The 43,261-nt window shown below is 70.2% G+C and carries 47 protein-coding genes and 4 tRNA genes (1 of these 51 cut by a window edge); 37 read left to right on the top strand and 14 right to left on the bottom strand.

Annotated elements, in window-relative coordinates; translation table 11 throughout:
- Positions 1-149 precede the first annotated feature (149 nt).
- Together rarD and ACIRD7_RS28350 are read right to left on the bottom strand one after the other, a co-directional pair.
- A complete protein-coding gene (gene rarD, locus ACIRD7_RS28355; RefSeq protein WP_403457991.1) occupies positions 150-1,103 on the bottom strand; it encodes an EamA family transporter RarD in 954 nt (317 codons plus the stop codon).
- A gap of 201 nt (positions 1,104-1,304) precedes the next feature.
- A complete protein-coding gene (locus ACIRD7_RS28350) occupies positions 1,305-2,159 on the bottom strand; it encodes an SDR family oxidoreductase (RefSeq protein WP_403457990.1) in 855 nt (284 codons plus the stop codon).
- Positions 2,160-2,248: 89 nt separating this feature from the next.
- Here ACIRD7_RS28350 and ACIRD7_RS28345 point away from each other — a divergent pair, with 89 nt between their 5' ends.
- The 3 genes from ACIRD7_RS28345 to ACIRD7_RS28335 all read left to right on the top strand — a co-directional run bounded on the left by ACIRD7_RS28345 (position 2,249) and on the right by ACIRD7_RS28335 (position 3,768).
- Positions 2,249-2,656 (top strand): winged helix-turn-helix transcriptional regulator, encoded by a 408-nt coding sequence (locus ACIRD7_RS28345; protein WP_403457988.1) that lies wholly within the window; start codon positions 2,249-2,251, stop codon positions 2,654-2,656.
- Positions 2,657-2,884: 228 nt separating this feature from the next.
- Entirely contained in the window at positions 2,885-3,451 is a 567-nt protein-coding gene (locus ACIRD7_RS28340; protein WP_403457986.1) for a DUF6082 family protein, read from the top strand.
- Between the two features lie 134 nt (positions 3,452-3,585).
- Positions 3,586-3,768 (top strand): hypothetical protein, encoded by a 183-nt coding sequence (locus tag ACIRD7_RS28335; RefSeq protein ID WP_403457984.1) that lies wholly within the window; start codon positions 3,586-3,588, stop codon positions 3,766-3,768.
- A gap of 55 nt (positions 3,769-3,823) precedes the next feature.
- On the opposite strand, the gene ACIRD7_RS28330 is transcribed toward ACIRD7_RS28335, so the two are convergent.
- From ACIRD7_RS28330 to ACIRD7_RS28310, 5 genes are all read right to left on the bottom strand, one after another.
- Positions 3,824-4,903 carry a 2-oxoacid:ferredoxin oxidoreductase subunit beta gene (locus ACIRD7_RS28330; protein WP_403457983.1) on the bottom strand — a complete coding sequence of 360 codons (1,080 nt, stop codon included), beginning with the start codon at positions 4,901-4,903 and terminating at the stop codon, positions 3,824-3,826.
- Complete coding sequence (locus tag ACIRD7_RS28325; protein ID WP_403457982.1) at positions 4,896-6,824, bottom strand: 2-oxoacid:acceptor oxidoreductase subunit alpha; 1,929 nt, start codon at positions 6,822-6,824, stop codon at positions 4,896-4,898. Before ACIRD7_RS28325 ends, ACIRD7_RS28330 begins: the two co-directional genes overlap by 8 nt.
- Before the next feature lie 273 nt (positions 6,825-7,097).
- The gene (locus ACIRD7_RS28320) at positions 7,098-7,796 is read right to left on the bottom strand and encodes a LuxR C-terminal-related transcriptional regulator (RefSeq protein WP_383420530.1); all 699 of its coding nucleotides are present in this window, start codon (positions 7,794-7,796) and stop codon (positions 7,098-7,100) included.
- Positions 7,797-8,066: 270 nt separating this feature from the next.
- A complete protein-coding gene (locus ACIRD7_RS28315) occupies positions 8,067-9,431 on the bottom strand; it encodes a sensor histidine kinase (RefSeq protein ID WP_403457981.1) in 1,365 nt (454 codons plus the stop codon).
- A 123-nt stretch (positions 9,432-9,554) separates the two neighbouring features.
- Positions 9,555-10,763, bottom strand: coding sequence for a sensor histidine kinase (locus ACIRD7_RS28310; protein ID WP_403457979.1), 1,209 nt, complete (start codon positions 10,761-10,763; stop codon positions 9,555-9,557).
- Between the two features lie 375 nt (positions 10,764-11,138).
- Between ACIRD7_RS28310 and ACIRD7_RS28305 the strand changes: the two genes are divergently transcribed.
- The 13 genes from ACIRD7_RS28305 (at position 11,139) to ACIRD7_RS28245 (ending at position 23,326) form a co-directional block, all read left to right on the top strand.
- Positions 11,139-11,531, top strand: a complete 393-nt coding sequence (locus ACIRD7_RS28305; protein ID WP_403457977.1) for an NADH-quinone oxidoreductase subunit A — start codon at positions 11,139-11,141, stop codon at positions 11,529-11,531.
- Positions 11,522-12,157 (top strand): NADH-quinone oxidoreductase subunit B, encoded by a 636-nt coding sequence (locus tag ACIRD7_RS28300; RefSeq protein ID WP_403457976.1) that lies wholly within the window; start codon positions 11,522-11,524, stop codon positions 12,155-12,157. The genes ACIRD7_RS28305 and ACIRD7_RS28300 overlap by 10 nt, the downstream gene beginning before the upstream one ends.
- Positions 12,154-13,506 (top strand): NADH-quinone oxidoreductase subunit C, encoded by a 1,353-nt coding sequence (locus ACIRD7_RS28295; protein WP_403457975.1) that lies wholly within the window; start codon positions 12,154-12,156, stop codon positions 13,504-13,506. Before ACIRD7_RS28300 ends, ACIRD7_RS28295 begins: the two co-directional genes overlap by 4 nt.
- Positions 13,503-14,471, top strand: a complete 969-nt coding sequence (locus tag ACIRD7_RS28290) for an NADH-quinone oxidoreductase subunit H (protein WP_383420542.1) — start codon at positions 13,503-13,505, stop codon at positions 14,469-14,471. Before ACIRD7_RS28295 ends, ACIRD7_RS28290 begins: the two co-directional genes overlap by 4 nt.
- Before the next feature lie 2 nt (positions 14,472-14,473).
- Positions 14,474-15,025, top strand: a complete 552-nt coding sequence (locus tag ACIRD7_RS28285; protein ID WP_403457974.1) for a NuoI/complex I 23 kDa subunit family protein — start codon at positions 14,474-14,476, stop codon at positions 15,023-15,025.
- A complete protein-coding gene (locus ACIRD7_RS28280; protein ID WP_403457973.1) occupies positions 15,022-15,642 on the top strand; it encodes an NADH-quinone oxidoreductase subunit J in 621 nt (206 codons plus the stop codon). Before ACIRD7_RS28285 ends, ACIRD7_RS28280 begins: the two co-directional genes overlap by 4 nt.
- A complete protein-coding gene (nuoK, locus tag ACIRD7_RS28275) occupies positions 15,642-16,040 on the top strand; it encodes an NADH-quinone oxidoreductase subunit NuoK (RefSeq protein WP_403457972.1) in 399 nt (132 codons plus the stop codon). The genes ACIRD7_RS28280 and nuoK overlap by 1 nt, the downstream gene beginning before the upstream one ends.
- Positions 16,037-18,031: an NADH-quinone oxidoreductase subunit L gene (locus ACIRD7_RS28270; protein ID WP_403457969.1), complete on the top strand. Its 1,995-nt coding sequence runs from the start codon at positions 16,037-16,039 to the stop codon at positions 18,029-18,031. The genes nuoK and ACIRD7_RS28270 overlap by 4 nt, the downstream gene beginning before the upstream one ends.
- Before the next feature lie 6 nt (positions 18,032-18,037).
- Positions 18,038-19,612, top strand: a complete 1,575-nt coding sequence (locus tag ACIRD7_RS28265) for a NuoM family protein (protein ID WP_403457968.1) — start codon at positions 18,038-18,040, stop codon at positions 19,610-19,612.
- Positions 19,609-21,132, top strand: coding sequence for an NADH-quinone oxidoreductase subunit N (locus ACIRD7_RS28260; RefSeq protein WP_403457966.1), 1,524 nt, complete (start codon positions 19,609-19,611; stop codon positions 21,130-21,132). Before ACIRD7_RS28265 ends, ACIRD7_RS28260 begins: the two co-directional genes overlap by 4 nt.
- 265 nt (positions 21,133-21,397) lie before the next feature.
- Positions 21,398-22,258 carry a zinc metalloprotease HtpX gene (htpX, locus tag ACIRD7_RS28255; protein ID WP_403457965.1) on the top strand — a complete coding sequence of 287 codons (861 nt, stop codon included), beginning with the start codon at positions 21,398-21,400 and terminating at the stop codon, positions 22,256-22,258.
- A complete protein-coding gene (locus tag ACIRD7_RS28250; protein ID WP_403457963.1) occupies positions 22,255-22,650 on the top strand; it encodes a YccF domain-containing protein in 396 nt (131 codons plus the stop codon). The genes htpX and ACIRD7_RS28250 overlap by 4 nt, the downstream gene beginning before the upstream one ends.
- A gap of 109 nt (positions 22,651-22,759) precedes the next feature.
- Entirely contained in the window at positions 22,760-23,326 is a 567-nt protein-coding gene (locus ACIRD7_RS28245; RefSeq protein ID WP_403457962.1) for an SMI1/KNR4 family protein, read from the top strand.
- A 124-nt stretch (positions 23,327-23,450) separates the two neighbouring features.
- Here ACIRD7_RS28245 and ACIRD7_RS28240 read toward each other — a convergent pair whose 3' ends face one another.
- Positions 23,451-24,731 carry an APC family permease gene (locus ACIRD7_RS28240; RefSeq protein WP_403457960.1) on the bottom strand — a complete coding sequence of 427 codons (1,281 nt, stop codon included), beginning with the start codon at positions 24,729-24,731 and terminating at the stop codon, positions 23,451-23,453.
- Positions 24,732-24,867: 136 nt separating this feature from the next.
- Between ACIRD7_RS28240 and ACIRD7_RS28235 the strand changes: the two genes are divergently transcribed.
- A complete protein-coding gene (locus tag ACIRD7_RS28235) occupies positions 24,868-25,134 on the top strand; it encodes a GlsB/YeaQ/YmgE family stress response membrane protein (RefSeq protein WP_403457959.1) in 267 nt (88 codons plus the stop codon).
- Positions 25,135-25,305: 171 nt separating this feature from the next.
- On the opposite strand, the gene ACIRD7_RS28230 is transcribed toward ACIRD7_RS28235, so the two are convergent.
- A complete protein-coding gene (locus tag ACIRD7_RS28230) occupies positions 25,306-25,794 on the bottom strand; it encodes a YajQ family cyclic di-GMP-binding protein (protein WP_128433077.1) in 489 nt (162 codons plus the stop codon).
- Between the two features lie 225 nt (positions 25,795-26,019).
- Between ACIRD7_RS28230 and ACIRD7_RS28225 the strand changes: the two genes are divergently transcribed.
- Together ACIRD7_RS28225 and ACIRD7_RS28220 are read left to right on the top strand one after the other, a co-directional pair.
- Positions 26,020-26,101 (top strand) — tRNA-Tyr (locus ACIRD7_RS28225).
- A gap of 92 nt (positions 26,102-26,193) precedes the next feature.
- Complete coding sequence (locus tag ACIRD7_RS28220) at positions 26,194-26,406, top strand: hypothetical protein (RefSeq protein WP_403457956.1); 213 nt, start codon at positions 26,194-26,196, stop codon at positions 26,404-26,406.
- Between the two features lie 138 nt (positions 26,407-26,544).
- On the opposite strand, the gene ACIRD7_RS28215 is transcribed toward ACIRD7_RS28220, so the two are convergent.
- A complete protein-coding gene (locus tag ACIRD7_RS28215) occupies positions 26,545-27,201 on the bottom strand; it encodes an SDR family oxidoreductase (RefSeq protein WP_403457954.1) in 657 nt (218 codons plus the stop codon).
- A gap of 130 nt (positions 27,202-27,331) precedes the next feature.
- Positions 27,332-28,597 carry an amidohydrolase family protein gene (locus ACIRD7_RS28210; RefSeq protein ID WP_403457952.1) on the bottom strand — a complete coding sequence of 422 codons (1,266 nt, stop codon included), beginning with the start codon at positions 28,595-28,597 and terminating at the stop codon, positions 27,332-27,334.
- A gap of 231 nt (positions 28,598-28,828) precedes the next feature.
- Here ACIRD7_RS28210 and ACIRD7_RS28205 point away from each other — a divergent pair.
- From ACIRD7_RS28205 to ACIRD7_RS28165, 9 genes are all read left to right on the top strand, one after another.
- Positions 28,829-28,901 (top strand) — tRNA-Thr (locus ACIRD7_RS28205).
- A gap of 46 nt (positions 28,902-28,947) precedes the next feature.
- Positions 28,948-29,020, top strand: a tRNA-Met gene (locus ACIRD7_RS28200).
- A gap of 89 nt (positions 29,021-29,109) precedes the next feature.
- Positions 29,110-29,274: a 50S ribosomal protein L33 gene (rpmG, locus tag ACIRD7_RS28195; protein WP_003948671.1), complete on the top strand. Its 165-nt coding sequence runs from the start codon at positions 29,110-29,112 to the stop codon at positions 29,272-29,274.
- A 147-nt stretch (positions 29,275-29,421) separates the two neighbouring features.
- On the top strand, positions 29,422-29,886 hold the full coding sequence (locus tag ACIRD7_RS28190; protein WP_403457950.1) for a MaoC family dehydratase N-terminal domain-containing protein: 465 nt from the start codon (positions 29,422-29,424) through the stop codon (positions 29,884-29,886).
- Between the two features lie 6 nt (positions 29,887-29,892).
- A complete protein-coding gene (locus tag ACIRD7_RS28185) occupies positions 29,893-30,321 on the top strand; it encodes a MaoC family dehydratase (protein ID WP_403457949.1) in 429 nt (142 codons plus the stop codon).
- 126 nt (positions 30,322-30,447) lie between these two features.
- Positions 30,448-31,011, top strand: coding sequence for a TetR/AcrR family transcriptional regulator (locus ACIRD7_RS28180; RefSeq protein WP_403457948.1), 564 nt, complete (start codon positions 30,448-30,450; stop codon positions 31,009-31,011).
- Between the two features lie 105 nt (positions 31,012-31,116).
- Entirely contained in the window at positions 31,117-32,574 is a 1,458-nt protein-coding gene (locus tag ACIRD7_RS28175) for an MFS transporter (protein WP_403457946.1), read from the top strand.
- A gap of 70 nt (positions 32,575-32,644) precedes the next feature.
- Positions 32,645-33,025, top strand: coding sequence for a DUF3291 domain-containing protein (locus ACIRD7_RS28170; protein ID WP_403457945.1), 381 nt, complete (start codon positions 32,645-32,647; stop codon positions 33,023-33,025).
- Between the two features lie 86 nt (positions 33,026-33,111).
- On the top strand, positions 33,112-34,167 hold the full coding sequence (locus ACIRD7_RS28165) for a UDP-N-acetylmuramate dehydrogenase (protein WP_403457943.1): 1,056 nt from the start codon (positions 33,112-33,114) through the stop codon (positions 34,165-34,167).
- Between the two features lie 21 nt (positions 34,168-34,188).
- Here the strand turns inward: ACIRD7_RS28165 and ACIRD7_RS28160 are convergent, their stop codons facing one another.
- Complete coding sequence (locus tag ACIRD7_RS28160) at positions 34,189-34,821, bottom strand: NAD(P)-dependent oxidoreductase (RefSeq protein WP_403457941.1); 633 nt, start codon at positions 34,819-34,821, stop codon at positions 34,189-34,191.
- Positions 34,822-34,949: 128 nt separating this feature from the next.
- Between ACIRD7_RS28160 and ACIRD7_RS28155 the strand changes: the two genes are divergently transcribed.
- A complete protein-coding gene (locus ACIRD7_RS28155) occupies positions 34,950-35,546 on the top strand; it encodes a TetR/AcrR family transcriptional regulator (protein WP_403457939.1) in 597 nt (198 codons plus the stop codon).
- Between the two features lie 13 nt (positions 35,547-35,559).
- On the opposite strand, the gene ACIRD7_RS28150 is transcribed toward ACIRD7_RS28155, so the two are convergent.
- Together ACIRD7_RS28150 and ACIRD7_RS28145 are read right to left on the bottom strand one after the other, a co-directional pair.
- Positions 35,560-36,588: an adenosine deaminase gene (locus tag ACIRD7_RS28150; RefSeq protein WP_403457937.1), complete on the bottom strand. Its 1,029-nt coding sequence runs from the start codon at positions 36,586-36,588 to the stop codon at positions 35,560-35,562.
- A gap of 131 nt (positions 36,589-36,719) precedes the next feature.
- Positions 36,720-37,946, bottom strand: coding sequence for a pyridoxal phosphate-dependent aminotransferase (locus ACIRD7_RS28145; protein ID WP_403457936.1), 1,227 nt, complete (start codon positions 37,944-37,946; stop codon positions 36,720-36,722).
- A 284-nt stretch (positions 37,947-38,230) separates the two neighbouring features.
- Here ACIRD7_RS28145 and ACIRD7_RS28140 point away from each other — a divergent pair.
- The 8 genes from ACIRD7_RS28140 to rplL form a co-directional block, all read left to right on the top strand.
- Positions 38,231-38,303: transfer RNA gene (locus tag ACIRD7_RS28140), tRNA-Trp, on the top strand.
- Between the two features lie 108 nt (positions 38,304-38,411).
- On the top strand, positions 38,412-38,696 hold the full coding sequence (gene secE / locus ACIRD7_RS28135; protein ID WP_403457933.1) for a preprotein translocase subunit SecE: 285 nt from the start codon (positions 38,412-38,414) through the stop codon (positions 38,694-38,696).
- Between the two features lie 80 nt (positions 38,697-38,776).
- A complete protein-coding gene (gene nusG, locus ACIRD7_RS28130) occupies positions 38,777-39,607 on the top strand; it encodes a transcription termination/antitermination protein NusG (protein WP_403457931.1) in 831 nt (276 codons plus the stop codon).
- 192 nt (positions 39,608-39,799) lie between these two features.
- Positions 39,800-40,234 carry a 50S ribosomal protein L11 gene (gene rplK / locus ACIRD7_RS28125; protein WP_028805116.1) on the top strand — a complete coding sequence of 145 codons (435 nt, stop codon included), beginning with the start codon at positions 39,800-39,802 and terminating at the stop codon, positions 40,232-40,234.
- Positions 40,235-40,313: 79 nt separating this feature from the next.
- The gene (gene rplA, locus ACIRD7_RS28120; protein WP_403457929.1) at positions 40,314-41,039 is read left to right on the top strand and encodes a 50S ribosomal protein L1; all 726 of its coding nucleotides are present in this window, start codon (positions 40,314-40,316) and stop codon (positions 41,037-41,039) included.
- Between the two features lie 129 nt (positions 41,040-41,168).
- Complete coding sequence (locus ACIRD7_RS28115) at positions 41,169-41,966, top strand: hypothetical protein (RefSeq protein WP_403457927.1); 798 nt, start codon at positions 41,169-41,171, stop codon at positions 41,964-41,966.
- Positions 41,967-42,240: 274 nt separating this feature from the next.
- Positions 42,241-42,771, top strand: coding sequence for a 50S ribosomal protein L10 (rplJ, locus tag ACIRD7_RS28110; protein WP_380853549.1), 531 nt, complete (start codon positions 42,241-42,243; stop codon positions 42,769-42,771).
- A 110-nt stretch (positions 42,772-42,881) separates the two neighbouring features.
- Positions 42,882-43,261, top strand: partial view of a 50S ribosomal protein L7/L12 gene (gene rplL / locus ACIRD7_RS28105; protein WP_361348730.1) — the 5' portion only. 4 nt of this gene lie beyond the right edge of the window; only the first 380 of its 384 coding nucleotides appear in the window; its start codon is at positions 42,882-42,884; its stop codon lies off the right edge, out of view.

Here is a 43,261-nt window from a genome sequence, read left to right as displayed (position 1 = left end):
GGCGCGTCGGGCGTCCAGGGCGGTCGACGTCGTAGGGGGTCGGCGTCGGGCGCGTCGGGCGTCCAGGGCGGTCGACGTCGTAGGGGGTCGGCGTCCGGCGCGTCAGGTGTCCACGGCCGTCGACGTCGTACGGGGGCAGCGCCAGCGCGTCAGGCGTCCACCGCGGCGGACGCCGGCGTCTCGGCCTTCGGGATGCTCATCGCCGCCACCCTGCTCCGCCGCGCGGAGCGCCACGCGTCCGCGGTGAGCAGCGTCAACGCCAGCCACACCAGCGCGAACCCGGCCCACCGCTCGGCCGGCATCGCCTCGTGGAAGTACAGGACGCCGAGCAGGAACTGGAAGACCGGCGCCAGATACTGGAGCAGCCCGAGCGTCGACAGCGGCACCCGGATCGCGGCCGCGCCGAAGCACACGAGCGGCAGGGCGGTGACGACGCCGGTGGCGGCGAGCAGTGCCACGTGCCCGGGTCCCTCCGAGGTGAGCGTCGACTGTCCCTGCGCCGACAGCCAGGCCAGATACGCCACGGCGGGCAGGAACTGGATCGCGGTCTCGGCGGCGAGCGACTCGATGCCGCCGAGGTTGACCTTCTTCTTCACCAGTCCGTAGGTGGCGAACGAGAACGCGAGGATCAGGGAGATCCACGGCGGCTGGCCGTACCCCACGGTCAGCACGACCACGGCGGCGAAGCCGACCCCGACCGCCGCCCACTGCACGGGCCGCAGCCGCTCCTTGAGGAGCAGCACACCCATCGCGATCGTGACGAGCGGGTTGATGAAGTACCCGAGCGAGGCCTCCACGACATGGCCCGTGTTCACGGACCAGATGTAGACGCCCCAGTTGACGGTGATGACCCCGGCGGCCACGGCGATCAACGCCAGCCGCCGGGGCTGCCGTATCAGCTCACCCGCCCAGGCCCAGCGGCGTACGAAGAGCAACGCGCCGATGACGAAGACGAGAGACCAGGCCATCCGGTGGGCGAGGATCTCGATCGCGCCGGCGGGCTTCAGCAGGGGCCAGAAGAGGGGGACCAGTCCCCACATGCCGTAGGCCGCGAAACCGTTCAGCAGCCCCATCCGCCGCTCACCCCTGGACGTCCCGGTCACGGCCCCTCCTTCATGCCTTGCGCGGCCGCGTCCCTACGTCGGCCCGCACGAAGGTAACGCCGAAAGCCCCCGCGTGTCATGCCCGTATCGCCATACGGTCATGACACGCGGGGTGGGGTGGGCCCGAGGCGCCCAGGGGGGAGTCGGCGCCTCGGGCGGCCTGCGGGAACCGTGCGCCCCCGCGTCTCCCCTCGGTGGGGCTCAGCCCTTGAGCGCCGCCGCGATCGCCTCGGCGATCGGCGTGGTCGGACGGCCGGCCAGTCGGGAAAGGTCTCCGCTGTCCACCACCAGCTCGCCCTTCTCCACGGAGGCGTCCACACCGGCGATGATCGCGGCCACCGGCTCCGGCAGCCCGGCGCCGGTCAGGATGCCGGTGTACACCTCGACGCTGACGGGGTTCTCGGCGATCTCCTTGCCGGTCTGCCGGCTCAGCTCGGCGGCGTACTCGGCGAAGCTCCAGGCGGTGTCGCCGCCCAGCTCGTACGTCTGGTTCTCGTGCCCCTCGCCGGTCAGCACGGCGACCGCGGCGGCCGCGTAGTCCGCGCGGGAGGCGGAGGAGACGCGGCCCGCGCCGGCGGCGTGGGTGACGGCGCTGTGCTCCAGGACCGGGGCGAGGTTCTCGGTGTAGTTCTCGTGGTACCAGCCGTTGCGCAGCAGGGTGTAGGGCAGGCCGGACTCCAGCAGCAGCTTCTCGGTGGCGCGGTGGTCGTCGCCGAGGGCGGCGGTGAGGCTGCCGGGGGCGCTGGTGTACGCGAGCAGGGCGACGCCGGCGGCCTTGGCCGCGTCGATGACGGCCTTGTGCTGACCGACGCGGTCGTTGCCGACCTCGCTGCCGGATATGAGGAGCACCTTGTCGCCGACGGCGAAGACTCCGTCGAGGGTCTCGGGGGCGCTGTAGTCGGCGACGGCCAGGCGCACGCCGCGTTCGGCCAGGTCGGCGGCCTTCTCGGGGGTGCGGACGACGGCGGTCACCTGGTCGGCCGGAACCTTCTCCAGCAGCTGCTCCACGACGTGGCGGCCCAGGTGTCCGGTGGCTCCGGTGACGACGATGCTCATGATCAGAACTCCTTGTGGGGTGCGGTGGCACTAACCCTAGGAGGTGCGCTAACTCTGTGAAAGTACCCACTTTGAAGTAAGGTACTGGTATGGCAGTAAGCAGCGTGGAGAGTGCGACGACCGGCAAGTACGACACCGGCGAGCAGATGTGCCCCTACCGCCTGGTCCTGGAGCACGTCACCAGCCGCTGGGGCGTCCTGGTTCTGATCGAGCTGCTGGACCGCCCCTACCGCTTCAGCGAACTGCGCCGCGCCATCGGCCGGGTCAGCGAGAAGATGCTGACCCAGACCCTCCAGACCCTGGAACGCGACGGCCTGGTCCACCGCGACGCCAAGCCGGTGATCCCGCCCAGGGTCGACTACTCGCTGACCGACCTGGGCCGCGAGGCGGCGGAACAGGTGCGGGGGCTGGCGGGGTGGACCCAGGAGCGGATGGCGGAGGTGCAGAAGGCGCGGGAGGTGTACGACGCGCGCAAGGGCGGCTCTGAGCAGGGGTGACGTTAGCTCCGTGCCTCGCTCGAAGGAATGCCGACGGCGCCTGGGGGCACACATATGTCGGGGGGCTGGTCGACATGCCAGGCACGTCCTTCCATGCGCCCCCTCTCCGCCTTCCGCGCTGCCTTGAGTCGCCGGGCACGCTGGTGCCGGAGTGCAACGCCCACCGCGCACCTGCCCACGAAGCCGCCCTTCGGTGCGCGGGCATCGGATCCAGGGGGAATGCTTGACATGGCCACACAGACTCCGCCTGCGCGGGTTGGCAGGATCGGTTCTGCATTCTCGGCCGGAGTCGGTCTGACGCGCGCGCTCTTCGCGCGCGGCCGCCGCCGTCAACGCCAGGAGGAGATCCTGTTGGAGCTGCTCAAGCAGCTCACACTGATGACTCAGGAGATCCACCGGGCGAATCTCATTCAGCAGTACCGGCTGACCGTGGAACAGATGGACCGGGCCATCGGTGATCCGTCCCTGGCCGACGCGGGCAGCACGCTGACGGGGTTACCCGAAGGCAAGCGGCGTCAGATGATCTTTGCTCATCGGCAGTACGGAAACCTGCTTCTGGCGTACCGCGTCCGCGCCTGCGACTGGGACGAACTCATCGGTCACGTACGGGTATTGTGCCGAAACGAGGTGTTTGCGGAGTACTGGGATCGCACGGCCGAGCATCGCAGAAGCCTCCCGGCGGACTCGGAGGAGGCGAAGGTCGGAGCAGCGGTCGACGTCATCCTGGAGGAACTGGCGGATGACCCGGATGAGTGGTGGATCGTGGGCCCGTCCACAGGGCAGTCACACCCCTAAAGGATCTTGGAGTAGCGTGACCGGATTGTGTCCGGTCACGGCTGGAAGAGGCCCCATTGCTGCCCCGCGAATTCTCAGCGCTCACCGTCGTCCGCCGCATCGGCGACCCGCCCAAACTGCGGGGCAGTCAAACGATGGAGACGTGTCCGGACATCTTCGAACTGAGCGACGGTAGCTTCGCCGTCATCGGCACCGAAGCCACGGCAGACCTCGACTCGCTGCTCCCCCCGGACGCCGCCCGAGCCGATTACGAGCGCATCGTCGTGATCAGCCGCGAGACCCTCGTCCGCGCCAAGCGGGACATCCCGGACGAGTGAGCGACAAGGGCCTGGGTGCCGTAGCGGTCCCAGGCCCTCGCATGCCGGTTGCCGGTCAGCCGACCACCGTCCACGTGTCCCCGCCCGCCAGCAGCGCGCCCAGATCCCCCTTGCCGTTCTGCTCGATCGCCGTGTCCAGCTGGTCGGCCATCTGCGTGTCGTAGACCGGGCGGTCCACCGCGCGGAACACACCGATCGGGGTGTGGTGCAGGGTGTCCGGGTCGGCCAGCCGCGACAGGGCGAAGGCCGTCGTCGGGGAGGCGGAGTGGGCGTCGTGGATCAGGACCTGCGACTCGTTGTCCGGGGTGACGGTGACGACCTTCAGGTCGCCCGTCCGGGCGTCCCGTACGACGCCGCGTGAACCGTCGGCGCCGAAGCGGATCGGCTGCCCGTGCTCCAGGCGGATCACCGCCTCCTCGGCCTGCTGCTTGTCCTTGAGGACCTCGAAGGCGCCGTCGTTGAAGATGTTGCAGTTCTGGTAGATCTCGATCAGCGCCGTGCCCTTGTGGGCCGCCGCCTCGCGCAGCACCTGGGTGAGGTGCTTGCGGTCGGAGTCCACCGTGCGGGCCACGAAGGACGCCTCCGCGCCGATCGCGAGGGACACCGGGTTGAACGGGGCGTCCAGGGAACCCATCGGCGTCGACTTGGTGATCTTGCCGACCTCGGAGGTGGGGGAGTACTGGCCCTTCGTCAGGCCGTAGATCCGGTTGTTGAACAGCAGGATCTTGAGGTTGACGTTGCGGCGCAGGGCGTGGATGAGGTGGTTGCCGCCGATCGACAGCGCGTCGCCGTCGCCGGTGACGACCCAGACGCTCAGGTCCCGCCGACTGGTGGCCAGGCCCGTCGCGATCGCGGGGGCGCGGCCGTGGATGGAGTGCATCCCGTACGTGTCCATGTAGTACGGGAAGCGGGAGGAACAGCCGATGCCCGAGACGAAGACGATGTTCTCCCTGGCCAGGCCCAGCTCCGGCATGAAGCCCTGGACCGCGGCGAGGATGGCGTAGTCACCGCAGCCGGGGCACCAGCGCACTTCCTGATCGGACTTGAAGTCCTTCATGGACTGGCGGGCCTCGGCCTTGGGGACGAGCGAGAGCGCCTCGATCGTGCCCGTGCCTTCCGCGGACGTCTCAGGCATCGATGGCCTCCTTGAGAGCCTTGGCAAGCTGTTCCGCCTTGAACGGCATGCCATTGACCTGGTTGTACGAGTGGGCGTCCACCAGGTACTTCGCCCGGACCAGCGCGGCGAGCTGGCCGAGGTTCATCTCGGGGATCACCACCTTCTCGTAGCGCCCGAGTACCACGCCCAGGTTGCGCGGGAACGGGTTCAGATGACGCAAGTGCGCCTGCGCGATCGACTCGCCGGCGTTGCGCAGCCGGCGGACCGCCGCGGTGATCGGGCCGTACGTCGATCCCCAGCCCAGCACCAGGGTCTTCGCCTCGTGCGGGTCGTCGACCTCCAGGTCCGGGACCTCGATGCCGTCGATCTTCGCCTGGCGGGTGCGGACCATGAAGTCGTGGTTGGCCGGGGCGTACGAGATGTTCCCCGTGCCGTCCTCCTTCTCGATCCCGCCGATCCGGTGCTCCAGGCCCGGCGTGCCCGGGATCGCCCACGGCCGGGCGAGGGTCTGCGGGTCGCGCTTGTACGGCCAGAAGACCTCGCTGCCGTCCTCCAGCGTGTGGTTCGGGCCCTGCGCGAACTGCACCGTCAGATCCGGCAGCTCCTCCAGCTCCGGGATCCGCCAGGGCTCGGAGCCGTTGGCCAGATAGCCGTCGGACAGCAGCATCACCGGGGTGCGGTACTTCAGCGCGATCCGCGCGGCCTCCAGAGCCGCGTCGAAACAGTCCGCCGGCGTGCGCGGGGCGACGATCGGAACCGGCGCCTCGCCATTGCGCCCGTACATCGCCTGGAGCAGGTCCGCCTGCTCGGTCTTGGTCGGCAGACCCGTCGAGGGCCCACCGCGCTGGATGTCGATCACCAGCAGCGGCAGCTCCAGCGACACCGCGAGGCCGATGGTCTCCGACTTCAGCGCCACACCCGGGCCGGAGGTCGTGGTCACCGCCAGCGAGCCGCCGAACGCCGCGCCCAGCGCCGCGCCGATGCCGGCGATCTCGTCCTCGGCCTGGAAGGTCCGCACCCCGAAGTTCTTGTGCCTGCTCAGCTCGTGCAGGATGTCCGAGGCCGGGGTGATCGGGTACGAGCCCAGGTACAGCGGCAGGTCCGCCTGCCGGGACGCGGCGATCAGCCCGTAGGACAGCGCGAGGTTCCCGGAGATGTTCCGGTAGGTGCCCACCGGGAACGCCTTCGTCGCCGGGGCGATCTCGTACGAGACCGCGAAGTCCTCGGTCGTCTCGCCGAAGTTCCAGCCCGCCCGGAACGCCGCCAGGTTCGCCTCGGCGATCTCCGGCTTCCGCGCGAACTTCGTACGCAGGAACCGCTCCGTGCCCTCCGTCGGCCGGTGGTACATCCACGACAGGAGGCCGAGCGCGAACATGTTCTTGCTGCGCTCTGCCTCCTTGCGGGTGAGGTCGAACTCCTTCAGGGCCTCGACGGTCAGAGTGGTCAGCGGCACCGGGTGGAGGCTGTAGCCGTCGAGCGAGCCGTCCTCCAGCGGCGAGGAGTCGTAGCCCACCTTCTGCATCGCCCGTTTGGAGAACTCGTCCGTGTTGACGATGATCTCGGCCCCGCGCGGCAGATCGGCGATGTTCGCCTTCAGGGCCGCCGGGTTCATCGCCACCAGCACGTTCGGCGCGTCGCCCGGCGTGAGGATGTCGTGGTCTGCGAAGTGCAGCTGGAACGAGGACACACCCGGCAGGGTTCCGGCGGGGGCGCGGATCTCGGCGGGGAAGTTCGGCAACGTCGACAGGTCGTTGCCGAAGGACGCCGTCTCCGAGGTGAAGCGGTCGCCGGTCAACTGCATACCGTCGCCGGAGTCCCCCGCGAAACGAATGATGACCCGGTCCAGCCGGCGGACGTCCTTCGTCCCTGCCGGTTTGCGCTGCTCTCCCACGACGGCTTCGTCGGCCTGCTCCGATGGGCTACTGACCTGGCTGGTCACTGAACTGGACCTCCTTCGAGGCGGCTGTCTGGGCATGGCCTTCCCGCAAGCCTTCCCAGGATCAACCCTACGTCCGCAAAGGTCGCCCTCCCTGGGCCATTCGCAGGACGGACATGGATTTGAGACGCTTCGCCACCCAGACTTGTCATGATTTACACGCCCCCCGGCGCTGCTTCTGAAGACGCTCCCCGCTCTTTGTTCGGTTGCCGTGCGCGCGTCCGTCCGGTGGATGCCCCGAGCGGTCACCCCCTTGAGTGACACGGGGTCGGTCCGTCAGGAGTTCAGGTAGGTGAGCACCGCGAGCACGCGCCGGTGGTCCCCGTCGCTCTGGGACAGCCCGAGCTTCAGGAAGATGTTGCTGACGTGCTTCTCGACGGCGCCGTCGCTCACCACCAGCTGCCGGGCGATCGCGGAGTTGGTCCGTCCCTCCGCCATCAGCCCCAGGACCTCGCGCTCCCGCGGGGTGAGCCCCGCGAGCACGTCCTGCTTGCGGCTGCGCCCCAGCAGCTGGGCGACGACCTCCGGGTCCAGGGCCGTACCGCCCTGGGCCACCCGCACCACCGCGTCCACGAACTCCCTGACCTCGGCCACGCGGTCCTTGAGCAGATAGCCGACGCCCCGGCTGGAACCGGCCAGCAGCTCCGTGGCGTACCGCTCCTCCACGTACTGCGACAGGACGAGTACCCCGAGTCCGGGGTGTGCCTTGCGCAGCAGAACGGCGGCCCGCACCCCCTCGTCGGTGTGCGTCGGCGGCATCCGCACGTCCGCGACCACCACGTCCGGCAGCTCGCCCTGTCCGTCCAGCTCGGTGATGGTCTTCACCAGCGCTTCGCCGTCCCCGACCCCCGCCACGACCTCGTGCCCACGGTCGGTCAACAGCCGGGTCAGCCCCTCCCTGAGCAGCACCGAGTCCTCGGCGATGACCACCCGCACCCTGTCCTCCACGATCCTCGGCCCCCCGAGCCTTGGCATTCGGCCGAGCGTGCCCCGGCCCTGTCGTCCTCGCGAGCTCAGTATCCCGCGATCTGCTCGTCCTCACCGGGCCTGTGGATAACCCGTCGACGGCGGTTCGGATCGCGCGGGCACGATGGGGACCTCGGACGCATGCTCATGCGCGTGCTCAAGGGGTGTTTGCAGACAAACGGGTATCCGGCTCCGAGCCAACCGGAGCCGGATACCTGACTCAGTGATCCCGGGGATCTCGGTGACCCGCCCGCGGATCTTGATGACCGAACAGTGGGACTAAACGGTCCGCCAGGGCAGTTCCGCCGTGATCCTGGTCGGTCCCCCGACCGGCGAGTCCACCACCAGGATTCCGTCCACCGCGTCCAGGCGCTCGGCCAGCCCCGACAGCCCCGAGCCGCGGGAGGTGTCCGCGCCGCCGATGCCGTTGTCCACGACCTGCAGCATCAGGCGGTTCTCCACCCGCCACACGTCCACGGCCGCCCAGGTGGCCCGCGAGTGCTTGCTGATGTTCTGCAGCAGCTCCGACACCGTGAAGTACGCGATCCCCTCGATCGCCGGCACCGGACGTTCCGCCAGATCGACCTGGACCTCCACCGGCACGGTGCAGCGCGAGGCGACCGCTGACAGGGCCGCGTCCAGCCCGCGGTCGGTCAGGACCGCCGGGTGGATGCCGCGCGCCAGATCGCGCAGCTCCTGCAGCGCCGTCTTCACCTCGCCGTGCGCCTCGTCGACCATCCGGGCCGCGGCCTGCGGATCCTCCGCCAGCTTCTCCTTCGCGAGGCCGAGATCCATGGCCAGGGCCACCAGCCGGGCCTGGGCGCCGTCGTGCAGGTCGCGCTCGATGCGCCGCAGGTCGGCGGCGGCCGTGTCGACCACGACACCGCGGTCGGACTCCAGCTCCACCACGCGCGTGGCCAGCCGCGAGGGCCCGAGCAGGCCGTGCACCAACACGCGGTCCACCATCGTCAGGGCCCGCACGATCCAGGGCGTGGCCAGCGTGAACAGCAGGCCCACCAGCGCGGTGACCGTGATCTCGAACGGGTTGTCGAGGTAGAAACGGTGCGTCTCGTCGCCGTAGATCTGCAGACCGTCCTGACCGGCCCACATCGGGAAGACCCAGAACCACAGCGGATACGTCAGCAGCGCCCAGCCGTACGCCCAGACGTTCAGGGCGACCACGAAGGAGAACGTCGCCCACGGCAGGTGCAGCACGGCGTACAGCAGGGACCGCCACGACGTGCCGCTCTTCAGTACGGCACCCATCCACCCCATGAAGCCGCGCCGGCGTATCCGCAGCGGCTCCGGCTCGGCCACGTCCAGGTGCAGCAGCGCACGCGCGCGTGCCCGCTCCAGCGAGCCGAAGCCCCGGCAGCCAGCCAGGCCCGCCGCCAGCACCGGGATGCCGAGGAACGTCACCAGCAGGCCCACGCCCAGCGACACCATCGTGACCGCGTAGACGAACAGCATCAGGCTGATCGGGAAGCTCAGGAGCACATACCCGAACTCGCGCCAGCTGCGAGCCTCGAACGGCGCCCGCAGCCCGGCGGGCAGCCGATGCCGTCGCTCGCCGCCGTGCTCGGGGAGGCCGCGCTCGGGGAAACCGAGCCCGTGCCCGTAGCCCTGTCCGTAGTCCGTGGCCATCGGTGTCGTCCGTTCTCCTCGTCCCGTCAGCCCCGCGGGGGCTGTGCCGTCGTACCTCCACCCTCCTCGACCGCGGGTCCCCGGAACATGGAGGCCGTCGGCGTCTTGAACGGGGGGTTTTCCCTACCCCTGCCCGGGGGCCCGGTCCCGCCAGGGCAGCTCGGCCGTCACGGTGGTGGGGCCGCCGCGCGGGGACTCGATGACGAACAGCCCGTCCACGGCCTCCAGCCGGTCCGCGAGCCCGCGCATGCCGGTGCCGCCGTCGAGGCGCGCGCCTCCGCGCCCGTCGTCCCACACCTGGATCAGCAGCCGGTCCTCCGACCGCCACACATCCACGGACGCCGACTTCGCCGCACTGTGCTTGCTGACGTTCTGCAGCAGCTCGGAGACGGTGAAGTAGGCGATGCCCTCGATGGCCGCCGCCGGCCTGGACAGCAGGTCGACCGTCACCTTCACCGGCACCGTGCAGCGCGAGGCGACCGCCGAAAGGGCCGCGTCCAGGCCGCGGTCGGTCAGTACGGCCGGGTGGATGCCGCGCGCCAGATCGCGCAGCTCCTGGAGCGCCAGCTTCACCTCGCCGTGCGCCTCCGCGACCATCGAGGCCGCCGTGTCCGGGTCCTCCAGGAGCTTCTCCTTCGCCAGGCCCAGGCCCATGGCGAGGTTGACCAGCCGGGCCTGGGCGCCGTCGTGCAGGTCGCGCTCGATGCGCCGCAGATCGGCGGCCGCCGTGTCCACGACGACCCCACGGTCCGACTCCAGTTCGGCGATACGGCGCTCCAGCTCGTCGGAGGGCGACAGCAGGCCCCGCACCATCGCCCGGTCCGCGTTCGCCAGGCCCCGCGCGATGAACGGCAGCACCGGCCACAGCACGAACAGCGAGGTCAGCGTGATGACGAAGGTGAGGATGCCCCAGGGCAGCCGGATGAATTCGTACAGGGTCGTGCGCCAGCCGACCGGGTCCTTCAGCGCCTGCCACAGCTGCGGGAAGAAGCCGTCCTTGCCGCCGCGCAGCGGCAGCGGACTCGGTTCGTCCACCCGCACCCCGAGCAGCGCACGCGCGCGTGCGCGCTCCATCCTGCCCAGCTGCCGCGCGCCCACCAGCCCGGCCGCGAGCAACGGGAACCCGATCACCGTCACGGTCAGCAGGGCGCCGGTGAACAGCACCACCGCGACATAGACGAATCCGAGCAGCGACAGCGGAAGGTTCGCCAGGAGATGCGCGATCTCCCTCCAGGTGTGCCGGTCGTAGGCGAAACGGGCTGGTGGCAGCGGCGGCTGCTCGCCGCCGGACTGCCGGGCGGCGTCCCGCGAAGGGCTGGGGCGTTCGGTCATATGGGCTAGCGTGCCGCGCGGTGCGCCCCAGCGCCATGGAGCGGGCCGCCGCGATCTGCGGGGGAAAACCCCACCCCTACGACCGACCGCGTGGCCTACCCCCGCGTCTCGACGAGATCTCAAGGCGTGACGGGCTGCTTACGGTCTCTTTAGCAGGGCCTAGACTCCCGTGCGTACAGATCGTCGAACAGCGGTGGCCCTCGGGACAGCGGTGTTCCTCGGGAACAGCGATGTTCATCGCGCACAACGGTGTTCATCGCGAGCAATGGTGTTCATCGCGCACAACGGTGTTCACGAGTTCACAAATCGCAGGACACTGGTCCCAGGGCCTGTTCCTGGGGCATCGGTCACGAGGTCAGGGAGCGAGGGGCGGACGTGTCGGACCAGACCGTCATCGCGGCGGACTACTTCCAGTCCTACTCGGTCGTGGGACTGCTCGCCGTCGTCGGCGTGCTGTTCGTGGCCGTCGCCTTCGGGGCGGGCCGCCTGCTGCGCCCCGTGGTCCCCACGCCCGAGAAGCTCATGACGTACGAGTGCGGCGTCGACCCCGTCGGCGAGGGCTGGGCCCACACCCAGGTCCGCTACTACGTGTACGCCTTCCTGTACGTGATCTTCGCCATCGACTCGATCTTCCTGTTCCCCTGGGCCACGGTCTTCGCCGACCCGGGCTACGGCGCCACCACGCTCGTCGAGATGTTCGTCTTCCTGGGCTTCCTGGCCGTGGGCCTGCTCTACGCATACAAGAAGGGCGTCCTGGCATGGACGTGACGCCAGACACCGAGCGGCAGCCGGTTCTGCTGCCGGAGCCGAAGCGACTGGGCGCGCTGGCCCGCCTCGCGCCCGAGCCGATGAAGGTGGTCCTGAACTGGGGTCGCCGCTATTCGCTCTGGGTCTTCAACTTCGGCCTCGCCTGCTGCGCGATCGAGTTCATCGCCGCGTCGATGGCTCGCCACGACTTCATCCGCCTCGGCGTGATCCCCTTCGCGCCTGGTCCGCGTCAGGCCGACCTGATGGTGGTCTCCGGCACGGTCACGGACAAGATGGCCCCGGCCGTCAAACGCCTGTACGAGCAGATGCCCGAGCCGAAGTACGTCATCTCCTTCGGCGCGTGCTCGAACTGCGGCGGCCCGTACTGGGACTCCTACTCCGTCACCAAGGGCGTCGACCAGATCATCCCCGTCGACGTCTACGTCCCCGGCTGCCCGCCCCGCCCCGAGGCGCTGCTCCAGGGCATCCTGAAGCTCCAGGAGAAGATCGCGCGGGAGTCGCTCGGGGAGCGGTACGGCAGCGGCGGGGCGGGGCGACCGTCCGCGGCCGCGCTGCAGAGCGGGCTGGTGCGGGGGCCGCAGGCACCGGCGCCCGGTGCGGGCGGCTCGGGGGAGGCCGCCCGATGACGACGATCGGCTGGCTGCCCGCCCCCGTCGAGGACCTCTTCGGCCCCGAGGCCACGGCCGAGGAGTCGTACGACGTCCTGACGGTCGACGTACCTCCGGCCTCCTGGATCACGGCGCTGGAAGCGGCCCGCGACGCGCTGGGCTGCAGCTACTTCGACTGGCTGAGCGCGGTCGACGAACCCGGCACGGGCTTCCGTGTCGCCGCCCACGTCGCCGCCCTCTCCCCGGTACGGCGCCTGCTGGTCCGCACGACGATCCCGCACGAGGCGCCTTCGCTGCCGTCGGCCGTCGGCGTCTACGCGGGCGCCGCCTGGCACGAGCGGGAGACCCACGAGATGTTCGGCGTGGTGTTCGCCGACCACCCCGCCCTCGACCACCTGCTCCTCCCGGACAACTTCGAGGGCCACCCCCTCCGCAAGGACTTCGTCCTGGCCGCCCGCGTCGCCAAGGCCTGGCCCGGCGCCAAGGAACCTGGCGAGTCCGAACACGGCGGCCCCAAGCGCCGCCAGATGCTCCCCCCGGGCGTCCCCGACCCGAACGAATGGGGCCCCCTGAAGGGCCAGCTTCCCCCTGCCCCGGCGCGCCCGGCCAGGGGCGCGGGACGCACGGCCGGGGGCGCCGCAGGCGAACGTCCGGCCCGAGCCGCGGGCGAACGACCGGTGCGCCGTGCACGTTCGGCGGCGGAGGGTTCGGCGAGTCAGGCGGTGCCGGAGGCGGGGGCAGTGGAGGGTGCTGCGCCTGCGCGTCGTGCGCGTACGGCGGCGGAGGGTTCGGCGAGCCAGGCGGTGCCGGAGACCGGGGCAGCGGAGGGTGCTGCGCCCGCGCGTCGTGCGCGTACGGCGGCCGAGGGTTCGGCGAGCCAGGCGGCACCGGCCACCGGAGCGCCCGAGGGTACCGCCGCTCCGTCCGGTCCTCGGCGCTCGCGCAGCGCCTCGCAGGGGTCGGCGAGTCAGAGGACGACGCCTGAAGCGGCGGCACCTGAAGCGGCGGCACCTGAAGCGGCGGCACCTGAAGGGGCCGCTCCCGACAAGTCGGCGCCCGAACCCGCCGCGCCAGACTCGGCGCCCGGCACACCCACCTCCGGGGCCGAGGCCCGCAAGGCGCCTCGCAGCTCGGACGCTCCGTGGCACCACGCCCGCCCGGCCTTCGACCAGCCGGAACCCGAAGGCGCGGCTGAGCCGCAGGCCGAGCCCGCCGCGGAGCCCAAGCCCGCCGCGGAGCCCAAGCCCGATGCGGAGTCCGAGCCCGCCCGGCAGCCCGAGCCGCCCACCACCGGCGACGAGGACTCCGCGAAACCCACCACCCCCGCTACCGACGACCGCACCGACCCCCCAGGAGGCCCGCAGTGAACGACGCGCTCGACGTCACCCTGCGACTCCTGATCGTCTTCGTCGTCTTCCTCACCTTCCCCCTGATCATCGGCCAGACCGAGCACAAGGTGATGGCCCATATGCAGGGCCGCCTCGGCCCGATGTACGCCGGTGGCTTCCACGGCTGGGCCCAACTCGTCGCCGACGGCGTGAAGTTCGCGCAGAAGGAGGACGTGGTCCCGGCCGGCGCGGACCGCCGTATCTTCCAGCTCGCCCCCGCTGTGGCCCTCCTCCCGTATCTCCTCGTCCTCCTCGCCATCCCCATCGGCCCGGGCGAGGGCGCGGTCGGCGAGGTCATCGACGCGGGCATCTTCTTCGTTCTCGCCGTCATGGGCGTCGGCGTCCTCGGCTCGCTCATGGCCGGCTGGGCCTCCGCCAACAAGTTCTCCCTCCTCGGCGGCCTGCGCACCGCCGCCCAGCTCCTCGCCTACGAACTCCCGATGCTGCTCACCGCCGCTTCGGTGGCCATGGCGGCGGGCACGGTCTCCCTTCCGGGCATCGTCGACGCCTTTGAGTGGTGGTGGCTGCCCTGGCAGATCGTCGGCGCGATCGTCTTCTTCGTCGCCGGCCTCGCCGAACTCCAGCGCCCGCCCTTCGACATGCCCGTCGCCGACTCGGAGATCATCTTCGGCGCCTACACGGAGTACACCGGCCTGCGCTTCGCCCTCTTCCTCCTCGCCGAGTACGCCGGAATCGTCGTCCTGTGCGGCCTGACCACCGTCCTTTTCCTGGGCGGCTGGCACGGCCCCTGGGGCGCCGACGGCCTCGGCTGGGTCTGGACCCTGCTGAAGACTGCCGTCCTCGCCTTCATCGTGATCTGGCTCCGCGTCACCTACCCCCGACTGCGCGAGGACCAGCTCCAGAAGCTCTCCTGGACCCTCCTGGTTCCTCTCTCCCTCGCCCAGATCGCCCTCACCGGCGTCGTCAAGGTGGTGATCCAGTAACCATGGCTCCCATTCCCGGTAGTGGCCTGGCCAAGGGCCTGGCCGTCACCCTGCGCACGATGACGAGGAAGTCCGTCACCGCGCAGTACCCGGACACCCAGCCGGACCTCCCGCCCCGCACGCGCGGTGTGATCGGCCTGTTCGAGGAGAACTGCACGGTCTGCATGCTGTGCGCCCGCGAGTGCCCGGACTGGTGCATCTACATCGACTCCCACAAGGAGACTGTCCCGGCCGCGACCCCCGGTGGCCGCGAGCGCAGCCGCAACGTCCTCGACCGCTTCGCCATCGACTTCTCCCTGTGCATGTACTGCGGTATCTGCATCGAGGTCTGTCCTTTCGACGCCCTGTTCTGGTCCCCGGAGTTCGAGTACGCCGAGACCGACATCCGCGAACTCACCCACGAGCGCGACAAGCTCCGCGAGTGGATGTGGACCGTCCCGGCCCCGCCCGCCCTGGACCCCGCAGCCGAGGAGCCCAAGGAGATCGCCGCCGCCCGCAAGACCGCCGAGAAGCTCGCGGCCGCGCAGGCGGAACCGCAGGAGGGAGAGTCGTGAGCCTTGCCGCAGCCGCCGCGACGGCACACGCCACGACCACCACCGCAGCCGAGGCACACGGCTTCCTCTCACCGACCGGCGTCGAGATCGCCTTCCTGCTCGTCGGCCTGGTCACCTTCGGCGCCGCCCTGGTCACCGTCACCACGCGGCAGCTGGTGCACGCCGCTCTGTGGCTGGTGGTCACGCTCGGCGGCCTCGCCGTCGAGTACCTCCTGCTCACCGCGGAGTTCATCGCCTGGGTGCAGGTCCTCATCTACGTCGGTTCGGTCGTCGTCCTCCTGCTCTTCGGTCTGATGCTCACCAGGGCCCCCATCGGCCGATCCCCGGACGCCGACTCCGGCAACCGCTGGGTCGCCCTCGCCGTGGCCGTCGTCGCCGCGGCCACCCTGGTCTGGGTGGTCGTCGACGCCTTCCGCACGACCTGGATCGACCTCGACGGCCCCGCCGCCGGCTCCACCCGGGCCACCGGCGAGAGCCTCTTCCAGAACTGGGTCCTCCCCTTCGAGGCCCTCTCCGTCCTCCTCCTCGCCGCCCTGGTCGGCGCGATCGTCCTGTCCCGCAAGGCGAAGGAGACCGCCCCCGAGCCCGGCGCCCCGAGCGAGAAGGAGACGCGCTGATGCATCTCGCCTATCCCGCCGTACTCTCCGCCCTCCTCTTCTGCACCGGCCTGTACGGCGTCCTCGCCCGCCGCAACGCGATCCTGGTCCTGATGTCGGTCGAGCTGATGCTCAACGCCGTCAACCTCAACCTGGTCGCCTTCGACGTCTGGCTCAGCAAGGCCGCCGAGGAGACCCTGCACTCCGGTCAGGCGCTGACCCTGTTCACGATCACCATCGCCGCCGCCGAGATCGGCATCGGCCTGGCGATCGTCCTCGCCGTCCATCGCAACCGCGGCACCTCGGACATCGACAAGCTCCGCGACACCGCCGAGAGCCACGAACCCGACGGCCCCGACGGCCCCGACCGCGACGCCCGCACGGCCGCGCAGGGCGAGAAGGCTGAGGCCACCGCGTGACCACGACCACCCTCGCCGTACTCGTCCCCCTCCTTCCCTTCCTCGGCGCCGCGGCCGGCCTGCTCCTCGGCCGCACCGCCCCCGGCTTCGTCCGCCCCCTCGCCGTCCTGCCGACACTGACGTCTCTCGTGCTCGCGGCGGTCCTCGCCGTGCGCCAGGGCGGTGACCAGGCGATCAACGCCGCCACCGAGCTCACGCCCACCGGTTCGATCCCGATCGAACTCGCCCTCTACATCGACGGCTTCGCCGCACTGGTCGCCGTACTCGTGGGCCTGGTCGCCACCTGCGTGCAGATCTACTCGACCGGCTACCTGCGCGACGACCCGCGCTACCCCTCCTACGCCGCGCTCGTCTCCCTGTTCACCTCCGCGATGCTGCTCGTCGTCTACTCCGGCGACCTGATGGTGTTGCTGGTCGGCTGGGAGATCATGGGCATCTGCTCGTACTTCCTGGTCGGCCACTACTGGGAGACCCCGGAGGCCCGCGCCGCCTCCATCAAGGCCTTCCTGGTGACCAAGCTCGGTGACGTCCCCTTCCTCATCGGCCTGTTCGCGCTGGCCACCGACGCCGGCTCCTTCCGCATCACGAAGATCCTCGACACGGTCGCGGACGGCGGACTCGACAACCCGACCCTGATCGCCCTGCTGCTGCTCGCGGGCGTGGCCGGCAAGTCGGCGCAGTTCCCGCTCCACACCTGGCTCCCCGACGCGATGGCGGGCCCGACTCCCGTCTCCGCGCTGATCCACGCCGCGACGATGGTCGCCGCCGGTGTCTACTTCGTCGCCCGACTCCTTCCGGTGTTCGAGGCCTCCCAGGCCGCGATGATCGTCCTCGCCGTGATGGCCGCGATCACGATGATCGGCTCCGGTCTCGCCGCGCTCGCCCAGGACGACATCAAGCGCGTCCTCGCCTACTCGACGATCGGCCAGCTCGGCTACATGACCGGCGCCCTCGCCGTCGCCGACCGCGGTGCCGCCGTCTTCCACCTCCTGTCCCACGGCGCCTTCAAAGCGCTGCTGTTCCTCGCGGCCGGCGTGATCATCCACGCCTCCGGCACCAACTCGCTGGCCGCCATGTCCCGCATGAGCCACCTGCGCGACCGCGTCCCCGACGCCTTCTGGACGATGACCGTGGCGCTCCTCGCGCTCGCCGCGATCCCGCCGTTCAGCGGCTTCTTCTCCAAGGAGTCCGTCCTCGGCGCCGCCGAGCACGTCGCCACCGGCCACACCGAGCACGCACCCGGCGCGGCGGGCTGGCTCGTGCTCGTCGCCGGCCTGCTCACGGCCCTGCTCACCGCCGCCTACGCGATGCGGCTGTGGCTGCTCGCCTTCCGCGGCCGGGGCGCCGAAGCTCCCGACCACGGCAGGCAGCCGCTGACCATGACCGTGGTGCTGTGGGTGCTCGCCGTGCCGTCCCTCGCCGTCGGCGCGCTCGCCTACCGCGTACTGCCCGACTGGTTCGACGGCCGCGACCTCGCCCCGACGCTCACCACCTCCGTCCTCGGCACGGGCGTGGCCCTCGTCGGCGGCATCGTCACCTACGCGGCCTGGCGCCACACCACCTCGCTCGCGGCCCGTGTCCCGCTGGGTGCGGTCGCGGCCCACCCGGAAGGGGACGCGGGGCTCGTCGAGGCCGAGGCCATCGCCAGTCACGCACCCGTGTACGGGGGAGTGGCCTACGCACCCGACCCCGCCGACCCCGGCCGCCTGCTGCTCGGTCCGCTGCACCGCCACGCGGCCGTCGGCTTCCATCTCGACGCCGTGTACCGGTCGTTGTTCGTCCGCCCGGTCCAGGCCGGCGCGAGTCTCGTCCGGTTCCTCGACCGAGAGGTCGTCGACACCTACGTACGCGGCGCGGGCGCCCTACCCCGCTGGCTCGGCGTCGCCGTACGGCGTGCCCAGACCGGCAATGTGCAGACCTATGTGAGCGCGCTGCTCGCCGGCACCGTCGTCCTCGCGGTCGCCGCCGTCCTCGTCGCCACGGGAGCGTGAGCAGGCGTGATCGATATCAACGAGTCCGTGATGCAGTTCCTTCTGGCGTTCGTCGTCGTCGGCCCGCTTCTCGGCGCGGCCGCCGCTCTCCTGCCCGCTCCGCCCGGGCTGAAGGGGAAGTCGCCCGAGCAGGCGGTGCTCCGGCACGGTGTCACCATCACCTGCGCCGTCCTCATCGCCGCGATCGTCCTCGCGCTCGGCTTCGACCACGACCAGCCGTCGAAGATGCAGGCCAGTACGGACATCAGCTGGATCCCCGCACTCGACGTGCGCATCCACCTCGGCGTCGACGGCATTTCCCTCCCCCTCCTGGTCCTGACCGCGCTGCTGACCTTCCTCTGCGCGCTCTACTCGTACTTCAAGATGCCCGCGGGCCCGACCCCGAAGGCGTTCGTCGCACTGCTGCTCGTCCTGGAGTCCGGCACCCTCGCCACCTTCGCCGTCCTCGACCTGCTGCTCTTCTTTCTCGCTTTCGAGATGGTCCTGATCCCGATGTACTTCCTCATCGCCCGCTGGGGCGGCGAGGGCCGGGCGGCGGCCGCCTGGAAATTCATCCTCTACACGCTGCTCGGCTCCGTGGTCATGCTGCTCGGCCTGCTCCTGATCGGAATCAAGGCGGGCACATTCGACATGGTGGCACTCGCCACTGACAACGGCCGGTCACTGACCGCATCCGTGCAGGTCATCGCCGTTCTGGCGATCGGACTCGGGCTCGCGGTCAAGACCCCGATGTGGCCGCTGCACAGCTGGCTGCCCGACGCCCACACCGCCGCCCCGACCGTCGGCTCGGTACTGCTGGCCGGCGTCCTGCTGAAGATGGGCACGTACGGGTTCGTCCGCATCCTGCTGCCGATCGCCCCCGACGGCTTCGCCGACTTCGCGCCCTACCTCGCCGCCTTCGCCGTCGTGGGGATCATCTACGGATCCCTGGCCTGCCTGGCCCTCGCCAAGCGGGGCGCGAAGGGCGACCTCAAGCGTCTGATCGCCTATTCCTCCGTCGGCCACATGGGCTTCGTGCTGCTCGGCATCGCCACGATGACCCCGACCGGCGTGAACGGCGCCCTGTTCGCCAACATCGCCCACGGCCTCATCACCGGCCTGCTCTTCTTCCTGGTCGGCGCGCTGAAGGACCGTACCGGCACCACCGACCTCGACACCCTCGCCGAGGAGACCGGCGCGGCCCTCTACGGGAAGGCCCCGCGCTTCGGCGGGCTCCTCGCCTTCGCCGCGGTCGCCTCCTTCGGCCTGCCGGGTCTCGCCGGGTTCTGGGGCGAGATGCTCGCGCTGTTCGGCGCGTTCGACCCCGCTCCCGAGCTCAGCCGCCCGGCCTTCCTCACCTTCATGGCGATCGGCGCCTTCGGCACCCTGCTCACCGCCGCGTACCTGCTCGTCGTGGTCCGCCGCGTCTGCATGGGCGCCGCACCGCAGGACGCCCCGAAGCTCGCCGACGTCCAGAGCTACGAGTTCGCGGCCTGGACCCCGCTCGTCGCCCTCACCGTCGTCGCCGGACTCTGGCCGAAGACCCTCCTCGGCCTGACCGACCCGGCCGTGCAGCAGCTCCTCGCAGGAGGCACCCGATGAGCGCCCTGGCCCAGCCGCAGGCCGCGAACCTCGTCCAGTCCGTCGACTGGCTCGCGATCGCGCCGCCCACCATCGCGGCGGCCGTCGGACTCGTCGTCCTGGTCGCCGACCTGTCCCTCGCGGAGCACAGGAAGGCGGTGCTCGGCTGGACGTCCGTGGCCGGGCTGGCCGCCTCCACCCTTCTGCTGCTGCCCCTCCTGGACGGCGACCGCTCCACCTTCTGCCTGGCGGGCGACGCCGGCCAGTGCAGCTACACGGCCGACCGCTTCACCCTCGTCATCCAGTTTCTGGTCCTCGGCGGCGCCCTCCTCGCCGCCCTTCTGTCGGTCACCGCTCTGAAGGACGCCGACAAGCGACTCCCCGAAGGAGAGTTCTGGTTCCTGCTGCTCTCCTCCGCCGCCGGAGCCGCCCTGCTGCCGGCCTCCCGGGACCTCGCGACCCTCATCGTCGCCCTTGAAGTCGCCTCACTGCCCGCCTTCGCCCTCGTCGGCCTGCGGCACGGCGACCGGAAGTCCTCCGAAGCGGCACTGAAGTTCTTCCTGTCCTCGGTCACCGCGACCGCGGTCAGCCTCATGGGCATCAGCTTCGTGTACGCCTCCACCGGCACCCTCTACCTCACGCAGATCGCCGACCGCGTCCAGAACGTCGACGGACAGCTCCAGACCCTCACCCAGACCGGAGTCGTCCTCACCCTGGTCGGCTTCGCCTTCAAGACCGCCGCCGTGCCCTTCCACTTCTGGGTGCCCGACACCTACGTAGGGTCGCCGCTGCCGGTCGCCGCCTATCTGTCGGTCGTCGGCAAGGCCGTCGGCTTCACCGGCCTGATCCTCGTCACGGTCATCGCCCTGCCGTCGTACGCCGACGTCTGGGGCCCGGCCATGGCCGCGCTGGCCGCCCTCACCATGACCGTCGGCAACGTCGGCGCCCTGCGGCAGCAGGCCACGCGCGCGTACAGCGCGGTACGCCTGCTCGCCTGGTCCTCCGTCGGACAGGCCGGCTACCTCCTGGTGCCGATCGCCGCCGCCGCGTACTCCGACGACGCCGAGCGCTCCATCGGCTCCACCGTCGCCTACGCCCTCATGTACGCCGCCGTGAACCTCGGCGCCTTCGCGGTGGCCGCGCTCGTCGGCCGTACGCGGCCCCTCAACCGCATCAGCGACTACCGGGGCCTGTACGCGCGCAACCCCCTGTCCGCCCTGATCCTGGCCTTCTTCCTGCTCTGCCTCGCCGGCCTCCCGCCGGGCATCATCGGCCTCTTCGCCAAGGTCACCGTCTTCTCCGCCGCCGTCGACGCGGGTCTCGGCTGGCTCGCCGTGATCATGGCGGTCAACGTCGTGATCGCGCTGTTCTACTACCTGCAGTGGACGGCCCTGCTGTTCCGCGCCCCCGAGGGCGAGCCCGTCAGGCACCTCGCGCCCGCGCCGCTCACCGCCGCGGTGGCGCTCACCGGAGTCGTGGGCATCGTCCTGTCCGGGGCCCCTCAGCTGATCCTGCGTTTCGCCGACACCGGGCTCTTCTGAACCCCTCGGGGCGGTCCGAGCGCCGGCTCTTCCGAGCCCCGACGGGCCGCCCATACGCGCGCGTGGGACGACCGCGCCCGATGCGCGCGCGGGCGTGTTCACTCGTACGGCCCACGCCCGCCGCCGTACGCACCAGGGAACCCGCGGCCCTCGCCTGGCGTTGACCAGTACAGAAGGGTCCACTGGACGTGACAGGACGGCACCAGTGGCATCGGAGATTCGACCAGCAAAGGGTTCCCCTGCCGCACCACTTGGAGGGCGTACCGTGCACCGCCGGCACAACGGGCTCAGGACCGCAGTCCTCCTCGGGGGACTGTCCGCAATCATCATCGTCATCGGCAGCTTCTTCGGCCGCATGGGGCTCGTCGTCGCGGTGGTGATCGCGCTGGGCACAAACGCGTACGCGTACTGGAACAGCGACAAGCTGGCGCTACGCGCGATGCGTGCCCGTCCGGTCAGCGAGTTCGAGGCACCGGGGCTCTACCGCATGGTCCGCGAGCTCTCCACCCAGGCCCGCCAGCCGATGCCGCGGCTCTACATCTCCCCGACGGAGGCGCCGAACGCCTTCGCGACGGGCCGCAACCCGCGCAACGCCGCCGTGTGCTGCACCGACGGAATCCTGCGCATCCTCGACGAGCGCGAGCTGCGCGGTGTCATCGGCCACGAGTTGAGCCACGTCTACAACCGCGACATCCTGATCTCGTCGGTCGCCGGCGCCCTCGCGTCGGTGATCATGTTCCTGGTCAACTTCGCCTGGCTGATCCCCATCGGCCGGTCCGATGACGACGACGGCCCCGGAATCCTCGGCCTGCTGCTGATCATGATCCTCGGGCCGCTCGCCGCCACGCTCATCCAGCTGGCGATCAGCCGGTCCAGAGAGTACGAGGCGGACGCGTCCGGCGCCCAGCTCACCGGCGACCCGGCTGCCCTCGCCAGCGCCCTGCGCAAGCTCGACGCCGGCACCAAGCAGCTGCCGCTGCCGCCCGAGCCGCGCATCGAGACCGCCAGCCACATGATGATCGCGAACCCGTTCCGGCCGGGTCAGGGGTTCTCCAGGATGTTCTCCACCCACCCGCCGATGGCGGAGCGTATTGCCCGGCTCGAGAGGATGGCAGGTCCCCAGTGAAAACGATCCTGAACGTCATCTGGCTCGTCCTGAGCGGCTTCTGGCTGTTCCTGGCCTATGTGCTGGCGGGCCTGGTGCTGTGCATCACCATCATCGGGATCCCGTTCGGCATCGCGGCCTTCCGCATCGGCGTCTACGCCCTGTGGCCCTTCGGGTACACGACGATCGAGCGACGCGACGCCGGAGCCCCCTCCTGCGTCGGCAACGTGCTGTGGCTGGTCCTCGCCGGCTGGTGGCTGGCCATCGGCCACATCGTCACCGGCCTCGCGCTCTGCGTCACGATCATCGGCATCCCGTTCGGCATCGCCAACTTCAAGCTGATCCCGGTCTCGCTCTTCCCGCTCGGCCGCGAAATCGTGCCGACGGAACAGCCGTTCGGAGAGCGCTGGTAAGCGAGCGGGAGAAGAGCGTTCAGGCCGCTTTCCGGTCACGGGTTTTCCACAACCCGGCGGTTGTCCACAGGCCCGGACGATTGTCAGTGGCGGCTTGCATCATGAACGCATGACCGAGATCGAGCAGTTGCTGACGAGGGTGGCGGACAAGGCGCGCAACACCCGGCCGTGGGGCTGGACTTCACTCCCCGAGCCCTTGGACGAGGCCACCTTGGCCCGTGCCGAGGCCGTTCTCGGCTTCCGCCTGCCCCCGCTGCTCGCCGACCTCTACCTGCAGATAGGGGACGGCGGATTCGGACCGGAATACGGCCTGTTGCCCCTCCTCGACAGCCCTCCGGCCGGCGAGCCCGCCGCCGTAACCCAGTACCTCGCCAACCGCGAGAGCACCCGCAAGAACCCCGACTGGCCCTGGCCCGAGGAAGTCCTGCCGATATCCCACTGGGGCTGCGCCATGTACGCCTGCGTCGACTGCCGCGAGCCCCAGGCCCCCGTCCTGCTCTTCGAACCGAACGCCGACGACGCCGAGCACGCCTGGTACGTGGACGCACCGAGCCTCACGGACTGGCTGGGCGCGTGGGTCGACGGCCGGGGCTGGTACGAGGAGACGAACGAGGAAGCGGAGATGGCCCCCTGGGCCGACTTCCGCATACGCACGGCGGCGACGCGCGCGTCCTGAGAGGCGGCGGATCGGGGTCGGGGGTGGGCCGACCAGCGTCCAGTCGGTCGGCTCCGGGCAAGGGGAAGACTTCGACCGTCGTCCAGTTGGCCAGCGCCCCATCCAGAGCCCCGCACGCCCTGCCCTACCTACTGCCCCCGCCCTCCCCGCCGAGCCGCCCCCACCGCCGTACGCCATACGCGACCACGCCCACCGCCAGTACACCCGCACCGACGACGACCGAGATCCCCGGAAGGGAGAACGCCAGCACCACGCACCCGAGAAGTCCCACCGCCGGCACGATGCGTGAGGCCGGCGTCGAGTTGAGCGTCCAGGCCGAGGCGTTGGCGACCGCGTAGTACGCCAGCACACCGAAGGAGGAGAACCCGATCGCGCCTCGTACGTCCACCGTGGCGGCCAGGACGGCCACCACCGCGCCCACGGCGAGTTCGGCCCGGTGGGGCACCTGGAAACGTGGATGCACGGCTGCCAGGGCGCCGGGCAGATGCCGGTCGCGGGCCATGGCCAGCGTCGTCCGCGAGACGCCCAGGATCAGGGCGAGCAGCGAGCCGAGCGCGGCGACGGCCGCACCCACTCGCACCACGGGCACCAGTCCCGGCACGCCCGCCGCCCGTACCGCGTCGGCGAGCGGGGCGCTCGCATCCCCGAGCCCGTCCGACCCCAGAACAGAAAGGACCGCGACCGCCACACACGCGTACACCGCCAGCGCGATGCCCAGGGCCAGCGGAATCGCCCGGGGGATCGTGCGCGCAGGGTCCCGCACCTCCTCGCCGAGGGTCGCGATCCGCGCGTACCCGGCGAACGCGAAGAACAGCAGCCCCGCCGCCTGAAGCACACCGCCCACGCCGCCCGAGGTCCCGACGTCGAGACGAGCGGCGTCGGACTCCCCGGAGCCGAGGCACACGACCACCACACAAGCGAGGACGGCCAGGACCACCGCCACGATCGCCCGCGTCAGCCAGGCGGACTTCTGGACGCCGCCGTAGTTCACCGCGGTCAGCGCCACCACGGCCGCGACCGCCACCGCGTGCGCCTGCTCCGGCCACACGTAGGTGCCCACGGTGAGCGCCATCGCCGCACAGGAGGCCGTCTTGCCGACCACGAACGACCAGCCCGCGAGATAGCCCCAGAACTCCCCGAGCCGCTCGCGACCGTAGACGTACGTGCCGCCCGAGGCCGGATACAGGGCGGCCAGGCGTGCCGAGGACGTGGCGTTGCAGTAGGCGACCACGGCGGCGACCGCCAGCCCGAGCAGCAACCCGGACCCGGCCGCGCGCGCAGCGGGGCCGAGTGCGGCGAAGATGCCTGCCCCGATCATCGAGCCGAGCCCGATCACCACGGCGTCCCCGACCCCCAGGGTGCGCCGCAGTTCGGGGGAGGCGGCGCCGGCGTTGGAGGCTGTCATGGCGGGAACCCTACTGATCGCTGCAACCGGACAGCGCCTCCATGACGTCCTGTTCATCAACAGAACACGAACAAACGCGCCCGAAATCACAGTGCCGGAACAGTGAGGGCACAGAGCGGAGGGGCAGGTTCAGGGCATGACGATCATCAGCTGGATCATTCTGGGGCTGTTGGCCGGAGCCATCGCCAAGTTCCTGCTGCCGGGCCGCGACCCGGGCGGCTTCATCGGCACGACGCTCATCGGCGTGGCGGGCGCGTTCATCGGCGGCTGGATCTCGGCGCGCTGGCTGGACCACCCGATCACCAAGGACTTCTACGACGGCGCGACATGGGCCTCGGCGATCGGCGGCTCCCTTGTGCTCCTGATCGCCTACCGCATCTTTTTCGGCCACTCCCGCAGCTGAGCGAGATCCGCACGAGACCTGAGTGAGGACCGAGGCAGGACTCGGCGAGACACACCCCTCCGGACCGCAGCCAGCAGGCGAGAAGGGTGGGCACCCCTCCTGGGGGCGCCCACCCTTCCTCGTACCTCTGATCGCTCGTCTTCTGGATCGGTCGACCTCTGAATCGGTGGACTAGCGGTAGTTCACGAACTGCAGCGCGAAGTCGAAGTCCTTGCCCTTCAGGAGGGCGATCACGGCCTGGAGGTCGTCCCGGCTCTTGGAGCTGACCCGCAGCTCGTCGCCCTGGACCTGGGCCTTCACACCCTTGGGGCCCTCGTCACGGATGATCTTCGCCACCTTCTTCGCGTTCTCCTGGGAGATGCCCTCCTCGATGGACGCGAAGATCTTGTACTCCTTGCCCGAAAGCTGGGGCTCGCCCGCGTCCAGGGCCTTCAGCGAGATGCCGCGCTTGATCAGCTTGGACTGGAAGACGTCGAGGACAGCATTGACCCGGTCCTCGGAGTTCGCCTCCATCAGGATCTTTTCACCGGACCACGAGATCGAGGCACCCACGCCCTTGAAGTCGTAGCGCTGCGAGATCTCCTTGGCGGCCTGGTTGAGGGCGTTGTCGACCTCCTGCCGCTCGACCTTCGAGACGATGTCGAAACTGGAGTCGGCCATGTCCTGTGGCTCCTTGTATCGGGGTGCGTGTGGGGTGCGTGTCGGCGGGCGTGGGGGAGGCCGCCGAGCCCGGGGCAGGCCCCGGTTCGCATCCGGACAAGCCTAGCCACCCCTGGTCCCCCGGGAGGCGATCAATCGGGTGGCGAAGCACCCCTCCACATCGGGTATTGTTTACGTCGTTGCCAGGGAGCACCGCCGAAGAGCGGTTCGAACGGCAGCAACCCCGGCGGTGTGCCCGAGCGGCCAAAGGGAGCAGACTGTAAATCTGCCGGCTCAGCCTTCCCAGGTTCGAATCCTGGCGCCGCCACTTCGGGAAAACCCCTCCGCTCTACGGAAACGTAGAGCGGAGGGGTTTTCGCGTTCCCGCGTCGTGGCCGGGGCGCGGGGCACACTGGCCCCATGAGTGCGCGTGGCAGAAGTTGCCCCGAGTGTCGGCGGGAGATCGCCGTCGTCGCCGGTCGGTTCGCACGGCACGACCCGCCGGGTGCGCGGGAGAGCGGGGAGCTCGTGTCGTGTCCGGGATCACGGCGCCTGGCGCAACTCGGGGCGGCACAGCCCGCGTTGGACGGGTATGCCGTGCCCGAGTTCCCCGGTCAGCTTCCGCTGTTCTGAGCCTCGCGAGCCCCGCCTGGCCGCCCCGGCGGCGTCGAGGGCGGCTCCGACGGCCAGGGGGCATCGCGGATCTGAGCCCCTCCGGCTGAGCCCCGGCCTCGCGCCGGGCAGCCCGGATCGCCCGCCTTCAGCCCATCCTCAGTTCCCCGCCACCGACTTCACGGCCACCGACACGGGGGCCGAGCCGCTGATCAGTTCGAGGGTCAGGCCGGCCGTCGCCGGGGTTTCGAGCAACTCCGCCAGTACGGCGGCCACGTCGTCGCGCGGGATCGGGCCGCGGCCGGTGTGGGCCTCCAGCCGTACCTGGCCGGTGCCGGCGTCGTTCGTCAGCATGCCGGGCCGCAGGATCGTCCAGTCCAGGGCGTCCAGGCCGCGCACGTAGTCGTCGGCCGCACCCTTGGCGCGCAGGTAGACGTCGAAGATCTCGTCGCCCTCGTGCCGCGAGTCGGCGCCCATCGACGACACGATGAGGAAGCGCCGTACGCCCGCCCGGACCGCCGCGTCCGCGAACAGGACGGCCGCGCCCTTGTCCACCGTGTCCTTGCGGTCCGTTCCGCTGCCCGGCCCCGCGCCGGCCGCGAAGACCGCCGCGTCCGCGCCCTGGAGATGGGCCGCGACCTCCTCGACCGAGGCCGACTCCAGGTCCAGCACGATGGGTTCGGCGCCGGCCTGTCGCAGGTCGTCGCCCTGTTCTGCCTTGCGGATGATCCCCGCGACCTCGTTTCCGCGCGCGGCGAGCAGCTTCTCCAGCCGCAGCGCGATCTGACCATGTCCACCAGCGATGACAATGCGCATGTTTCCGACCGTACGCCCGGACAGCCGCAACCGCCGCACGACTTCAGCCACGCCTCACGCCTCTGGGGGCGGGCTCCCTACGCGTGTACGCCGGGTGCTTGCGCCGTCATGTGCGCCCGGCGCAACGGGCTCACGACGGCTCCCCGCGCCCCTGCCGGGGCAACCCCAACTCCGTGGCCACCGCCGAGTTGCAGTACTCCCGCACCGCGCTCGTCCGCGCCACCACACGCCCCCGATGCACCACGATCCGGCTGTACGCCAGGGACAGCGCCCCCGCCAGCCGGTCCCCGCGAACCGCCAGCAGCTCCGCCGGGAAGCCCGCCTCCACCCGCACCTCGGGCAGCCCCAGCGCGGCCCGCGCCGACCCGCTGACGCAGTCGTACGCGTCCTCGGGGCGCAGTCCGTGGCGTGAGGACAGCAGGTAGGCGGCCTCCAGTGGGTCCCCGCGGCCCACCGGGTTCGACACGTCCCGCAGGGCGCCGCTGCCGGCGGCGACGCGCACGCCGGCGGAGCGCAGGAGCCGTACGGGCGCCGTGGCCCGCCGTTCCACGCCCCCGCAGCCGCCCTGCGGCAGGCACACCACCGTCACCCCGGCCGCGGCGAGCTGGTCCGCGGTGCGCGAGGCCAGCTGGGAGGGCAGGTGGCCCAGGCCGCCGCACGGGCCGAGCGTCACGCCGGGCCGCAGCCCGCCGGCCATCGCGGCGAGGCGGGACAGACGCGCCGGGTCGGTGGCGTCGGTGTGCAGGTCGACCGGGCAGCCGTGCTCGGAGGCGACCTCCAGCACCGCCTCCACATAACCCGTCGGATCCGGGTCGAGGTCGGGGCAGCCGCCGACGACCGACGCGCCCATCTTCACCGCGTCCCGCAGCATCGCGAGCCCGTCCGCCCCGGCCACGCCGGTCAGCAGCCGGGGCATCGCCACCGTCGTCAACTCGGTGAGCCCGCGCAGCGAACGCCGCGCCTGGAGCACGGCGGTGAGGGCGTTCAGCTCCTGGATCTCGCCCACGCGCACATGTGCCCGCAGCGCGGTCGCCCCGTGCCCGAGCTGGAGCAGGGCGGCCTCGGTGGCCCGGCGCTGGACCTCATGGGAGTCGTAGGAGACCGGTCCGCCCTGGTCGGCGGAGAGCGCGGTGTCGCCGTGGGCGTGCGGCTCGGCGGGGGCCGGAAGGAGCAGATAGCCGCCGAGGTCCACGCGCGTGCCGCACGCGCGCGTGCCGCCCCCGGCGAGGCTCCCGGCGGTGCCGACCGCCTCAATGCGCCCGCCGTCCAGCCGTACGTCCACGGTCCGGCCGTCCGTGAGCCGCGCCCCGCACAGCAGCAGAGCGCCCGGGTCGGCCGGTCCGGACGAGCCCGACGAGGAGGACGAGTGGGGTGGCTGGGGGGTGCTGTCGGGCATCGTGCTCCAGAGACAAGATCACGCAGAGTGAGTCGAGCCTAGGGTGACGGCCACGCCTTGGCGCGCAGGAGCGCAATAGTCGTACCGGTGTGGTCCGCCGAACGGGAGCCGCTTCCGCGGTGCCGGGGTGGCCTGCGAGGCGGGGCTGTACCCGGCCCGAACGGCCGCAGGCCGGGGCCGCGAAACGGATTTGGGTGAACGGCGGCTGAGCGTGTAATGTCTTCATCGCTCGCCCCAATAGCTCAGTCGGCAGAGCGTCTCCATGGTAAGGAGAAGGTCAACGGTTCGATTCCGTTTTGGGGCTCTGGTGTGTGAGGTTCCCGTCGCGAGGCGGGGCCCGATCGCATCACAGCGGTGTAGCTCAGTCGGTAGAGCAAGCGGCTCATAATCGCTGTGTCACCGGTTCAAGTCCGGTCACCGCTACTGACAGTAGCCGATTGCGGGGTCGGTCCTTCGATCGGCTACTCTTTCTTGCGTTAAATCATCCCATCCGTTCGTCAAGGAGCACTCACGTGGCTGCCACCGACGTCCGCCCGAAGATCACGCTGGCCTGCGTGGAGTGCAAGGAGCGGAACTACATCACCAAGAAGAACCGGCGTAACAACCCGGACCGTCTTGAGATGAAGAAGCACTGCCCGCGTTGCAATGCGCACACCGCGCACCGCGAGACGCGATAAATCAGGCTCGTTCGCGAGGCCGCCCCCCGATTGCGGGGGCGGCCTCGCGTCGTTTCAGGCCGGGTTACCGGTCGGTTCCGGCCGAGCCGGGTGAATCAGCCAGGGACCAGCAGGTCAACCGCAGCAGACAGCAGGAGGTACCGGGCCATGGCGCTCGACCAGTCCTTCGTGGGGCGGAGCTACCCGCCCACCGACGCCTACGAGGTGGGCCGGGAGAAGATCCGTGAGTTCGCGGAGGCCGTGGGGGACACCAATCCGGCGTACACCGACCCGGAGGCCGCCAAGGCACTCGGTCACCCGGATGTGATCGCTCCGCCGACCTTTGTCTTCTCCATCACCTTCAAGGCGGCGGGACAGGTCGTCGAGGACCCTCAGCTGGGCCTGGACTACAGCCGGGTGGTGCACGGCGACCAGAAGTTCGCCTACACCCGCCCGGTGCGCGCCGGTGACCGGCTGACCGTCACCTCGACCATCGAGGCCGTCAAGTCGATGGCGGGCAACGAGATCGTGGACATCCGCGGCGAGGTCCACGACGAGGCCGGCGAGCACGTCGTGACCGCCTGGACGAAGCTCGTGGCCCGTGGGGCCGACGCCGAAGAAGGGGAGGCCTGAGCGGCTATGACGGCGAAGATTGCCTACGGCGACGTCGAGGTCGGCACCGAACTGCCCGCCCAGAGCTTCCCCGTGACCCGCGCCACGCTCGTCCAGTACGCGGGCGCGTCCGGGGACTTCAACCCGATCCACTGGAACGAGAAGTTCGCCAAGGAGGTCGGGCTGCCGGACGTCATCGCGCACGGCATGTTCACCATGGCCGAGGCGATCCGCGTGGTCACCGACTGGACCGGTGACCCGGCGGCGGTCGTCGAGTACGGCGTCCGCTTCACCAAGCCCGTCGTCGTGCCGAACGACGACCTGGGCGCCACGATCGAGGTCAGCGGCAAGGTCGCGGCCCTGCTCGACGGCAACAGGGTCCGCGTGGACCTGACCGTGCTCAGCGAGGGCCGCAAGGTCCTGGGCATGTCGCGGGCGGTCGTACAGCTCGCGTGAACGGCACGCGCGTGCCGTGCGGTAAGGGGCGTTCTCCATGTGGGGCGCCCCTTACGCATTCCCGCTCGGCCATTCCCGCTCGGCATCCCCTTGACCTAGTTAGTGATTGAGTACTAACTTAGCCGTATGGCCAGGATGAGTGCTGAGGAGAGGCGTGAGAGCGTCGTCCGTGCGGCGATGACCGAGTTCGCCCGCGGTGGCTACTACGGCACGTCCACGGAGGCGATCGCCAAGCGGGTCGGTGTCTCGCAGCCGTATCTCTTCCGGCTCTTTCCGGGCAAGAAGGCGATCTTCCTGGCGGCGGCCGAGCGCTGCGTCGAGGACACCATCCGGATGTTCGCGGAAGCCTCCGACGGGCTGCACGGCGAAGAGGCCCTGCGTGCCATGGGCGGGGCGTACCGGAAGGTCGTCTCGGAAGAGCCCGAGCGGCTGATGATGCAGATGCAGATGTACCTCGCCGTGGCGTCCGCCGAGCAGGAGGGCGACCACGAGTTCGGCGAGGCCGTGCGGGCCGGCTGGACGCGCCTGTGGGACACCGTCCATCTGCCCCTGGGGGCGGACGTCGGCGAGACGACGACCTTCATGGCGTACGGCATGCTGATCAACTGCCTGGTGGCCATGGGTTTCCCGCCCCAGCACCGGGTCTGGGCGGGCATGAACCTGGCGGAGCGCGGCGGGGAGCGGCCGTAGGGGTGGGGTGGCGAGGTTCACTCCGCCTTTTCATGACCGCAAAAGTTAGTGAGCAATAACTATCAAGTAGTCAGAAAACCAGAACGCGGCACCTCTGGGGGAGCCATGTCACAGCACACCGAACCGAACGCGCGGAAGGGCCGGCCGGGCGGGGCCGCATGGGCGCTCGTCATCACGAGCGTCGCCGGCTTCATGGCCGCGCTCGACAATCTCGTCGTCACCACCGCACTGCCCTCCATCCGGGAGGACCTGGGAGGGGCGCTGCACGACCTGGAGTGGACGGTGAGTGCGTACACACTCACCTTCGCCGTCCTACTCATGTTCGGCGCCGCGCTCGGTGACCGCTTCGGCCGCCGCCGGCTCTTCCTCGTCGGCATATCGATCTTCACCCTCGCGTCCGCCGGCGCGGCCCTCGCACCCGGCATCGACTCCCTGATCGCCGCCCGCGCGGTGCAGGGCGCGGGCGCGGCGATCATGATGCCGCTCACGCTGACCCTGCTGACGGCGGCGGTGCCCGCGGCCAAGCGCGGGATGGTGTACGGCATCTGGGGCGCCGTCAACGGGCTCGCCGTCGCCTCCGGGCCGCTCATCGGCGGCAGCCTCACCGAGCACATCTCCTGGCAGTGGATCTTCTGGCTGAACGTTCCGCTGGGCATCGCCCTGCTGCCGCTCGCCCGACTGCGCCTCGCCGAGTCGTACGGCACCGGTGCCCGGCTCGACATCCCCGGCACCCTGCTCGCCAGCGGCGGCCTGTTCGGAATCGTGTACGGCCTGGTGCGCGGACCGGCCGACGGCTGGACCGGGCGTCTGGTCCTGACCGGCCTGTTCGCCGGAGGCGCGCTGCTCGTCGGGTTCGTCCTCTACAGCACCCGGGCCAAGAACCCGATGCTGCCGATGCGGCTGTTCCGCTTCCGGGCCTTCTCCGGGATCAACGCCGCGAGCTTGCTGATGTTCCTCGGGATGTTCGGGTCGATCTTCCTGCTCAGCCAGTACATGCAGGGCGTGCTCGGCTATTCGCCGACCGAGGCGGGGCTGCGGATGCTGCCGTGGACCGGCATGCCGATGCTCGTCGCGCCGATCGCCGGGATCCTGTCCGACCGCATCGGCGGCCGACCCGTCGTGGCCACCGGCCTGTTCCTCCAGGCCGCCGGCCTCGCCTACCTGGCCTCCGTGGTCACCGTCGACGTCTCCTACGCGGCCCAGCTGCCCGGCCTGATCATCAGCGGTGTCGGCATGGCGCTGTTCTTCGCGCCGGCCGCCAACCTGGTCATGTCCAGCGTCCGGGCCTCGGAGCAGGGCATCGCCTCCGGCGCCAACAACGCCCTGCGCGAGGTCGGCGGCGCGCTCGGCATCGCCGTCCTGGCGTCGATCTTCTCCGCGCAGGGCGGCTACGAGACCGGCCAGACCTTCGTCGACGGGCTGCGGCCCGCGCTGGTCACCGGTGCCGCGGTGGTGGCGCTCGCCGGCATCGCGGCTCTGATCATCCCCGCCCGGCGGGGGTCCGGTGCCCCGAGCACGGCCGACCAGACGCCGGAGCGCGTGCTGGAGACGGCTTCCGGCTGATCCGGCGGATACGACCCGTCGGACCCGTCGGCAAGAGACCCGACCGACCTCTGGAACGTGAGGAGCAGTCATGCCCACCCTTCCCTGGACCGTCCCCAACCCGGCACCGCCCGGCACCGAGGTTCACGTCTTCGCCTCCCGCTTCGAGACCCGCACCCTTTGGGGAGCGCTCCGCTTCCTCGCCCGCACGCCGGGCGTGTGGCTGCAGGTGCGCCGGGCGCCCGGGGCGTACGGAGCCTCCCTGAAGGCCCAGCCCTTCAAGCGGACCTTCTGGACCCTGTCCGCCTGGGAGTCGCCGGCCGCGCTGAAGGACTTCGCCCGCTCCGGCACCCATGCGCCGACCTCGCAGGGCCTGTCCGCCCAGATGCGGGATTCCAAGTTCGCCGGCTGGCAGGTGCCGAGCGACGAGCTCCCGCTCGGCTGGGAGGAGGTGTTCCGGCGGCTGACGTGAACGGCACGCGCGCGTGGCGCGCGCATCCGCCCCGGCGCCGCGCACGGGTGCCGGGGCTGTCAGTGCCGTCTCGTAGTCTTGAGCGCGTGCAGGAACTCCACGACGCCCCCCTCGCCCCCCTGACCACCTTCCGGCTGGGCGGCCCCGCCACCCGCCTGGTCACCGCCACCACCGACGCCGAGGTGATCGACGTCGTGCGCGAGGCGGACGCCGCCGGCACCCCGCTGCTGCTCATCGGCGGGGGATCGAACCTGGTCATCGGCGACAAGGGCTTCGCGGGCACGGCACTCGTCATCGCGACCAAGGGCTTCGAGCTGCACGGCAGCACGCTCGAACTGGCGGCGGGCGAGGTGTGGACCGACGCCGTCGCCCGCGCCGTCGAGGCCGGGCTCGCCGGGATCGAGTGCCTCGCCGGCATCCCGGGCTCCGCGGGCGCCACGCCGATTCAGAACGTCGGCGCCTACGGCCAGGAGGTCTCCTCGACGATCACCGAGGTGATCGCGTACGACCGCCGGACCGGTGAGACCGTCGTCATCCCGAACGCCGACTGTGCCTTCTCCTACCGCCACAGCCGCTTCAAGGCCGACCCCGAGCGCTATGTCGTCCTGCGCGTCCGCTTCCAGCTGGAGGACGCGGACGGGCTCTCGGCACCCGTCAAGTACGCCGAGACGGCCCGCGCCCTGGGCGTCGAGGTCGGCGACCGTGTGCCGCTGGCCGCCGCTCGCGAGACCGTGCTGAAGCTCCGTACCGGGAAGGGCATGGTCCTGGACCCCGAGGACCACGACACCTGGTCGGCCGGATCCTTCTTCACCAACCCGATCCTCACCGAGGAGCAGTTCGCCGCGTTCCACGCGCGCGTGCAGGCACACCTCGGGGACGGCGTGGAGCCGCCCGCCTACCCGGCGGGGGAGGGGCACACCAAGACCTCCGCGGCCTGGCTCATCGACAAGGCGGGCTTCACCAAGGGGTACGGCACCGGCCCCGCGCGCATCTCCACCAAGCACACCCTGGCCCTCACCAACCGTGGCGAGGCGACCACCGAGGATCTCCTCGCGCTCGCCCGCGAGGTCGTCGCCGGAGTCCGGGAGACCTTCGGCATCACGCTGGTGAACGAGCCGGTGACGGTCGGCGTCAGCCTGTAGCGCGCGCACGCCCGGCCGGTCTCAGTAGGCGACGCCCACTCCCTGCTTGACCGTGGCCGGGTCGTCGAGTGCCGCCAGCATGGCGTGCGCCACATCGGCGCGCCCCAGGAAGCGGCCCTTGACCGGGAATCCGCCCACGACCTGCCGGTACGAGCCGGTGAGCGGCTTGTCCTGAAGGCGCGGTGGCCGTACGGCCGTCCACTCCGTGGTGCTGCGCGCCAACTCGGTCTCCATCTCGCGCAGATCGGTGTAGATGTCCTTGAGGACGGCCGAGACGATGCCGCGCACCGCCCGGTCGGCGAACCCGTCGCCCTCGGGCTCGGGGCCGACCGGCGCCGCGCTCACCACCACCAGCCGCCGCACCCCCTCGGCCTCCAGAGCGGCGAGCACCGTACGCGTCAGACGCGCCGCGATCCCGGCGTCCTTGCGGCTGCGGGCGCCGAGCCCGGAGAGCACCGCGTCCCGTCCGGCGACGGCGGGCCGCAGCGCGCGCGGGTCGGTCAGGTCCGCGCGGAACACCTCCAGCCGGTCGCCGGTGACGGGGAACCGCGCGGGGTCCCGTACGACGGCCGTCACCTCGTGGCCGGCGTCCAGCGCCTGGCGGACGATCTCCTTGCCGGTGCCTCCTGTGGCACCGAAGACGGTGAGCTTCATGGGGTCTCCCGTATGGATGAGGCCTGCCCTGTATGAGTGACAGATCGGTGGGTGAGTATTCACTCACCCCCTGTCTCCTCTAGAGTGAGTAAGTGCTCACCCACCCGTCAAGGGCGATTGGACGTTCCATGGAAAACCGACCCACCCGCGTGCGCCTGCTCGACGCCGCGCACGAACTGATGCTCTCGGTCGGGCTGGCGCGGGCCACGACGAAGGAGATCGCGCGGGCGGCCGGCTGCTCCGAGGCGGCGCTGTACAAGCACTTCGACAGCAAGGAAGAGCTCTTCATCAAGGTGCTCACCGAGCGTCTGCCCCCGCTGCGCCCCCTGCTCAGCAGCCTCGCCGCCGAGCCGGGCCGGCACTCCCTGGAGGAGAACCTCACCGAGATCGCCCGCCAGGCCGCGCTGTTCTACGAGCAGAGCTTCCCGATCGCCGCGTCGCTGTACGCGCAGACCGAGCTGAAGCGACGCCACGACGACGCCATCCGGCAGATGGGAGTGGGTCCGCACGTACCGATCCAGGAGCTCGACACCTATCTGCGGGCCGAGCAGGAGCGGGGCCGGGTCCGCACGGACGCCGACACGTTCGCGGCGGCGTCGCTGCTGATGGGTGCCTGCGCGCAGCGGGCGTTCGCCTATGACGCGACCAGGGAGGCGGTACGGCCGCCGGTGGACGACTTCGCCGCCCGGCTGGCCCGCACCCTCCTCGCCGGCATCGCCGACTGAGGTCGCCCGGCGCCTAGGCGAGCCAGTCGTCCACCCCTGCCAGCAGCTTCGTCTTCACGTCCCCCGGCGCCGCCGAGGCGCGCACCGACTGCCGGGCCAGTTCCGCCAACTCCTCGTCCGTGAAGGCGTGGTGGTGCCGAGCGATGTCGTACTGGGCGGCGAGACGCGACCCGAAGAGCAGGGGATCGTCGGCGCCGAGGGCCATCGGGACGCCTGCCTCGTACAGCGTGCGCAGCGGCACGTCCTCGGGCTTCTCGTAGACGCCGAGGGCGACGTTCGACGCGGGGCACACCTCGCACGTCACGCCCTTGTCGGCGAGGCGCTTGAGCAGCCGCGGGTCCTCGGCCGCCCGCACTCCGTGGCCGATCCGGTTCGCGTCCAGGTCGTCCAGGCAGTCACGGACCGAGGACGGGCCGGTCAGCTCGCCGCCGTGCGGGGCCGACAGCAGGCCGCCCTCGCGGGCGATGTGGAAGGCGCGGTCGAAGTCCCGCGCCATGCCCCGGCGTTCGTCGTTCGACAGCCCGAAGCCGACGATGCCGCGATCGGCGTAGCGCACGGCGAGCCGCGCCAGGGTGCGGGCGTCCAGCGGATGCTTCATACGGTTCGCGGCCACGAGGACGCGCATTCCGAGACCGGTGTCCCGCGACGCCGTCTCCACCGCGTCCAGGATGACCTCCAGCGCCGGGATCAGACCGCCCAGCCGGGGCGCGTACGACGTGGGGTCGACCTGGATCTCCAGCCACCCGGAGCCGTCCTTGACGTCCTCCTCCGCGGCCTCCTTGACCAGCCGCTGGATGTCCTCCGGCTCCCGCAGGCACGAGCGCGCCGAGTCGTACAGGCGCTGGAAGCGGAACCAGCCGCGCTCGTCCGTCGCCCGCAGCTTCGGCGGCTCCCCGCCGGTCAGCGCGTCGGTCAGCGCCTCGGGCAGTCGCACCCCGTACTTGTCGGCCAGTTCCAGCAGGGTCGCCGGTCGCATCGAGCCGGTGAAGTGCAGGTGGAGATGGGCTTTCGGCAGTTCAGAGACATCACGTACACGCTCCATTCCAGGATCCTGCCGTACGTGTCCGCCGTCCCGGTAGCGGTTTCCCCTTTCGTGGTCTTGCTCGCACAAACAAATGGGGTGGCCGCCTCCGGAAATCCGGTGGCGGCCACCCCGGGGCTCCGAGGCGGACGTCAGTCCCTGGCCTCCGCCAGCAGCTTCTGGATCCGGCTCACGCCCTCGACGAGGTCCTCGTCTCCGAGCGCGTACGACAGCCGCAGGTAGCCCGGCGTGCCGAAGGCCTCACCCGGGACGACCGCGACCTCGGCCTCCTCCAGGATCAGCTCGGCCAGTTCGACGCTGCTCTGCGGGCGCTTGCCGCGGATCTCCTTGCCGAGGAGGGCCTTGACCGACGGGTACGCGTAGAAGGCGCCCTCGGGCTCCGGGCAGACCACGCCGTCGATCTCGTTGAGCATCCGCACGATCGTCTTGCGGCGGCGGTCGAAGGCCTCGCGCATCTTCGCGACGGCGTCCAGGTCACCGGAGACGGCGGAAAGGGCGGCCACCTGGGCCACGTTCGAGACGTTCGACGTCGCGTGCGACTGCAGGTTGGTCGCGGCCTTCACGACGTCCTTCGGGCCGATGACCCAGCCGACCCGCCAGCCCGTCATGGCGTACGTCTTGGCGACACCGTTGACCACGATGCACTTGTCGCGCAGCTCGGGGAACAGCCCCGGCAGGGAGACCGCGGCGGCCTCGCCGTAGACCAGGTGCTCGTAGATCTCGTCCGTCAGCACCCACAAACCGTTGTCGACGGCCCAGCGGCCGATCGCCTCGGTCTCGGCCTCGGTGTAGACGGCGCCGGTCGGGTTGGACGGCGACACGAAGAGGACGACCTTCGTCTTCTCGGTGCGGGCCGCCTCCAGCTGCTCCACGGAGACGCGGTAGCCGGTGGTCTCGTCGGCGACGACCTCGACCGGGACACCGCCCGCGAGGCGGATCGACTCCGGGTACGTCGTCCAGTACGGCGCCGGGACGATGACCTCGTCGCCCGGGTCGAGGATCGCGGCGAAGGCCTCGTAGATGGCCTGCTTGCCGCCGTTGGTGACGAGGATCTGCGAGACGTCGGGCTCGTAGCCGGAGTCGCGCAGCGTCTTCGCGGCGATCGCGGCCTTCAGCTCGGGCAGACCGCCGGCCGGCGTGTACCGGTGGTACTTCGGGTTCTTGCAGGCCTCGATGGCGGCCTCGACGATGTAGTCCGGGGTCGGGAAGTCGGGCTCACCGGCGCCGAAGCCGATCACCGGACGCCCGGCGGCCTTGAGGGCCTTGGCCTTGGCGTCCACGGCGAGGGTGGCGGACTCGGAGATCGCGCCGACTCGGGCGGAGACCCGGCGCTCGGTGGGTGGGGTTGCAGCGCTCATGGGACCCATCGTTTCAGACAGGAAACGCGCCCGGCACGCGGGTTTCACGGACTGAACACCGGCTGAACATCCGTCCGGATCGGGCCCCCGGCCTGGGCGATCTTGCTTCGCCGTGCGGCCCTTCGCCCGACGATCTTTCGCGTATCAAGCCCCCATCGGCCGCTTTCTGTTCGACGGCGCGCCCCGGACCACGTACACTCACACCTCGTTGGCCTTCAGCAGTCCACAGCCGAACGGTGCACAGCGAGCACTCGCCCGGATGCGGTACGTTGGGGGACACACAAAGGGTCGTAGCTCAATTGGTAGAGCACTGGTCTCCAAAACCAGCGGTTGGGGGTTCAAGTCCCTCCGGCCCTGCTACACACTCCTTCGCCAGGATGTGTGCGCATGTACGTACAGCAACGCACCGCCGTGCGGCTCAGACCGGGCGCGGCACGGCCACGACCCGGAATCAGGTGAGGACGAGTGACGGACGCCGTGGGCTCCATCGACATGCCTGATGCCCAGGACGAGGCGCCGGAGTCCAAGAAGACCCGCAAGGGTGGCAAGCGCGGCAAGAAGGGCCCGCTGAAGCGACTGGCCCTTTTCTACCGCCAGATCATCGCGGAACTCCGTAAGGTCGTCTGGCCGACGCGTAATCAGCTGACGACGTACACCACTGTGGTGATCATCTTCGTCGTCATCATGATCGGCCTGGTGACCGTGATTGACTATGGGCTCGACCACGCCGCCAAGTACGTCTTCGGCTGAGCCAAGAGCGAAGGGCGCCGCGGTTACCGGCGCCCCTTTTCGCATGTTCCACCCCTATGTATCCAGGAAGAAGCAGCCACGTGTCTGACCAGAACCTGAACGACGCCGTCGAGCCAAGCGGGCAGGGTGTCGAGTCCGTGGAAGACGAGCTCGACATCGTCGAGGGCGCGGACGCGGACCTGGACGAGGTCGAGGCTGCCGACGCCGAGGCGGGCGAGCCGGCCGAGGAGGCCGCGCTGCACGTCGAGGACGGCGAGGAGGCGGAAGAGGCCGCCGAGGAGGAGACCGAGCCGGTCGACCCCGTCGCCGCCCTGCGCGAGGAGCTGCGCACGCTGCCCGGCGAGTGGTACGTCATCCACACCTACGCCGGTTACGAGAACCGCGTGAAGACCAACCTGGAGCAGCGCGCCGTCTCGCTGAACGTCGAGGACTACATCTTCCAGGCCGAGGTGCCGCAGGAAGAGGTCGTCCAGATCAAGAACGGCGACCGCAAGACGATCAAGCAGAACAAGCTGCCGGGTTACGTCCTGGTCCGCATGGACCTGACCAACGAGTCCTGGGGTGTCGTCCGCAACACCCCCGGCGTCACCGGCTTCGTGGGCAACGCCTACGACCCGTACCCGCTGACGCTGGACGAGATCGTCAAGATGCTCGCCCCGGAGGCCGAGGAGAAGGCCGCCCGCGAGGCCGCCGAGGCCGAGGGCAAGCCCGCTCCGCAGCGCAAGGTCGAGGTCCAGGTGCTGGACTTCGAGGTCGGCGACTCGGTCACCGTCACCGACGGCCCGTTCGCCACGCTGCAGGCCACGATCAACGAGATCAACGCCGACTCGAAGAAGGTCAAGGGTCTCGTCGAGATCTTCGGCCGCGAGACGCCGGTCGAGCTCAGCTTCGACCAGATCCAGAAGAACTAGCCCCTTCCGGGCTGCTTCGGTTCCTTCTGGACACACTGCTTCCGACCAGGTCAGATCGGCTCCCGTAGCTGCTCTGACCTGCTCGGTTTTTGGCCGCGCATGGATACCCGTTATCGTTGTGCGGTATGCCTCCATCCGGATGATCCGGACTGGATGGCTGAACACTCTCACTAAGACCCGGAGAGAGAGCACATGCCTCCCAAGAAGAAGAAGGTCACGGGGCTCATCAAGCTCCAGATCCAGGCCGGCGCGGCCAACCCGGCTCCGCCGGTCGGCCCCGCGCTGGGTCAGCACGGCGTCAACATCATGGAGTTCTGCAAGGCCTACAACGCCGCGACCGAGTCGCAGCGCGGTTGGGTCATCCCGGTGGAGATCACGGTCTACGAGGACCGTTCCTTCACCTTCATCACCAAGACCCCGCCGGCCGCGAAGATGATCCTCAAGGCTGCTGGTGTCGAGAAGGGCTCCGGCGAGCCGCACAAGACCAAGGTCGCCAAGATCACCGAGGCGCAGGTCCGCGAGATCGCCACCACCAAGATGCCCGACCTCAACGCCAACGACCTGGACGCCGCCGCGAAGATCATCGCCGGCACCGCCCGTTCCATGGGCATCACGGTCGAGGGCTGACCTCAACCTTCCCAGCAGAAGTGAGTGGCGGGGCCTGCTCGGCCCGGACCACAACTCCTAAGACAACACAGGAGCAGTAGTGAGCAAGCGCAGCAAGTCTCTCCGCGCTGCGGACGCCAAGGTCGACCGGGAGAAGCTCTACGCCCCGCTCGAGGCCGTCCGTCTCGCCAAGGAGACGTCCACGACCAAGTTCGACGGCACCGTCGAGGTCGCCTTCCGCCTGGGTGTCGACCCGCGCAAGGCCGACCAGATGGTCCGTGGCACCGTGAACCTGCCGCACGGCACCGGCAAGACCGCCCGGGTCCTGGTCTTCGCGACCGGTGACCGTGCTGCGGCCGCGGAGGCCGCGGGCGCCGACATCGTCGGCTCCGACGAACTGATCGACGAGGTCGCGAAGGGCCGTCTGGACTTCGACGCCGTCGTCGCCACCCCGGACCTCATGGGCAAGGTCGGCCGCCTCGGCCGTGTCCTCGGCCCGCGTGGTCTGATGCCGAACCCGAAGACCGGCACCGTGACCCCGGACGTGGCCAAGGCCGTGACCGAGATCAAGGGCGGCAAGATCGAGTTCCGCGTCGACAAGCACTCGAACCTGCACTTCATCATCGGCAAGGCGTCCTTCGACGACACCAAGCTGGTGGAGAACTACGGCGCCGCGCTGGACGAGATCCTTCGTCTGAAGCCGTCCGCCGCCAAGGGTCGCTACATCAAGAAGGCCGCCATCACCACCACGATGGGCCCCGGCATTCCGGTCGACCCGAACCGCACCCGCAACCTCCTCGTCGAGGAGGACCCGGCCGCGGTCTGAGCCAACGGCTCACCAGGCTCGACGACGGGCCCCGCACCCCTTCCCGGGTGCGGGGCCCGTTCCCGTTCCCCGGCCGTTTGTCGGTGCCCTGGGTTAACGTGCCTTCACGGGAATGCACAGGGGGGACGAATGACGAGCACGAGGGGGCGCCGGTCGGCGTCCTGGATCGCGCCGCTGACCGCTCTGACGGCCCTCGTCGCGTGCACGTCCTCCGACGGTGCCGAGGAGGACCGTCCGACGCCCGCTCCCGCGGTGGCGGCCGCCCTGCGCACCGTCGAGCGCGCCACCGACCGTGCCGCCTCGGCCCGTGTGAAGTCCACGACCACCGTGGGCTCGACGCTGTCCATGAAGGCCCAGGGCACCCTCGCCTGGAGTGACGGCCTCACCGGCGCCCTGACGATCACCTACACGGGCGGTACGACGGCCGAGGCGATGCGCCGCCTCGGCACCACGTCGATGGAGGCCCGCTATCTCCCCGACGCCTACTACGCGCGCATGGGCGAGGCGTTCGCCGAGAAGACCGACGGCAAGCACTGGATCAAGTACGCCTACGACGACCTGGAGCGCCTCGCCGGCAGCTCGGGAGCCGATCTCGCCGACCAGATGCGCGGCACCGCCCCGCACACCTCGGTGAAGCTGCTGATGTCCGCCGGCGACGTGCGCGAGGTCGGCGAGGAGACGGTGAGCGGCGCGCGCACCACGCGCTACTCCGGCACGGTCCGGGTCGCGGGCGCCACCTCGCAGACCGTCGACATATGGGTCGACGACCGGGGCCTGCTGGTCAAGAAGGTCGAGAAGGGTCGTACGGCCACGGGGTCGCTGACCCAGACCGCGTACTACAGCGACTACGGCGTGAAGGCCGCGGTCGAGAAGCCCCCGGCGGGGGACACCGCTGACCTTGAGGAGCTGCTGAAGGAAGGGTCGTAGGGGCCGATTTGCCTGACGGTGACCGCGTCCCGTACTCTCCTACAGAAGCCAAAGACCGCTGGTCGTTGCCGTGCGCTCGCAAGAGGGTGCGGTGGCCGAAGGATCCGCTGAACCGCGGACGACCCGCGCAGGTGACTGTGGAAGTGCTCCCGGAGTTCGCTGCTCACGTTGCGAATGCCCGGTTGAGCTACGCCCCGTGCGCCTGCGCCGGGGCGTTTCGTTTTCCCCAGCCCCTTCCGAGCGGTCCCATCACCCGGAAGGAGGCCGACGCTCTATGGCAAGGCCCGACAAGGCTGCCGCGGTAGCCGAGCTGACGGAGCAGTTCCGCAGCTCGAACGCCGCTGTGCTGACCGAGTACCGGGGTCTCACCGTGGCGCAGCTCAAGACGCTGCGTCGTTCGCTCGGTGAGAACGCCCAGTACGCCGTGGTGAAGAACACGCTGACCAAGATTGCGGCCAACGAGGCCGGGATCAACACGCTTGACGACCTGTTCAACGGTCCGACGGCGGTCGCCTTCGTCACCGGTGACCCGGTGGAGTCGGCGAAGGGTCTTCGTGACTTCGCCAAGGACAACCCGAACCTCGTCATCAAGGGCGGTGTCCTTGACGGCAAGGCGCTGTCCGCCGACGAGATCAAGAAGCTTGCGGACCTCGAGTCCCGCGAGGTTCTGCTCGCCAAGCTGGCGGGCGCCCTGAAGGGCAAGCAGACCCAGGCTGCTCAGGTCTTCCAGGCGCTCCCGTCGAAGCTCGTCCGCACCGTGGACGCGCTTCGTGCCAAGCAGGACGAGCAGGGCGGTGCCGAGTAACTCGGCTCGCACGATGACCGCCGCCGCCTGAGGCGGAGGTCGTAGCGGGCCGAACGTACGCCCGCCAGACATGTACATCCGGCACCTGCCGAATTAGTGGAAGGAAAGCCATCGTGGCTCTCACCCAGGACGAGCTCCTCGCCGAGTTCGAGAACATGACCCTGATCCAGCTCTCCGAGTTCGTCAAGGCGTTCGAGGAGAAGTTCGACGTCACCGCCGCCGCCGCGGTCGCCGTTGCCGGTCCGGCCGGTCCGGCCGCCCCGGCCGAGGCCCCCGAGGAGAAGGACGAGTTCGACGTCATCCTCACCGGTGCCGGCGACAAGAAGATCCAGGTCATCAAGGTCGTGCGTGAGCTCACCTCCCTCGGCCTGAAGGAGGCCAAGGACCTGGTCGACGGTGCGCCGAAGCCGGTTCTGGAGAAGGTCAACAAGGAGGCCGCGGACAAGGCCAAGGAGTCCCTCGAGGGCGCCGGCGCCTCCGTCGAGGTCAA

The sequence above is a fragment of the Streptomyces sp. NPDC093568 genome, from assembly GCF_044764945.1.
Classification (GTDB): Bacteria; Actinomycetota; Actinomycetes; order Streptomycetales; family Streptomycetaceae; genus Streptomyces.
The sequence above is the reverse complement of the archived record's forward strand: the minus strand, read 5'-3'. Positions and strand labels throughout refer to the sequence as shown.

Bases quoted from the DNA above. Each gene is read 5' to 3' on its own strand.
- ACIRD7_RS28350 (WP_403457990.1), bottom strand. From the start codon at position 2,159: ATGAGCATCGTCGTCACCGGAGCCACCGGACACCTGGGCCGCCACGTC.
- ACIRD7_RS28345 (WP_403457988.1), top strand. From the start codon at position 2,249: ATGGCAGTAAGCAGCGTGGAGAGTGCGACGACCGGCAAGTACGACACC.
- ACIRD7_RS28340 (WP_403457986.1), top strand. From the start codon at position 2,885: ATGGCCACACAGACTCCGCCTGCGCGGGTTGGCAGGATCGGTTCTGCA.
- ACIRD7_RS28335 (WP_403457984.1), top strand. From the start codon at position 3,586: ATGGAGACGTGTCCGGACATCTTCGAACTGAGCGACGGTAGCTTCGCC.
- ACIRD7_RS28330 (WP_403457983.1), bottom strand. From the start codon at position 4,903: ATGCCTGAGACGTCCGCGGAAGGCACGGGCACGATCGAGGCGCTCTCG.
- ACIRD7_RS28320 (WP_383420530.1), bottom strand. From the start codon at position 7,796: ATGCCAAGGCTCGGGGGGCCGAGGATCGTGGAGGACAGGGTGCGGGTG.
- ACIRD7_RS28315 (WP_403457981.1), bottom strand. From the start codon at position 9,431: ATGGCCACGGACTACGGACAGGGCTACGGGCACGGGCTCGGTTTCCCC.
- ACIRD7_RS28310 (WP_403457979.1), bottom strand. From the start codon at position 10,763: ATGACCGAACGCCCCAGCCCTTCGCGGGACGCCGCCCGGCAGTCCGGC.
- ACIRD7_RS28300 (WP_403457976.1), top strand. From the start codon at position 11,522: ATGGACGTGACGCCAGACACCGAGCGGCAGCCGGTTCTGCTGCCGGAG.
- ACIRD7_RS28295 (WP_403457975.1), top strand. From the start codon at position 12,154: ATGACGACGATCGGCTGGCTGCCCGCCCCCGTCGAGGACCTCTTCGGC.
- ACIRD7_RS28285 (WP_403457974.1), top strand. From the start codon at position 14,474: ATGGCTCCCATTCCCGGTAGTGGCCTGGCCAAGGGCCTGGCCGTCACC.
- nuoK (WP_403457972.1), top strand. From the start codon at position 15,642: ATGCATCTCGCCTATCCCGCCGTACTCTCCGCCCTCCTCTTCTGCACC.
- ACIRD7_RS28260 (WP_403457966.1), top strand. From the start codon at position 19,609: ATGAGCGCCCTGGCCCAGCCGCAGGCCGCGAACCTCGTCCAGTCCGTC.
- ACIRD7_RS28245 (WP_403457962.1), top strand. From the start codon at position 22,760: ATGACCGAGATCGAGCAGTTGCTGACGAGGGTGGCGGACAAGGCGCGC.
- ACIRD7_RS28240 (WP_403457960.1), bottom strand. From the start codon at position 24,731: ATGACAGCCTCCAACGCCGGCGCCGCCTCCCCCGAACTGCGGCGCACC.
- ACIRD7_RS28235 (WP_403457959.1), top strand. From the start codon at position 24,868: ATGACGATCATCAGCTGGATCATTCTGGGGCTGTTGGCCGGAGCCATC.
- ACIRD7_RS28230 (WP_128433077.1), bottom strand. From the start codon at position 25,794: ATGGCCGACTCCAGTTTCGACATCGTCTCGAAGGTCGAGCGGCAGGAG.
- ACIRD7_RS28220 (WP_403457956.1), top strand. From the start codon at position 26,194: ATGAGTGCGCGTGGCAGAAGTTGCCCCGAGTGTCGGCGGGAGATCGCC.
- ACIRD7_RS28215 (WP_403457954.1), bottom strand. From the start codon at position 27,201: ATGCGCATTGTCATCGCTGGTGGACATGGTCAGATCGCGCTGCGGCTG.
- ACIRD7_RS28210 (WP_403457952.1), bottom strand. From the start codon at position 28,597: ATGCCCGACAGCACCCCCCAGCCACCCCACTCGTCCTCCTCGTCGGGC.
- ACIRD7_RS28190 (WP_403457950.1), top strand. From the start codon at position 29,422: ATGGCGCTCGACCAGTCCTTCGTGGGGCGGAGCTACCCGCCCACCGAC.
- ACIRD7_RS28185 (WP_403457949.1), top strand. From the start codon at position 29,893: ATGACGGCGAAGATTGCCTACGGCGACGTCGAGGTCGGCACCGAACTG.
- ACIRD7_RS28180 (WP_403457948.1), top strand. From the start codon at position 30,448: ATGGCCAGGATGAGTGCTGAGGAGAGGCGTGAGAGCGTCGTCCGTGCG.
- ACIRD7_RS28175 (WP_403457946.1), top strand. From the start codon at position 31,117: ATGTCACAGCACACCGAACCGAACGCGCGGAAGGGCCGGCCGGGCGGG.
- ACIRD7_RS28170 (WP_403457945.1), top strand. From the start codon at position 32,645: ATGCCCACCCTTCCCTGGACCGTCCCCAACCCGGCACCGCCCGGCACC.
- ACIRD7_RS28160 (WP_403457941.1), bottom strand. From the start codon at position 34,821: ATGAAGCTCACCGTCTTCGGTGCCACAGGAGGCACCGGCAAGGAGATC.
- ACIRD7_RS28155 (WP_403457939.1), top strand. From the start codon at position 34,950: ATGGAAAACCGACCCACCCGCGTGCGCCTGCTCGACGCCGCGCACGAA.
- ACIRD7_RS28150 (WP_403457937.1), bottom strand. From the start codon at position 36,588: ATGGAGCGTGTACGTGATGTCTCTGAACTGCCGAAAGCCCATCTCCAC.
- ACIRD7_RS28145 (WP_403457936.1), bottom strand. From the start codon at position 37,946: ATGAGCGCTGCAACCCCACCCACCGAGCGCCGGGTCTCCGCCCGAGTC.
- rplK (WP_028805116.1), top strand. From the start codon at position 39,800: ATGCCTCCCAAGAAGAAGAAGGTCACGGGGCTCATCAAGCTCCAGATC.
- ACIRD7_RS28115 (WP_403457927.1), top strand. From the start codon at position 41,169: ATGACGAGCACGAGGGGGCGCCGGTCGGCGTCCTGGATCGCGCCGCTG.
- rplJ (WP_380853549.1), top strand. From the start codon at position 42,241: ATGGCAAGGCCCGACAAGGCTGCCGCGGTAGCCGAGCTGACGGAGCAG.